The organism is Paenibacillus periandrae (assembly GCF_022458865.1).
Lineage (GTDB): Bacteria > Bacillota > Bacilli > Paenibacillales > NBRC-103111 > Paenibacillus_S > Paenibacillus_S periandrae.
Map to the genome: position 1 here is coordinate 230686 of NZ_JAJNMU010000008.1, position 57671 is coordinate 288356.

Consider the following 57671-nt stretch of genomic DNA (forward strand, 5'->3'; position numbering starts at 1 on the left):
GGATATTTATATCTACTTTGGGCAACTCCGCTCAAGAATACATTAGTTGAAATTTTCATTAAAGACGATCGAGTATTGGTATATAGGTTTGAACGATACCTAGTGGATGAATCTATACTTTTGAACTTCAGAATTGATGCACGACCGTATAAAAAACTTTCACAAAAAGATCTTAAAGATGTCAAATTCGTAGTGGGACAAGAAGGCAGATAGGAGTGCGGGATGCGACTTGCTAGAAGGTTACTGAAAAGCTCTATATTTATTGATGAAGATAACGCAAAAAGACATTTGCAACATCTAGGAATAGAGGGTTTTCTTTCATGGCTTGCTTTCTATAAAATGGTAGAAAATATTCTCAAAGAGAATTTTGGAAGTTCCATGAAAACAGAATTTAATTTTTATGGAGCGCTACCACCGAAAGATATGGAAAAAATGTATAGTATGCGTCACCGTTTTTTTTCCAAACTTGGATATGATGGCATACGTGTTTCACTTGGAGAGTGTCATAGATTGCCTGATGGAAGTATTACACAGAAACAAGTTGATTTACTTATAGCACTTGATATTCTGCAATATTCAATGTATAAATACGACTACATTATCTTGTTTTCATCAGATGCAGACTTTGTACCGGCTCTACAACGAGCAAGGAATAATGGTTCTCATACCATCGCCATAATGTCTAAGAAGAGCCCGGCATTTTTTACTAAGAAACATATTAACGAGGTATTATATCTAGAAGATATTATTCTTAAAATGGATAATAAAACATTCATATATACCAATAAAACGCAACTGGATGAAATTAATTGAACCCACCTATTCAATTTTGTAATGTTTTATAATTTTAGGCTATTTGGATTTTATGGTGGAATGACAAAAGTGTGAAATCCATTCTAACAAGAAAATGGAATATTATTTTTACAAATTCGCGGGACAATAGTCTTATCAATTTGAGAGGAAGAGATAGAAATGAAAGGCCTATTTTTGAATGTGTATGGAACAAACTACACTGCTTCTGGAAAAACAGATCCATTTGGGGATTGGTGTCTTAATGTAGTAACTCCCCGAGAAGTTTTGGATCGCATTAATTCAGGCGAATTAGTTCCCAAGAACTTTTTGGACGATAAAGAGAGTTCACAGTATAGCTTTTATGTCACTTCAGATGATCTTCCGTTATGTGACTTGTTAAGAGAGATGTTTGAAGATAGAGGAATTAGCCTTTCACTTTGTCAGGTGATGGATATCTGGAGTGAACACTCTGAGGATTTGTCTGCGACTTGGTTGGATTGGGATGGAACTTCACTTGACGAATTAAATGCTATCCGGGAAGAACTAATTGCTGGAACTAGATCGTCGATGTATAGGGATAATCCTTGGGAGGAGAACTCCTGTAGGTGAGAAGCAGCCGCTACAGAGAGTATTTCAGAACAGCTCATAATAAATATTGTCTTGTTTCAACTGGAAAATAAATCGTCATATTCACCAAGAAATCCGTATACCCTAATTTTATATCCTAAAGATTAAATCTAATTAATTGGTCAAATAACCGGTTCAACACAATTATCTCGAAAACTGATTAAAATAACTAAGAGATATGAGGTCATAATTCAATGGTGATATTAATTGTAGTGATCATAATTGTATCGTTGTTCATCATTGGACTTTTATGTGGTTCACAAAGTACTTTACAAAATAATATTCCAGTTGCCAGAACTCGTTCCCAAGAGGCAACTCGAAGAAATCATGTAGGTCTAGAAGTGATAGATTCAGATAAAGATACTTTACTTGCAAAAATTCATAGTCTCTCGGCACAAGGTTACTGCATTTGTTTTGATGATGAGGTGCTTCTTGAAAATCCGGATCTGTTATCTCAATTGAGTGAAAATGTAAAAGTTTCTATCGCTAAGGATATCATAGACACATTAGAAGGATACTCGAAAACAGCAAAATACGGATTTAAAGTGAAACAAATATTAAGTGTCTTAATGACACGTGCAGAAAAGAAGATTTGTCATTTTGACGGTTTTTATTTAAGAAAAGGGGAGTTTTCTCCTGATAAAATAGAAGATAGAGTCATAGGTGCATATCTGAAAGATCAAAATAGTAATTTGCACTATAATATTTTGATTTCAAAGCGTCCTGAATGGTGCTCAATAGCATCAAGGAATGGTTTGAATATACTTCTAGTAAAATGATATAGGCTATATGGAAAATCTGGTGGAACATTTGATTTGTCAAAATAAAAAAGCCAGGTAATACTTATACTTCTTGTTGATTTTCATTATTTTCATCCTCCTCAAATGAAATCGAATTTACATCTACTCTATTAAGAAAAACATTTTTCAAATATACCCTTCATTGTAATCATAAATCACTTGAGTTTAATACCCCTTCAATTCAACATCGGACTTATCCAGTAATTCAATTCCACGCCATTCATCATCCCAAATCGCAGCATTACATTTACTATTATTTTCAATAGGGTATGTGTTTTCTACCATGATTCTGGATGGATTTAGAGTTTGAAGGCAAGCTCTAGTAAGAGGTTGATTCGAAAATATTAAGCAGTCTAAAAAAGCAACTATTCCAGAGTAGTGGGGTAGTTTTTTTATATAAAAAATCCTGTCGAAAATTGCAGGGCATGCTTCTAGAGACTAAACTGATGATATCAGAGGAAGGAGGTCCAAATTGATAGGTAGGATTTTGAAAAAATGGCCTAAAGGTGTAGTGTTATTGAAAAATCATTTAAGAGAAGGAGGGCATCGCCATCATTCAGCAAGTAATTGTAGATCTTAACGAATTGCTCTCTCAGTCCTCTTTATATTCCAATGAAGCAAGACGTTTTATCATTAAGGATGGGAAGCTGAGTGAGTCAAACCAGTTACGTTCAAGTGGGTATTTATTAAATGAAAAAACTAGACAATTGCTAGTAGAACTAATTTGCAATAAACTCTCGAAGCGTGAGATCCAGCATAATGGAGCGATTACTATTGAATATTCATTCAATTATGATACCGAACTAGTTGATGGTTCCATACACATACGAAGTTCATAAACAAAGATACCAGAATTCATGACTTCTAATCTTAAGATCAATGGGGGCCCAAAGGTAAACAGTGACTAGGGGCACCCCTTTTTACATTATGTATCGTGATGTTCCTTAAAGGGCGTGACAGTAAATACTCATAGTAACACATCCGAGACTTTAAAAATCCATAATTATCACATTTGAAGTCAAAAATTATTGAAAAAACAATTTTATGTCATTACCAATAATACATGATACCACTTCGTTTTTTTATTTATCGATGGGTTGGGACAATAACATATCTCCGAATTCCTTATCGAACCAGCCTTCACTCCAAAAATGTATTCGAATTAACTTAGATCTGTGAGCACCCAATAGTTCCATTTTGGTCTTGTTATTTTTAAAATATTTTCGTATTCGTTCCGCTCCTTACGAACTATTACTACCGTTATTGTTTGACAAATCTTATAGACGACGCATTGGTTAAAAGGTTCAAAAATTGCGTTTCGGAGTGAAAGGAGTGACAGGAGCTGCGTTCTGGGATTATCCGGTAAACCTCAAATAGCCCAAACCTTGTGAACAAGAGGAGGGCTGAATTAAGCTAAACCATGTACCGATCTATTAAACGTTCGTTGTTTTTCCAACTGCGAGGTTAATTTTTCCTACAATTCTTATGGTATTGAAGTGACTCATATCATGTTTTATTCAACGACCCCTTATCGCTTGTTCCAAAAATAGGTGGCCTGACAGGCGCCATATGATTATTGCGAATACATTCAATGAAAACCTGAGTAATGATTGGATCAAATTGCTTACCACTTTGATTCATGATCGTTTCAAGAGCCATCTCTGGTTCCATTGCTTTGCGGTACGATCTTGTGGTTGTCATAGCATCGTAGGCGTCACAAATGGCAACGATACGAGCTGCAATTGGAATATCATCTTGTGCTAACCCACTAGGATAGCCACTTCCATCGACTCTCTCGTGGTGATAAAGAACGATATCAGGAATGCATGTGTTTTGGAATACCTTAATTTTAGAAACGATCTGATGTCCTCGAATTGGATGATCTTTAACAATGTTGAACTCTTCCTCCGTCAATCGCGAAGGTTTTGTAAGAATCTCGTCAGAAATATAAATTTTTCCTAGATCATGCAATTTACAACCCATATAGATATTTGCACAGTCAACATCAGTCAATTCCATTTTCTTTGCTACATTGTAGGCATACAAAGCCACATTCGAAGAGTGCTTAACAGTATAACTGTCACGTATCTCAACCATGGTTACAAGTGTGTTTAGCGTATTTTCGGTTAATAGTTCCAAGCTTTCTAAATCTAATGTATTTCCACAATTCCAACTATTCTTTTCGGGATACATTTTCAAAAATAATAATGTCAACGAACTTGAAGTTAGGATAAAACCAGCAACTAAACTGAAAAACATAGCAGGTGTATGTAGTTTTGTACCTATGAGCATTCCTATCAAAAATAGAAAAAAAAGGCTCAGGTTATACCCTATAAGTGTCCGACTGAGCAAGAATAAACCACCTCCACAAAAGAAATAGCACCACAAATTAGTCCCATAAAGGACAAATTCGTGGTGCTTCCATCGAATAAAGTATTAATTTCTTATTATATTGTACCAAATAAAAACTTGTTTGATAATACATAACGAGAGACATATAAAAAAATAGTTGACATTATCGGGGTCATACGTTAATTTATAAATATACAAAAACCAGTCCTTATCCGGTGAATCTATAATCAAATATGTTTTTTTTGAGGAAGCACCTCTTACGCAAGAGAAAAACTTGCATAAGGGGTGCTTTTTGCTTTTTTTCCCGATTATGTCTGGTAATAGAAAAAGGAGACTTTAATGCGTGTAGGAGACAGGGTTATAACACAACACCAGCATGTGGCAATTGTTGTAAAGGTGCCAAAGCGAAGTAACTTTGTAACAATTGTATTAACTGTTATGAGTCCTAACCGACGTAAGATTAGGGTCAGAACTCGTGTAAGTGCTAATGAATTGGTGATAAAGAAAACTCAAATAAAAAAAGGAAACGAGGTTTGATTATCTTATGAACGAGCAAGTTAAGATAAGACAAATAGAAATGGATATACTTACTCTCTTACGAAATGGAGTCGTAAATACCTTAGAAGTTGCAGATCACCTAAAATTAACGTATTCAGCAGTGCACTCCATTATTAACCGTATGGTAATGTATGAAATAGCTCACCGAAAAGGAAACGGAAAGTATTCTCCAACTGAAGGAGATTTTATAACTGCGAGCGATGAGGAAGTTATTGCATATCGACGCAAGAAAAAAAATGGGTTAACTAAAGATTCAAGTAGTGTTTTAGATATCCCTGTTGAAATCGTCGAATATGTTAGTTTGCAATACCGTAGCAATGTTGACCGAAATGTGATTCTTACTCGATTAAATAAAAAAGGAATCCAATTAACTAAATTTTCACTCAATCAAATCATCTATATATATGGAATAGATCGTGAATTTCCTCAGCGTAACCGTGAATCTAATCTTCTTGTAATGGTTTGAGGTCACCATGTTTGATAAATTAATGATCCTTCTAATTCTATTTATTGTCTTTGTCTACTTATTTAACTTGCGAGGAATTAAGAATGCAACTCTAGCTTTAATAGTATCCGGACAAAAGGAAACAGTAGACCAAGAAAAAGATGTTCGGATTATAAAGAAACACATTATGTGGTATACGAGAGCAATTGTTGCTTTATGTTTAGTTTTACTGGCTTTAGGTGTGGTCACTATTCGCGAATTTGTTATATTGCTCTTTCAAAACTAACCAGGTTTGCATAAAAACAAAAACCAATGCAACCTATTCTTCTTGAAAAAAAATGACTTAAATATCAAAATAACGGTCTATAATTTGTCCGTTATTTTTTATATTTAAGTCATTTTAATTGAACTCTGCTCATCTTATCTTAGAGTTTCCTCCCTATATAATATCCTTAAAAACACTCTTGGCATTCCAATTTTGGCCGATCAATCGTCAGGGTTTAAGAAATAAGTTTTAGACTCATACATCAATTGTATCTTCGAAAGGTATCAAATCAGGAAATAAAGTATTAGACTGTGAAGCCTCATACAGCAGTTGACCGTCGTGGCCGGCTGCCGTTTGCGGCAACCTCGTCTAGAGAGAAACAGGAACAGGGGAGAGAATATGATCGTTAAAACATTCATGGGAACGCATATTGATCTTGAAAAAATTGTGTCTATATCAGATGCTTTCATAATCGACAAGATGGGTTCTGGAGGCCTATATGTTGGTTTCGATATAGTAGTTCAGTTATTAAATGAGCCTATCAGGTATTCCCGAAGTTTAGAAAGGAATATTGACTATCGTTTTTTCGTGGAGTCTGATAATCCTAAACATGAATTAATCTATGGTGAAGACGGCATAACACCGGTTGTGGTTGAAAAACTTCAAAAACAAATCGATTCACTTGTTGCTCTTTGGAAGCAAAGTAAAGAACTCTGATAATTGTTCAAAGAAAATAAAGTGTGCGGCTTGCCATCGTGGCCGAAGCATCGGTCTACAACTTTATTTTCATAGTCTAGTACTTTATTTTCTCTCAACACTTTTTCCATGCCTTCTTCAGTAACTACCCGCTGTTTACCATTTTTTTAATGACCACATTGAAGAATCATCGATCCGCTGTCTTAGAGTTGACCTGTCGATTTTCCATGTCCCACACGCCTCTGCTTCTGACATAACGGTTATCATTCAGTAAATTAGAATAATGTGTAATTTACATCATTTACTTAAGTCTTAGTATATGTCTCGGTGTCGTGATTGTCTTATATAATATTTATCTTTAGTAAATTTCTCACTTATAATGAACTATCAAATATATATCTGAAAGATGAAACAACGGCTGGTGAATGAAATAGTTAGTTTATCATATGAGCCTTTTCTCGAAAAAAGATTTTTTTGATACAATAAGTAGTAAGCGATGAATCCTATTTGGAGGACAGATGATTTTTAATAAACACTTGAACAGGTTCAGATATTGACTTTAAGGTCCAAGGTCTTTGTATCAATTGTAAAAGGGAACATACCTATTGATTAAAAAAGAAAAATCATTTCTCTGGGGTGAACAAATGGATTCCGTTTGGTTCCGAAAATATTATGTCTGAAATGCCCCTTGTTGTGATCCAAAAATTCGCGAAATTAAGGAGTGAATAGGTTGAATCACAAAAGAATGAACAGAAAAAAATTTGAGTAGAGATAAGCAAGAGAATGGATTCGAAAGTTGAAGTTCATATCATGATATTGAGGGCTGATATATATGCAAAAAAGAATATGTTGTTCAAAGATTATGAATCTTGAAGTTATTCGTGATGATGTTGATCCCGAAGATTTGATATTTTCCTTTTATTGCAGCGTCTGTGAAGAAGGATATGCTGTAGGTTGGGAAGAGCTTTGTGGTGATCGTATCATAATAGAAGAAGATGCTTTGATAAGGTTAAGACGACAAAACAATAATTAACATCGGCGGTATTCCAATTATGATAATTCTTGATGCTCTGGTTGCGCTTATTATTTTATATTCTTTAATTGGCTTGATACTAGGGATAACCTGGTTCTCAATTGGGAAAATTTTAGAACTTGATAAAGATAGTGAATACTGGAGTCTAGTACTAAACTCCGCGAGCGGACTTGTCTATTTCTTAATTGTAGTCACGATTTTTTGGCTGCCAGCCCTTTTTCCGTATATCCGTCAGTGGAAACTTAGACTCAAATTTAATAAAGATCGTGTTCCGAGGGGGCCAATAGCAGCTTGGAGGGAGATTCTCTTTAGACCACTTTATTATTTAAAAGAACATTTTTTCAACTGGTATAACATCCAATAATTATCTAAGAGGGTAGAAGTATGAAGATTCATACGTAAAGAATCACTTCATGTAAATAACCCAAATGAAAGAAATTGGAGGGTTATCTGGTTAGGTTCTTTATAAAGTAGTTAGAAATGAAGAATTTTCTAAAAGAACAAGGTCCCGCTTAAGCTAATAAATAATGGTAAGGCAACACATGATTGACCAAAGAATCAGAGGACCTCAAGCTTAGACTGGTAAAGTTATTTTGTGAAATTCAAGAAAATACATCCAAGATATTTCTAATCTTACGCTATTGAAGTATCTGATTAAGTGACTTCTTTGTTTCCCACAGACAACAATTTTAACACTGTTAGAGACAAAGGGGAGCTACTTCTTTAGTAAGTTGTTATAAAATATTAATAAAAACTAGGAGCTAATTTCTATGAGAGATGTCCGCTCCTAGTTTTTTGTGTATCTAAATACGAATATATTTAACTTGAGAATATACCCGATTCAAATCATAAACCATACTGACATTACGGACATAATTAATTCGTGACAACTAATCTGCAAGGTATACAAGAAAATGGTGTTGGTTAGAATGGAAAGTAGAATGAATTGACATAGCATCATGGTAAAGAACATATGATTTACAAAGGACTCAGGAGGGAGATAGGTTATTGTGAGTAGTGTTTCCGGTAAGCAGAGGAATGATTGGAGTGAGCAAGAGGACACAACTTTAGCAGAGATCGTACTCAACCATTTAAGAATAGGTTCTACGCAGCTTAAGGCATTTGAAGAGGCTTCCCAGAGACTAATTACCCGATCGGTGGCAGCGTGTGGGTTTCGTTGGAACTCGACTATTCGAAAAAAGATAAAGGATCAGATTGAAAATGCAAGGAAACTGAACAAAGCTAATGTTAACGACAAACCAGTAACATTAAACGGTTTATCAACCTCTGGTGATACAGATACCAAATCAGTAAATAAAACAGAAAAACGTGCTGATAAGGTGACGAACTTAGATATTATGGAGCAGCTATTAGCGCCCGATCGTGTGAAAGAACTTGCAGAATACATGCAGGCTTTAAGCGCGAACATCTCACTATTCCAACGGATGAGAGGATCTCTGGAGGAAAAAGACAGAGAGATCAATAACCTGAAGGAAACGATTGAGGGCATGCAGATAAAAAGCCAGAGATTGGAGTATCTGGAGGAAAAATGGCGAGAGTTCTCGACCTTTGCAGAACGAGTCAGACTAAATGGATAATGATAGTGCATTCACATTTTAGGTGATAAATGATATGATGAATGCATAATTGGACTAACATTCTACTCTGAGCCAAGCGGCAACGGAGATTTCATTTTAAGAACACACTAATCAAGTGAACATTCTGATCCTAGATCAGACATTACCCAAAAGGGTTGTTCACGTATGTAGTGTGTTCTTTTTGTTGTGGAATCTTATTTGTTACGAGCTCATTGGTCGTTTGTTTAGTCCTTTTCTATTTTTGACTAATAGAACTGATCGGGAGGGATTCACTTATGAATGTACGCATTCACACATTAAAAAAAGACGAGGTATTTAAACAACAATTCTTACAATATGGTATATCCGAACTGGTTGCTGAGGTGAAATTTTCAGTTTCTCCTGGAGACTCTTATTACGAACAAATGAAAAAATTCGAATCGGCAATCAAGAGGAAGGTTAAATCCACTTTTTTTGGGCTATGCTTCGAAGAGAAGATACAGTTTATCCAAGACATCTCATTCGGACCCTACAAAATCGAAGTTCAATTAATGAAGGCATTTGAAACAGAAGAAGACAAAACGATCTTGAATATTCTTTGTTCTGCAGGAAAAATCGTGAATAAACCAGAAATTTATGAGCAATATCTGCCTGCAAAGATGACAATAACCCGCGGTGGAATCGTATCTACCGCATATTCGTTACTTAACAAAGAACTCCCGGAGAAGTACCACTTTGCAAAGTATGGTTGGAGACAAAATATGAAAAAGATAGGCAGCTTTATGTTTGTGGATTGCCTCCGATTACTCACGATGAACATTAGTTTTAATACGTTAAGCCAATTTACTGAGAAACAGTCTGACTATATTCGTTATAAGATTACAGATTACTATTCTCAGGAATCTGTAAAATGGAATAAGCCGGTTCTTCCAGAGGATGAAGCCTTTGCGGCGATGGTTATACAGGAAATAAATAAGTATAAACTACCTTTTGTGGAAAGAGGAGTAATTTTAAAAGTTAATCAGTATTCTTTTGAGGAATTTTCGCTTCAAAAAGAGGATGACATCCCTGTCATCCTTAATTCCAAACATGGTAAAGGTATTGTGATTCCGCGATTTATACGCACAATGTGCTATGTGAGGGATAAGACAGAACGTATGTTAGAAGAACACTCGACATACGCTAAGGCATTTCAAGACAAAAAAAATGTCACTTTGAAAGTAAAATCGGTGATGCAAAAGAATGAATTTCTAACGAGATATGGAAAAGTGGAATTAGATACGGACGTTGATCTCGATCGTTTTAGATCTTTGGAGAAAGAGTTTGAGGTATTGAAGAAATCAGTCCATATCCCTCTTGCAAGAGATTACAGTTTTCGTATACGGAAGCTTGGTAAACATCGAGCAGCTGGTCTACATTATGCTTTTTATCGGGCTACTATTATAGATATCGAGCATCCAAGCTCTTATATGCACGAGCTTGGCCATCAATTGGATTATACAATGAATGATAACAATATGCTGAGTGAGATGATGTCATTTCTGCGGATCATTCAATTGTATGAGGAAATAGCCAATGAAAACGTATCGAGACTTCCATCCAATGATCCTTTTGTAATAACTTGGTTTGGAAAGACCAAATTTAATAGGGATTACTATTTTCAGCCAACAGAGGTATTTGCACGTTCATTTGAGTTGTACCTTACTAAGTGTAAGAAGATCGAATCATCGTTCCTCAAGGAGAACTATGACTCCCCGATCTATCCAAGTGATGCTACCTACTTGGAGGTAATACAGACATATTTTGATGATTTGTTTGCGAGTTGTGAACCTGTAGATGAATCAACTAAAGAACAATCATTTAAGTTAGGTCCATTGATTGCCTCTAATTCAATTGTAGAGGAACGCATATATCCGATCTTCAAAAATGGACAGTTATGTCTATTTTAAATAGTTACAGACTAACCGCCTCTTACTTAAAAGAGGCGGTTTTGATTTTATATAGGAGATAACATTCATTATAAAACATAAGCGTTATACATATTAGAACCAATTAAAGGGAAATGTCATGATATCAATCGGTATTAGCCGTTTGATCTTCTCTTATCGATGTGAAGGCAAGCCATTTATGTACCTGGAAGACTGTTTTAATTTGAAATTATTAATGGTGCTTGTAATAAAGGTTTAGACTGTCTGAAGTAAACATAGTCGAACAGTTTCTTCAATTACTCTGGAATCTGATGCTGCTGGCAAACTAATCTCTGTGTGATCGATGCTCCAACTACAGCGGACAACTGTGCCAGCAAATCTGCAGATCGTTCATAGGTGCTCCAGGTACCTAAAAACCGAATATAAACTTCTTAGAAAGCATGCGCGAGATCTGAAAGATGAGTTCTTGTCTATTTTTTGCTGAAGGACTTAAGGATGAAGATACAGCAACCTCAAGTGTTGCACCGCGCTTAACCGGAAGAAGTAAGCCTGCTTTTGCCTTATCTTTAAGCAACTGCTTCTCATGGTTCCAATTCACTACATATGGAGGCGTACAAAAATAAAACGCATCACATGTGTCTAGATAGCTTGTCCATTTTTCATCACCGAGCAGGTCACTCCGGGATGCTTTCACCTCAATAATGACGATACGCTTTTCCTTATTAAAGCCTATTACATCCACACGCCGGCCATTATCTATTACCAATTCCGATACCACAACATATCCTTGGTTAAATAACCATCGCATCGCTTTTTGCTGCAGCTCGCTGTGTGTTCGAAGATCAGCAGCGGATAGCGAATTGCGAGCCTCAACAGCTTCCATGAATGACATCACTGAAGTCTTCTGTTTCTTCTTAATCATCCGTTTGATTTTATCTTGTTCTTTGCGGATCTCTTGGATCTGGTGTTCCATCTTCTTGAGCTGACTCGTCAAACTTTCCGCGATAAGTGCTTTCCCATTCTTATAGTAGGGACTGTTCGGAAATTCGTAATAGGAAGCAAAGCCTGAATCCATTTTCTTTTTCCATCGCTCAAATTCTTTGTCTTCATCCCACAATACATGGCCGCGATGCTTCTGCCGAAGTCGGTAAGCCTCAATAACTTGATCTAAGTCTGGGATCACATAAAGATACTGGGAATCATCGAATATAATCACTTCTTTTTTCTTTAGATCCTGGAACCACAAGCTATCTACACGCTTTTTGAGACAATACTGGTCCCCCTACAATCCCTACATGCTCAATGATAAACGCCTTTATATCGGGATCGTACCGATCAAATTCGGAAAGGCTCGCTTCTATTTTTGATTTGAGACGTTGGTACTCGTCCTCTTTAGCCGCTAGCTGCTGAGTTTGCTCTTCCAGACACATAATACTTCGCTCTGCCTCTTCCTGAAAAGCTTGAACTCGCTCTCGTTTTTCCACCAACGCCTGCACCAATCGCTTTAAGTTATCCCGTGTGGTGTTTTCGTCGCACGCAGCCAGTACTTCTTCAAGCCCCACCCAGTCACCCGTTTTAAAAAGATCGGCAATATATAGCACCCTGAGCCCTTGGCTCTTCACGGCATCGAGCGCGAACCGACTCAATTGCTTTTCAGCTGCGTGTAAAATCGAGCGATACCTTGATAAGCGTTTTGTCTGATCTAATGAGAGTGCATGTTTAGCGGCAGCGGCGGTTACAGACAATCCGTCTTGTAAGTCTTCTAACACCTGCAGGCTTCGTTTATCTTTTCCTGTGATCATGGCTACCCTTCTTTGCAAAAAGTGTACGGTGCACTTTATCAGTATCTAATTCGACTAGAAATGCAAAATACATTTTAATATTGGGCATTTCCTTATCTTTTTCTTTATATCAATGTTCAAATAAAATATGTGCAGATTATCCACGCCCATCTGGTATGAGTGCAACATATAGAAGAATAACTGAATTATGGCTCTTTCTCGAATAGAGACTGATTAGGTTATAATGAAACAACTCAATGCAACAATTTGGGTTAGAAACAGATCTAACAATACAGTTGATTCTGGCCATTCGTGGAATGAAATGAAACTATCAAGGAAAGAGGATGATGGGGCTTGAAAACGGAATCCAAAGAAATGAATACAAATTTTGTCCTTCTGAGTATATTTTTATTGGCCCTTGTAATCATAAACAGTCTGGACCTTACTAATCAAATTGTGAAAGGAGTACTAACTATATCGTTGACGGTAATGAGCATGTTACAACTGTATGGTATTATGTTCAGGGTTGCACGTATGTCGGAACGTGTCGAGAAATTGAAAACGAGAACCGACATTTCGCCTGTACTCTCTGCTTTTACAAGAAATGTAGATGTTCGTACTTATCTTGTTCGTTGGATCCCTGACCACATTTTTCAAATCACATTCAGCATTGGCTTTCTCTATGAGCTACGAACAGAACCTGATATGATTCTAACGATATTAAGCCATCTTCCATTTATTACACCATCTGTCGATTTTGCATACATGATGTTTATTTTATTTATATTGTCAGACTTCATCATATTTTTCGGTTTGAAATTAAGTCGAATGAAAAAGGCGATTGAGTGTTTATTATTATTGATAATTCCCAATTACTTTTTAGTAGGAACGATTGGTCTTATGGTGGTCCTAAAACTTTTTTTTCATTTCTTTGTTTTTTCAATGATTGATATTATACTTCGTAAATACGGTATCGGAACATCTTTGTTGTGGGTTTTTTTGTTCTTATGTATATTCCGTGAAGTTGTCCATTTTATGAACAGATCAGAATAACATTATTTATTTTAACATTAAACAAGGGACCTTCGATTGGGAGTTAATTCCTCCTTTTTAACCGAATGACACATTTTGAATGGTCAACTTGGAGTGACGAATGTGAATGAGCAGAATGGGGTATAGACATTAGGTTCATCAATAGGTTACGAGAATCTAGGGGTAGATGGTAATATCGAGGAATATAGAACAATTGAATTGTTGGGGAACAGTCCTTAACAGTAAAGGGGTAGAACATGGAAGTAGAATACAAAATTTTCATAAAAGGAACCGAAAAAGCATATATTGACGGCCATATGGTAATACCAAATAAAGAATCTGTAGAAATTGAATTTCTAAGCGAAGAAGAAAAGTCATTAGAAATCTATTACCACGTATACTCTCATGCTGGAATTGATAAAATCAAAGATTACGACAGGACAGAAATCAACTATATTTAACTGCAACATTATTATCCCTCCAAACCAACTGATGGCAAAAGAAGAATGCGAAAATATTGGCAGCGGTGAGGTATCTTTTAGCTGGGGAATAACTGATATTACTAGCTATTATAAATAAAAAGCCTCTTCGAAAATATGGTTGAATATCGTTAACGTAACGAGAGTATTAAGATTACGGTGTTGAATGCTCTTCCAGTACTGTAAGAATAATCAACCGAAAGATAAACTCTTCACGATCAGATTCTGAAATATTGATACAGGGAGCGTGTATTTTATGAGTCCAGATAAAGTTAAAATAAGTTTACCAGTTGATAAAGAAAATAGCATTTCATTGTAAGTAGACAAAACGATCCTGATGTTATCGCATTACGTGAGTTGAAAATCAACTAGTGAAATTATGGAAAGAAAAGGGTTCCGCAAGTTCAGATTTAGTCAACACGATTCAAGAAATTGAGACTAAGATTGAAAACGGAGTTTACTCAGGGCTTGGAGAAAAATTGACTCAATATAGTAGATATATCTCAAAGGAACTTGAAGATCGCTTAATATCTGATATTTTGGAAAAAAAGGTTGAATAACAGTATTTCCACCTTGATTAATAATTGGAGAAGGACGAATAATAAGCCCTTTTCCAGCACAAAACCGAATACCCATAATAAAAAATATTGTTGTCGCCAATTTGTTCAGATCTAAACTATTTGTTCTTATAACAATGGTATTCTTATAGAAAAAAACGTGCTATGATAGGCATATCAAATTGTTACTATTCCCGACTTCCGCCATGCGGCACGAAGTATTTAAATCTTGGAAATAAACGCCTTATCTGTTGATTACGCTCATCGTCTATTTGACGTGAGGATCAATAGGTGGGCGTTTTTTTATATAAATTATATGAATTGGAAGGTGTTCCACAATGGACAAACATGCCACGTTACAAACACTTCAGGAGATTCGTTCTTTTCTTTTGACGAAGCTACACGAGGAAAAAAACAAAAAATCAATGAACATGGACGATTTCCTTAGAGTCCAGGAGTGGGCAAAATCAGTTATACCAGATTTGAATTTTTTTAACGACCAGGAACATCAACTTCAACTCATATTGGAGAGCATTCAACAAGAATGCGGTACAAGACTTGCAACTGAAGCTGCCTCGAATCAAAGGAATGACCTAACAACGCGTCAACATATAGTGAAAAGTTTTCAGGAACTAATAGATGATCATGTGTATGAACTAGATCCAAGCATACCTATAATTAGGTTGTTCAGAGAAGGGGGGACCCACAAATGAAGATTTTTAATAAGTTCTTCGGTTTGTCTCGTCATCATGAAAAAAGGCTTCTCAAAGAGGCTTCTCATTGTTGGAATTATAACCCTCAGTGGCATGTGGACTGTGCCGGTATTGAGTTTTATACAGAAGATGGGTTACATTTAGTGGCCCGAAAAGGAAATGTCATACTTAGGAAACAGCCCATTTTTTTTGAAATCAATAAATGGAGACCGCAAATATATGATTTTTTCTCAAATGTGTGGGTTCTGGCACAGGATGAAGGTGTTAAGCGATTGCACTGGTTCTTAGAACCGAGATTGATGGTTATTGAATGGACCAATTATGAGGATTATTATGATATGTTCCATTTGAAAGCATCACTAGTAGATAAAGACTACATGTATTATTTACTACTACTTAAAGATATAAAACAATTGAGTTTGACAGTCATCAAACAGAGATTTGAGGAATTGGATATTAAGCTTCAGCATGCTGCCACGCAGGAGGAAGTAAAATACATCGATCTTGAAATGTCAGCTTTGACTAAAGTGCAACAAGAGAAACTGAATAATTATCGGGAAGCAAATTCATATTCTTAACCAGTAGATAGATTTTGAGTAGACTTCTAATGACAAGTCTTTTGCTGAAATAGCACAATCTATGTTTTGTATAAAGAATTGTTGCTCCTTTGTTGTTAATGGGTGCAAAAGCTATAAGAATGCATGGCATTAATGACACATTGAAATGATACTCGAATTTGCATGAGCAATCATCTAAATTAAAATTGGGAGGCGATATGATTTGGATACATTAGGTATGAACTTTAATGATCTGGTGCGGGACCTGAATCGGCGCTTTGAGGCATGTGGCATTTCCACCTGCGAATGGGAAGACGGATATACGAGTGATGATGTGGAGGAAGTGTTGATGTATCTACAACTATGTCTTCGTGCAATAAAGATTGAAGGCGATGTTGTCATGGTGTGGGATCGGCTTGATGAAAACGGAAAGTATCCCATCGGAGATTCGGAAGTTTGGATTCTCTATAAGCGCTCTGACGGCTACAAGGGAACACCAATTTCAACTCCATTTATCTCTACATATGGAATAGAGGACATCTTGATGGACTTGATCAAATTCAGTGAAGGTACATTGGAGCTAAAGCCGATAACCTTTAAGCGGATTTCTCAGTTTAACATGATCTTAAATCACTGATTTCAGGCATAAAAGAAGCGGGTTACGGAAGTAACGAGATACCGCTTCTTTTTATGTAGTTCGACTTTAATTATTGATTCACGCAAAAAGTGAAGTTTAAACATACAGAAAATTACACTGAAAAATAGTATTTTAATGATGAAGGAGGATCAATATGATCTCTGAAAAATTGGAAGGGCTTGATAATATCGTTCGAGCTCTTGAATTATGGGTTGAACTGACGAATGTCGATCCAAATGCAAAGCATATGAGAATACGAGATTTTGATCTTCAGCAAGCAAACAAAAACCTTACGGAATCACTTCTTTTGGATCCATCTAAAATCACGACGGTTATGCTCTTAGATTATTTTGTTCGTGACTATCTCAATCAAAGGACATTTACCGTACAATCAATATTAGATGATTATAGTGTCTTAGTTGATTATTTGGCTAAGTGCAAAGAAATTCTGTCGATATTGGAAGATGAAGAAGTGATCGAGGCAAAGGAAACCTTTCGCAATAGTGTTATTAAAGCACTTCAACATTATGGTGTGACAAATCAAAGTGTTTACTCAATGGCCAACAACTACCATGAACTCGGTTTTCTTCGACGGGATGCCCTTCGATCCATGGAGTCATTAGAAGTTCATCAATTCTCGCATGGCGAATCAGATGGAGATCGACCGATATATTATGATACTGTACATGAGTTCTGGAATATCAATTCGTTGATCAAGACCATGGCACAAACGAAACGGTCAGGGATTAGCTTGAATCTCATTCGAGATCCTTTCAACATGGCATCCTTTTTTGTATTCGCGTTGCGAAATGGGGGTACCCTATCGATTCTCACGGATAAGAAAAAAGAGCCTCATCCCATTGCCAAGAAAATGCACCGGCGACCTGATCGAATTCTCGGTGACCGTGTTTCGCAGAACCATTTTCCTTACGGTTTAATGAATCTGGAATTTAGTGAGGACGGTCGTGAGGCGTATATCATTGAGGAGGAGTCTTTCGCTGTCGCGCCTTTCCAAGCACATATGCTGCCTATGAAGAAATTGGCGGACCTTATGCCAAAAGAAATCATATGGATAGCCATGATGTTTAGCCGTATCGAGCAGAGGTTTTGGAAAGAAAACTTTAAGACCCTGGGACTTTCTTATACAGGTGAAATGATTAAGCTGCCGGAATCATTGATCGTCACTGCTTCCCATCTACCGGCAGTCATCGATAACTATAAAGTTTTGGAAGCACCTGTGTTAACAAAGAAAGATATTACCTATGATGCAATGAAAGAGGATTGGGGAGAGCGTACTACCCAATTTCATAGGTGGATGGAAGAGCGTTATGAACATCTAATCAAAGATGATTACTTGAATATGCTGGACGACGGCTTAAAAATAAAAGTGCTTTCTGATGATACGAAGGAACAACATGAATGGATAAAAATAGTGGGGAATAACCTTATCGTCACGGAACTGGCAGAATCAAAAGTCCTCTCAGTTTATGAATCGCTTCTTGATGACATGCCTTCATGGGATCGTGAAAAAATTATGTATAATAGTGGTCGCGTGTACGCGATGGATGCCACCATGTTTGGCTCATCAGAAGAACTTATTTCTGACCAGAGGTGGATAGCCCGCTACAATAAGGCTAAAATTATTAATCAAGCTGCTCGGGAAGAATACGATAACCGACGTGAAGAAATATATCAATGGGTCAAAGATAGGATTACGCTTAATGCCCCGGCTCTCTTTGAGGCTATAGCAAAGGGTGAATTACTGGAATCTTCGTTCATGAAGAATTCGAGTAATGGTGAGGATGAATTGCAAGATCGGAATATGCTCCGTTTATTCTCACGTGCGGGTGATACGCGGCTCAGAAATCGTGAAACTTCCACTTACAATACACCTATAAAGATTCATAATGGCCGGGAGAGAAGGACTGAAAAATATTACTGTATCGTTAATGATAGTGTGGCTTCATTATTCGCAAAATTTATTCCGGAAACGTTAGAAGGTCTTGCACTGATGTGTGGATGCACTATCGAAGAGCTCCCAGATTTACTTCATTACTGGCAGGTACGAGATGCATCTGGGAATAACATTTCATCTAGGAATGACCCTATGGAATGGGTAGCAAAAAACCCATGGCGCGATCTGAAATTTGATACGATTCTCTATTTGAGTAAATCAGGTTATAACAGCCTTTGTAAGCAACATGGTACGACGCCAAGTCGTTTCTGGGTAGTAGAGGAAAATGAACGGAAGAAGAGGCGTTCAATGCATTTGTAAGTGATACACAATGAAGAAATGGACCCAGTAGGAAAATTGGGTCCTTCTGTCGAATAGTTAAAAGTACATAACACTCTTCAGTAACGAAGAAAGGCAAAAAGGGTCAGATCCATTTCATTTTAGGAGGTAGTTCCATGTTCAAACGTGACGATGAACTTAAAAATCCTATCGATTTTGACAATGTAATCTTTTTTAGCGTCCCCATTGAGGTATACATAAAGGATGGTTCTCATGTAGAAACGGGCATGATCGAAAGCCATACCGAATATGCAATCTTCATGAATGGTGGTCGCTATTTGAAGGAGAACTGTAGGTTCAAAGTAGGGTATAAGCCGAATCAAACACAAAGGTAGGGGATCAAATGCCAGTTACAATAATGGATCAAGAAAGACTGGCTAGCGTGCTCAAGACATTAGACAGCTGTCAATTAGAGTGTGATGGAATGACACGTATCATTAGTTGTATACTTCAATCTGCAGAAATTTCTCATATAGTAAGAGTGGGGACACTTACAAATGTCCGGACATCAAAAACTATCGAACCGCATCTTTGGATAGAGTTGCAGGATGGCACGGTGATTGATTTCCGAGCAAAAATGTGGCTTGGTAATGAGGTAGATATCCCACATGGTGTATTTACTCCTGAAAAATGGACGCAAGTCGGATATACTGGCCAAGAAACAACAACGTATCCTCTGGCAGATTCTATTGCTCGCTTACTTGCACGTATAAATGGAATCGATATTGATGCTTTAGTTGCTCAATTAACAGACCAGGAAGAACATAACTCAACCTTGTAGTAAAAGACCTGGGTGAAAAGCGATACTGAAAATTAAAATAAAGTAATACAAACAAGAAGCAATCCCTCAAAAATAGGAGGTGATTGCTTCTTGTTTGTTAAAAATCAGATAGATGTGTTGAGAAAGTCAGAATAAAATAAAAGATTAGACTAGGTGTGTTTTTCAATTATAAACACCGATATGACAGACTTCTTTAATATTTGCTATAGTAAGATCTAACCCAATCACACAATAAAAGGAGGTCATGGCAATTGAGCAAGGTCACAAATCAGCATTATGTTCCGCAGAATTACCTTATGAATTTTACCAATTCCAAGGGACATCTCTATGTATTCGATAAGACGACAAAGAAAAGCCCCTTTCCAACAAGTCCGAGAAATGTGGCAAGTGAACGATATTTTTATGATATTGATCCTGAAGTTCTTGAACACATACCCGATGACTTCGATGAACAATTCATAGAGAAAAACTTTAGTAAAATGGAGGGTGAACTCAACAATCTAATTAAAAACATAAAACTTCGTTATAGTATGGGAATGAATTCGCTCTATCAGTCAGCAATTGTAACGGATGAAGAAAGAGTTTCCTTTTCGATTCAAATCAGTATGCAAATGCTACGAACTGCTGATTTTCGGAATTTTATAATTAATACGCAAAAAACCTTAAGACAAACAATGATAGATCTAATTGGAGTCTCGGAAATTGAAGGTTATCAGCCAGGCGATGTTATGACTCAATTAGATCCAAAATTTGAAACTATAGAGCATCTTCGTTTTATGTTCAATCAACCATATTTAGATTCTTTGAAGCTCGGATTAGTTGAAAATTTCATATGGATCATAGGTGTTAATCAGACTGATCAACCCTTCTTTACGTCAGATAACCCTGTTGTAAGAAACAGTCATGCCAAAGAAAATGAAGCACGTTCTTACCAAGGGGTATTCTCCCCAGGGATGGAAATAGTTTACCCACTGACTAGTAAGTTGATCTTAACGCTTTTTGAACGGCGTTCTTTTGCGAACATCAGCAAATGGGATAACTGTTTCATTCCGCTAACAGACGTTGAAAATGTGACGTATTACAATTCGCTTCAGGTTCTTCAGTCCAGCAAACAGATTTATTGCCAAGAAGACAAATTCGAATTGATCCAGCAAATGATCAAAAAAGAGCCGAATATCTTAAAAAAGCGGGAACACGAGCTAATCTCCAATTCACCGCTATTGCAGCAACGTCGAAGACGAAAAAGAAAATAACTATGATACAGTAATCCGCGGGCCTAAACAACCACTCCTTTTCAAAGTATCATACCAAACTAGTCGAAGGAATCGCAATGAATTTAATGTCGGATGGGGTACCTGGGGCACTATGACCAGCAGCCTCCGAAATACAAGTATTTGAGTGACTCAGAAACGAAACAGAGCAGTCATGGACATGAAAATAAAATCCGAGACTGCTACTGTTTTCTGAACAAGATCCTCAATAGATTTGCCATTATTGCTTTGTATGCGGATATTTGTAGGATTGTTTTCAGTCTTTATAAAGTATCTCACTTTAATGTTATTTAGCTGCTTAACTGATTGTATGGTACAAAATGTGACTGTCGAAATGATGATATGAAAAAGATGCTTGTGTGGAAATTATTTTCCTCTTCCCCTTTTATGAATTATGATCCCACATATTACGGATATCCATAAATATTGTTTTTAATGAAGTCAACGTTTCCGCTCCTCGGTTAGCTTAACTCCCGCTATCGAATACCCTTTATTTTCAGAGAAGAATAAGTGCCTGGCATAGGAGGGTAGAAGAAATCAAAAAAAAGTTCATATATAACTAACAACCAAGACCTCACCCAACGCATAATTAGCACCAAACATTGAGATCAACTCGATCATAGTATGATCGACTATCACAAAAAAAGAGGTAAATTAACTTAACTTAACTTAAATAAAAAGCATCGGTCGGCCACGGCTGACGAGACATCAAAACCCGCACCAGCAAAGGATTTATCATTTCACTTAACCTGTTTATTGTTTCCATATATTCGATCTTACACACACCTCACTCCACGCACATCTTGCCTACTTCCTTGGTTAACTCTTCGACTCTTGCGGGGCTTCCGGACCTGTAGATCAAAATGTAACTTTTCTTTGCTTGCCTGTTGGTTGGTTTGACCCTTAACAACCGTCCTTGTTCTTTTAGTAGAATTCTTCTACATTTTGTGGGAGCTTAGGATGGTGCCAAGCGCCCGTCAAGCTCCCACCCCCCCAAACCATCAAAAACGTAACTTGATCCGGATTAAGTTGCAGAATTATAATCTTCGACTTAGTCCGTACCAATAAGGCCCAAGTTGAAGACCGGTATGAAAGGGGAAGGGAATGGGACCATCGGAGTAACGTCGAACCGAGCAGCAAACCTTTGTGCGTAGAGTGAGGTGTGGGTGAAGCGTACACATAAGGTTGAACGAAGATATGGTTAAGATCAGAAACTGATGGATCACAGTTGTCGAGTGAGACTTCTGATCGCAGTATAAAAAAACGAATATCGGCGTGCTTTTAAGTGAGCTACGACTATATATGCGCATGATGAGGTCTATGTTATAATATTTGGTAATAGCGTACATTTGTTCTCTCTTCCCTTTTGTAAGAAAATAGCTTCATCATCGTACCACGTTCCATATCAAATCGAGAAAGGGGCAATCCTAATTGACGTTGTAGAAATAAAAATCATTCCTTACTGTGACTGTGTATCTAACTTCAAAGTCAGTAATCAATTTAAACTGGCCAATTCATAAATGAACTTCTTCAATTACTTGGGAGATACAACCCATCATCGCTCTCGTCTGCATCCTCAGATCCATCGCTTCCTCCTTCAGCTTGATCAAGTCGGTATTGTCATTGTTCTTTTTAGATCATCATAATCCTATTTAAATCAACGTTACGATTGGCAAATTACTATACTCAGGCCAATCATTTTCTAATTGGCCATAGGTATTATAGAGAGAAGGGCTACGTACTCATAAATACCAAAAAAGGATGAAGAGCAAAACTACTGAGGAAACGTATGTATTGAGAAACGTGAAATCAAAATTGTTATTACAATGGAGTGATTAATGTGGAAAAAATACTGGCTCCTCTTGCACCCGATAAATTAGGGTTGAGTGCCAAAGATATTATTTACTTGATTATGTTCCGTGAATTACGGACGGGTCCCAAGATCATGCGAGAATTATACGATGCCGTCGTCGCGGAACCCATAAACCTAAAATCAAAATCATATATCTATCAATGCGTTCGAGAGATGGAAGCTTTCGGTTGGGTCATTTGTATCGAAACCAAAGGTATGATGCGCACGATGTCCACAACTGAAGCGGGCATACAGAAGCAAATTGCTTTTGCCGAAACTTATCTGAATACACTGCAGCGGCTCAAAAATGCAGCTGATTATTTCGCTTTTGAAATCACAGGTACCGGTAAAAGGGAACGGCCCATTTGGGATGAAGGTGTACTCAAGCATTTCAATCGACTCATCAATGTACGTCATCTGGCTAGATATTTGTTCCTAACCATTTTGAATAATCCTGAACACGGTGTAAAAGGTACAGCTATCTCGATTTACGAATTAATGGACAAACGTTACGGTTGGCAATGTGCGGAAGGTTACATTTATGAACTCGCACATGAGATGGAAAATCCGAGTAATGGTTGGCTTGAAGGAAGTTGGGACTCCGATCGTCGCAATTATTATGTTTTTAAGCTTACCTATCATGGAGTCAACATGATTGCACAAGAGGGCGAAGTAGCGCTCCGTTTCATACGTAATTTGCAGCAGTATACACGAAATTTACTTCGTCTTTTTAGCGTCTGAAGGAGAATCTTTGTCATGACTTACTCAGTGTCGTTGAGTGTTTCCCTCCTTGTCATCGCTATTCTTCTTACCTTATGTATGGTTATGACTCATAAGTTAAGAGGGTCGAAGCCAGCCAAAGAATCGCCACTTGAACCATCTGATGGCTTTATTGAACCCGAGTGGTTAGGTATCCGAAGCGGGTTTGCCTTGAAACCCACAATTCTTTTTCTCGAAAATTCCTTTTCGATGTATTATGAAGACATACTGAGAGAAAGGGTCATGAATCTCTATGGTTGGTCCGACGAAACGTACCGAATTCTCCTCTTTGAACTCAAACGATATTTAATTATGCGTTCAACCTTTAAATTCATACCATTGAGGGGAGATCAAACGAGGATCCTTTGGAACGAAATGATCGTACACTCTGATCGATTTGAGAAGTTCTGCCATACCTTTGCCGGACGTACACTACTACCCGATCCAGAGTCGAGTGAACGTCCGACTCATCACTATCAAGCAATGTTTGAATGGTTCTACTTTTCGTGCTATATACCCACCGAGCATAGTGCAGCTGCATGGGGAGGATTTCATCAATACACATTCGATCAACTAATCTTACAACGCTATAAACAAATGAGTCACAATACAATCTTGATCACACTGTTTAGCATGGAGGGTATCAACAATACTCCTGACATCGATAAAGCAGCGAATTACTTAATCGCCTTGCTCCGATCTCATTTGCATGCCTCAGTTGATCTTGGGGCTCATGCACAGGGGAGTGCCGCGTATAATAAAACGATGTCAACCCTTGATGTTTCTGACATCTTTCCATACCTTTATACCTCATATTGGCGTGTGCAAGAACAAGAGTAGGTTCATGTTATAAATGACTTTATTTATCAAATTTAATATGATCAACTTATTACCTGATCGCAAATCTGCAGCAAGCCTAGAGATCTCAAATTCAACGAAATACGATATGTCATACTGACAAATCTTCTTTATTGGAATCCAAAACCAGTAAGGAATAGCAGCACCCATATTTACTTTCTTAAAATCCATAAATCCTACACTGAAGGAGTCCATCTAATTATGCTCATTGAGAATTTTAGATTTAACAAACTCTCCAATAAAAAAGTAATTTTAGAACTTGTCCTCTTAGTGGAAAAAAAACGTGCGTATGATAGAGAATATCTATATTCTGATATATTTAATCTATTGAAAGATACATTTACCCGCTTTGGCTATAATACGACAGATATGAGAGTTGTTTGGAATACTTCAAATACTGAACCAGGCGATGATGAAATTACTCTAATTTTAAATGGTATTGTTGATAATTTATTAACTAACTAGGGGGAATACAAAAAAAATCTGTTCCAAAATGGTAAATGACTGGTTTAATAATGGGTCACCATTCATCTTTATCAATACAACATTGAATGTAAAAGAGTTCAATCGGTACCCAAGAGAGTTGGTCGTACTGTTGGAAACAGGCGATTCACTCTAAATTGTCTATAATTTGTCTGTATTAATTTCTACCTGATCGTCTGAATAAATAACTGGAGCGTGAACGGATGAAAGTACGCGTGTTTAACGAACCTAATCAAAAACCATTTGAAGAATTTACATTACCAAACCACAAGATTTATTATTTCACCAATTTCTCTTTATTAATGACTTTTGAAAATATAATAAAATTTTCGGAAATGGCTGTGAATCAACCTTATTTCGAAATATGGTCTATGCCCGTAGCCAATGATAATGACAATATTCTCATGAATCTGGAGTCGAAGTTGTTGTTGAAAGCCGAGCATTCAGATATGTTGAAAAACAGTTATTTGAATTTTGTTAGGGAACATGAATCCTTCCCGGCTTATATCAATCAGAACTATTTAATTGTCTCAAAAGAACATAGTAAGATTATTGTGAATGAGCTTCTAAAGATTGGTTATTTAACCAGAGAGGTAAATGAAGTGGAAGCACGGAAGATTACAGTCTTTGAAGTGGAAGCACGGAAGATTGCAGTCTTCAATATCGTCTACACAGTATGAGAACATATGTGCTATATGAGCTTTGTATGACTCCAGGACTTATTGCAAACGTTGTTTTGATATTTTTTTGGCCCTCACTTATTCGATCGTCTTACATGGGATTTACCTCTATTACTAGCACTTAGTGTATTGAACTTAGTAGCGTACCACATGTTCATGCTCCCGACTCGTATCAAATCTCAGTTGAAAGATGTAATTATAGAAAACGACTCCTTTGATTCTTACGAGGATATTTTAGAGGGAATCATAAAAAAATCGGAGGCGAGTCAGGCTGCCTACAACGGTTACTCACGATTAACCCTCAATGAACTAGCTGAGAAATCAAATCTTAAGGTGGTCCGATTTAAATCCGTAACCAAATCCTTAGAAGTCATGTTGGGTATCAATTTATGTACAATGATGATTTATAACATCATGTTTTCGCAGGGGTTCGATTTCCAAGTTTTATGTGTCGAATGGTTTCTTTTTATAAGCCTTGCAATAATTCTATACTTCTATCATAAGCGTCTAGATTTCTGGAGCTATCAGCAGCTCATATTAAAACAATGTATAGAGAAATGTAAAGGTGATGAAGTATTCCACTTTGACGATGAATTTTAACACCTTAGCAACCCATTTGGAAGGAGACTCTATGAACCGTACTGATTTAATAGAGCAATTAATGAAAGCTTGTACAAATAGTAATAATAATGAAATGACAATCATTGAGTCTGCCAGAATCAAAATAGAAGTAACCAAAGATGAACTCGTACAGGGAAAAATTAAAAGGCATCTTGATCTAATTGAACGAGCTGAGAAGAAAAAATCAAAAGCTCGCAGCACAGTTAGACTAACTTTCCAAGGATATGATAGCCGCGCTCTCATTCAGCATCGAGAAGTTCGGGGATACTTACAACGACTATTCAAAATAAAACCGCATATGCTTTACTTTCTTGATCGAGAGAGTAATATACAGTCAATCTTACTTTGTTTATTGGAAACTGATATTGGCGCTTATGGTAATTTGTTCGCTGACAGGCAAAAAGGCCATGCCGAATTTACGTTTTATGGTACAGACATCATCTCACATGTTCGGAAATATATCGAAAAGGCTGTTAGATATGCTAGCGGACTAAAAGAGCCGGCGTCTACTCAGAAGGAATTCATCACATACTTACTTGATGCGATCGATTACGAGCGACTTGCTGAAGAGGGAGAATCTTTATAATGAAAAACTAGACATTTTGCGAACGTGGTTTTGCATGAATTGAATACCTCCAAGGAAAAGAAGGATCATTTATTGAATAGGAGTTAAAATCGCCTGATGAAAAATATAACTGAATTACTTGAAACATCAGGAATAACAGTTGGACAACTCGTCAACCTCATTAATTTAGAAGGTGGCCGTGATCCTGGGAAACCGATTATATTTGACGAGACATGCCGAAATTGCCAACGATTATTTTTCTCCGTTTCGCAGGATCATTTTATGCGTTTAAATAACGGATACCCCATTCATTGCCCTTTTTGCCGAGAAATTGATAAAAGAAAAGCCAAACTACATTCTTTTCATAAACGAAAGAACAAAGTATAAGATTGTCTGTCGAGCTTTGCGATAATATTCATCCTGCTTTAAGGAGGATGAAGATAGCTGCAATTCGCTCACTTATGTAAGCATTGCACGGAATCATTCTAATTTATTGGTGTTGTATGTGGATTTTCATTTCTTTTTCCTACAACATCGAACATATGCTTCAGTAACAACCGCAGTGATTGCGTTTACATTGATCTGGTAATTTGAAAAAGTTACTATCCCCTAATTTGGCCAATAAATTGACATTTCCTTTTCATTTAGCTGTCGGTTTCGCAAGAAAGTTGGATAGAAGACCGGTGAAGGGAATGCAAGGGTTTGGAACGTGGAAGAGACAAGATCCACTCCCTTGTGGCCAGATTCATTTGTTCTTTGGGGCCACATATGTAAATGCTATTATGCAATTGACTTGGAATAGCATGACTTCACAAAATGATTATTAGGAGAGATATTAATGAGTACAAAAGAGGTTGTTCTAACTAAGGAAGGTATTTTGAAATTAGAGGGAGAACTTGAGTATTTGAAGTCGGTTAAACGCCGCGAAGTCTCAGATCGCATTAAATCAGCTCTTGAAAATGGAGGCGTTGATGAAAACTCGGAATATGAGGATGCAAAGAATGAACAGGCTTTTGTGGAAGGGCGAATTATTTCATTCGAGAAAATGTTGAAAAACGTCAAGGTTGCTGATGTTGAAAACGGAGATACTTCTGCTGTTAGTGTCGGGCTTACTGTCTTGCTAAAAGACCTAGAGTATAATGACACTGTAAAGTACACAATCGTTGGACCCATTGAGTCCGACGTATTCAACAACAAAATTTCTTATGAGAGTCCATTAGGAAAAGCGCTTATGGGAAAAAGCACAGGAACGAAAATCGATGTTACAGCTCCTGCAGGTGTGCTTAGATACGAAATACTTGAGATCCTCAATCCCTAAATACACAATCGGGTAGGAATTATGAAGACCCATTATCCCCCTTTATTTGCCGTAGCTATTATTGGTATCATCTTATCTATAGTGTTAAAACTTTCAAAATGAGGAATTATTACTTGTGATTCTTTGAGAAAGCTTATTAAGAAAAGATGGAAGTATATGTAGAACAGGTTTTGAACCTGTTTCTTTTTTTTTGTAACTTTTTTCCTTAATTATGTGGTAGAATAGTCTCAAATTTACATAGGAGGTAATGAAATGAGTAGCCAAAATATGAAGCAGAATAATGAATTTAAATTACCTTCTGACGCACATACGTTAAAAAATATGATGAGTGTTATTTTAGAAAAATCTTTAGTTAACATGGACAGGCTTAGGGATCGTGAGCAAATTTTGCATCTGTTAGGGTTATTGAAGAATCCAGATGCGCTTCAGGGTGGGTTACGAAGAATCAAGTCAACAGGAGTTGTTCGTAATCTTGATGACTTGGGGCGATTTACTTTGCCGGCCGAGCTGCGCCGTGTCATGGGCATTGCGAAACAGGATCATGTGGATATTTATTTAGAGGGCGATTGGATTATCGTCCAGGCTCATAGACAATTTTGTCATTTTTGTGGTAGTGAAAAGGATATTAATGAATTTAAAGGCAAGTTTATTTGTGAAACGTGTATTGGGGATCTATTTAATACAGTTGATAATAATGAGTAGGGGGAAACACTGGATGAGCAATCTTCTATTTGAAGGAAATAAAAATGAAATAATGGACTTTGAGTCATGGAAAGCAATTAAAAACTTAGAAATCAAAACCCAATTAATAAAACACTGGCGAACCATTTTCAGCGATAAAGATATAAAAGCTTCTTGGAAAGTTAATACAGGTACCTTTTACTATCAATTACGAAAATGCGGAATTGGTCGACGTAGTCAAAATGATGATCTTGAGCAAGCAGCTGGAGCCATGGCTACTCAGCTGCTAATAGGTAATCCGAATTCTTTACCAAAAGATTCAGAGCGTACTATAATAGATGCTACTTATGAGGTCATTCCTAAGCTTGAAAAGAATCTTGATCTTCCTGCTGTTCGCGAAGACGTAGAACGGAAAACTGCAGCTGTTACTTCAGGTGCTTATCTTAACTTCGATTTCAAAGGAGACTTTGTACTGATTGAGAAGAAGTTTAAAAATATGTTAGGTTTGCTAGAAGATGAAGGGTTATTAAGGGTTAGAGTTGAGATTTTCAGGGAGTAATGAATTATTGTCTAATATCATTTATATTTAGGAGTTTATTACTTACAAGTTCATCCTTTCTCGAATTATTCTCGGACTAGAGGGAAGTGTTGGTTTAAATAACCTCTTCCTATATTGGTTCTACATTACATACAGCGGCAATCTTTCTTTGGTCAAATCAAACCCTAGCTTTTTTAAGTTCTCTCGGTTTCCTTGGTTCCTAATATCTATAATTCTGGTTTGGTAGGGATACATCAATTACTTTAATATTTTGGTTAATTCGATTATTAATTGGAATAAGTAATTCAATAAATAAAGTTGTTTATTTAGGGAGTGAATCCATGAGGCAATCTGGAATTGACAAGTTACTAAATAGAGACTGGAAGCTTCAGTGTTGGAAAGCTAGATATGGCCCCGGCGTATGGATGATAATGGCACCCCAAGCCGGGTATCTGGACCAGATCAGAGAAGCTTTAACCGGTGGGGATATTGTGGCTAATTCATTGGAGTCTTACTTCAATAACGAAGGTTCTTGGCTTCCAGTTGTTTATGCAACTAACTTCATGGATGCATTATCCAAACTAGAACATAAACTGGAGCCTTTCATTAACAGTGAGAAATGGATAAATGGAGTCTTTTCTGCAATAGAGCGAATTGCTGAAGTAGACGATGGTCATTATGGAATTGAAATTGCAGTTGAACAGGATAAGGAAAGTATTCTCTATAAACCAGATGGTGTATAAAAGCAATAGTTTTTAATCCTGCATCAGAATGTATTAATTGCTGATTTTATTTTAGAAGTATTAAATTCTTTTCAACCCATGAAATCCGAAATCCTTTCTTGTTATAACGGTTGATTACGAACATTCTCACATCTTTTTACTAAAGAGCTATACATATTGTTTTGGTATAAGCTATGGTTCCTCATAATTAGCAATATTTTATAATGAACCAAAAAACAGAATTTCCTTTAGAAAATTGGAGGTTTCCAGACAATAGACTACAATATAATGAAGAAGAAGGCATGAAAAGGAGAGAACGCATTGGATCATTCTAAATACCCTATAAGTTTAACTGGAATTGTATTCTATTGGGAGGGAGAACGGTATTTCGAGCTCTTCGAAGACGGACGGCGTGTGGAAATGTCTAAGGAAAATTTCGAATCCCGCTCTGCAGAATATAATTCAGCTGGGACCCCCTTTATGATCATTGACGACAAACAAATTAATCTCTTACTACAAGTATGGAGTCAAGCACCTAGAAAGATAGATACACAACGTCTTCATTTTTATAGAGATTTCGGAGTGATCAACAAGCTCCAATATACCCATTATGCGAATCTTAAAAACCGCTTCTTATCTTAGTAATAAGGCCGGCAGCTAGTTTCGATATCAGAATATATACCAAGAGAAGACGAACGACTCAACTAACAGATGTGTTGCAACGTGTCATCTTGGACGTTTTTTGCTATAATTGAAATAACTCGCATAACCCATCAAAAAGAGAAGCACTCTTTTCCCAAAACAACGGGAGATTTGTGCTTTTTTTTATTTTTTCTTGATTTTGAAAGAGGAGGTCAATTATGAAAGTCGTTCTTGCAGAGAAAAAGATTCAAGCTGAAGAATTAGCGAAACCATTCCCGCATAAAAGTGCTCAAGGATATATTGAACTTCTACCCTGTGCTACCTTCCCAAAAGGAGGATTCGTTGTCTGGGCATCTGGCCACTTAATTGGATTATCCGAGCCTGAGGAATATGACCCTAAATACGAAAAATGGAATATTCAAGATCTCCCCATTGTACCTCAAAATTTTAAGCATAAGGTCGACCGTGCTAAATCGGGACTCTACACCACGATAAAACGTCTTGTAACTGATCCGAGGGTTTCTGAAGTCATTTTAAGTACAGATCCCGGCCGCGAAGGTGAATTAATAGGGGGTCTTATTCTTCGACATGCAGGAAATAAGAAACCAGTGAAGCGTTTGTGGACATCTTCACTGGCAAAAACCGCTGTAGTGAAAGCTTTTAACAACTTACTGCCCGAATCAGCTAAAAAGAATCTCTATTATGAGGCGTACAGTCGGCAATGTGCGGATTGGCTCGTAGGGATGAACACATCACGATTGTATTCCATTCTCCTGCAAAGCAAAGGTGTTAAAGCTGATGGTAGTTTTTCTACTGGCCGCGTACAAACACCTTTACTTGCTCTCATTGTGGAGCGGGATATTGCCATTGAAAATTTCGTTTCAAAACCATTTTGGCAGGTGTATGCGGATTTTGAAGTCAATGGGAAACGATACCGCGGCCAATGGTTTAAAGATGCCATGACCAACTTACCTGTAATGAAACTATCGAACGACTTAATCCTGGCTTGCCAAGGTAAACAAGCCGATATTCGAGATGTAAAAAAAGAGCAGAAACAATATGCACCTCCTTTGTTACACAATCTTTCATCACTACAAACATTAGTCAATAAACGACTTAGGTACTCGCCACAAGACGTTTTAGACATCGTTCAAGGTCTTTATGAACGAGGTGTTGTGAGCTATCCGCGCTCGGATTCTCAGTACGTAACAGAGGATGAAGCGATTACTTTTCCATCCATTTTGGAAAAGTTGTCCCACATTATTGAATTCTCCGCTCTACTGCCGACACCAGTACAAAGCTTAATAGGTAACAAACAATACGTAAATCCTGAAATGGTATCCGATCATTATGCCATTATTCCAACAGAAGACGTTCCTAATCTATCGGATCTAGATGAACGCGAACGTAATGTCTATGATCTGATTGCCCGATCGTTAATTGCTGCACATTATCCTAAAGCCATTTTTGATTTCACAACCGTTATTACCTATATTGATGGGAAGTTTTCTTTTATTTCCAAAGGAAAAGTAACCATTCAAGAAGGATGGCGCAAAGTTCTATTTCCAAACGGTTTAAAAGAAGACGACGAAAGTGAGGATTCGGATGAACAAACGCTTCCAGTCCTTGTTTCTGGTGAACAAGGTATTGCCATTACCTGCACATCCAAAGAGGGGAAGACACAACCACCAAAACGATATACGGAAGGTAATTTGATTTCATTAATGAAGAGTGCTGGAAAAAGCGTAGATGATAAGGAGATCGAGAAGATTCTGCAGAGTACCGATGGTCTGGGTACCGAAGCAACCCGCTCCGGAATGATAGGAAGGCTTAAGCAACAGAAATACATCGAAGTAAAAAAGAATATGGTGTACAGTACAAATAAAGGTCGTATCCTCATTCAAGCCATCGGTAACTCGATCCTTGCTAGTGCTGAAATGACGGGAAAATGGGAGAAGAGGCTACGTCAAGTTGGAGACGGTTCTATTAAGTATATGGAATTTATTGAGGAGGCAAAAGCTCTAACTCTTCAACTAGTCCAGGAAGGCTACGCCTCCGTCCAGAATATGACTCCGGTTACCATTCCTTCTGAATCACCTGTATCAGGTGTACCGGTGCAAAGCGAGACGAAATCCTACCATCAATCTAATCATACCGTGCCCTTGGTTCAACATACTTCATCTCATCAAGCAGCTCCGTCTACACCAGGTCCTTCTCATCAATTTAGAGATAAAGGCAGTGACATAACGAAGAGGACTTCGATGCCAAATCTTGGGTCTCAGGCTCCACAACTATCATCTACACCTATACCAAGTTCAAGAAAAGAATTTACTAGTCTAGATGATGAACTGTACCACAAAGCTCTTTGGGAGGTCGTACATGCCAAACAAGCTTCAGTATCGTTATTACAACGGCGATTAACCGTTGGGTATACCGTGTGCGCAAAACTCATTGATCGTATGGAACTAGAAGGGTTCATCAGTCCTTATAAAGGGAACGAACCAAGGAAAGTTCTTATGGATATTGAGGAATTGCAAAGACGATATCCACGTAATAATACTAGTCCTTCTGTTCAGATTGCACAGACTGTCTCAATTCATTCCGAACAAAATGCTCAGATGAAACCAGCCGTACCTGCGCAATCAACTACACAATTAAAAGGACCTGAAGCGTCAAAAGAAAAACAAACAATAGGTGATATAATTGAACCTTCTTTCGCTCCCTTGACAAGGAGTCAGCCTCTACAGGTGGAGAAACAAAAAAATCATGCAGGGGGGATTGAGCCTTCTCCTGGAGCTTCTCAATCCTATGAGAATCCAAGGACGCCATACCCACCTTCTGTAGAGTCAACAAACACATCAGAAACATATCAAACACCACAACAGAACCTAAGGCAACCTGTTTCCCATCCAAGTGAACCAGAACCACCAGGTAAGAGTACCAAGTCTCCTATGCAACAACGTGGGACATTGAATATGCATGACCTTGGTTATTGCCCGAAGTGTCGTATAGCCCTTGTGATGGATAAAGGAAAATTTTATGGTTGTAGCGCTTATAAGGAGACACAATGTGACTTCACTATAGGTAAGCAAATTCTAGGAGTGGAAGTAACCAAGGAAGACGTGCAATCTCTTCTCAATAAGGGTGAAACCTTGGTTAAAAAGGGTTTCAAAAGTAAAAATACCGACGATTTTTTTGATGCTGCCATCGTGATGAAAGCAGATGGAAGGATTGAATTTAAGTCACCTGAAGCTCGGGCTCTTAAACTTCCTACATCTTTACTACGAATGCAGTCGAACCATAAAGAGGCGGTGAACAATAGCCAGGAAATTGAATGGATCGAATTGGCCACATCTATGATCAAAATGCCTGCAAAAGTTAAGAAGGTTTCTCATGGCCCTAAAGTGATACGATATGAATTGTTACCGGAATCCATGAAAATCAATATATCAAATTATAGGCGCTACAGGGACAATTTCCAAGCAGCTCTGCAGGCAGAGAAGATTACTCTATATTCCCCTATACCAGGTTCTAATCATGTGGGTATAGAGGTACCCAATAAGAACCCTTACGTCATCCATTTAAGAGGAATGCTCGAAAATCGCGAATTTTTAATTAATCGCGATGCTCTTAGCTTCCCGATCGGGGTTGATATGATCGGGAAGCCTGTTATTGCTGACTTAGCGAAGATGCCGCATCTTTTGATTGCTGGCGCAACCGGCTCGGGTAAATCGGTTTTCCTGAATGCCCTAATTATCAGTTTGGTTTATGGCTTAGATCCAGACGAATTACGTTTAATTTTAATTGATCCTAAAAAGGTGGAGTTGTCGGCTTATTCGAAGCTTCCTCATCTATTCTGCCCAATTATTATAGATCCTCAACGATCAGTATCAGCGTTAAAGTCACTTGTTGCAGAAATGGACAAGCGGTACGATATTTTCCTTAAAGAAGGGGTTAAGAATATTCAATCGTACAACGAATCGTTGCTTAAGAAGGATCCAAGAGCAGCAAAGTTACCCTATATTGTTCTCGTAATTGATGAATTGGCTGATCTGATGATGACAGCTTCAGATGACGTCGAAACACAAATACAGCGTCTGTCTCAATTATCTCGCGCAGCAGGTATTCATATGGTCATCGCCACACAGAGACCGACCAAACAATTCCTGTCTACTGCCATAAAAGGAAATTTGCCAACTCGTTTAGCTTTTGCCGTCGCGTCAGGAAACGACTCTCTGGTAATATTGGATGAACCGGGTGCGGAGGATTTACTTGGGGGAGGCGATATGTTTTTCAAACCGAAGGACGGACCCAAACAACGCCTTGTATCCGCCTATGTATCTGATGAAGAGATTGAGTCTGTTGTCTCTTTTATTACTCAAAAATATTCATAGCTGTGAAATTAGAAATATATCTTCATAAATTTGCAAAAGGCGTTCCCTTACATCCATAATTAATATAGAAGAGGAGTGGTCCCGATTCTTTCTACGGGATCACTTTCTGAACTTTACGTCATCCATATAAATGGGGGTAAACCAATATGAGTACAACAATAGACATCTCTATTTTTCCTAAAGTAAATGAACAAGTTCAAATTGCCGGCATCCAAAATCGACAAGATCACATTATTTGGACAAAGCTATCGAAAGCAGAAACTGCTTGCGCTCTAGCAGAGCTTAGCCAACTATGCAGAGCAAGCCTGAGCACGAGCTTCACTGCTCGTAAGCGGGCCAAGCAGTCTCTGAACTATTATAAAACAACCGTAGGAGCAAAAATTCACCCTTTTGCAGCTGCTCAAGCAAGAGAGGATCTGGGGTTGTCGCGAGAACGGATGGAAGAATTACTTAAAAAACAATTTACTCAACTTTCTACTGAAATCACATCATAAAATTTGTTAAGATATGAGTATATGTGCTCAGTAGAAGTGCACTTGGTTCAAAATCGTTGGAATATGATTCCTGTGATTGCTAGATTAACTTACATTTAGGGGATGAACAGAATGAGAATTGAAAAGAATGTGACTTATTGGGGTAACGTTGGTAAGAGGGAAGTAAACCGGAAAGTAAATATCATCGAAACACGAACTAGTGGAACTAAATACGTAAACTGGACTCAAAAGAAGAAAGATGGTTCTGATGGTCAAAATAGTTGGACTGAACTTCGAAAATTTGAGGCGTGGGTAAAAGGAATCTACGAAAAGAATCCAGAGGTAACCCCATAGTAGGGGATGGATAAATGACAAATTGCGGCTGAACTTAATAAGGAACAGGAAGACAACTCCATGTAGGATGCAGTGCTGGAATGGTATGAAACATGAAATTTCAGCACGGACCACATAAGTAAAACGGATATAATCAAGCCGCGAAGGACTTGGATCTTCTTCTAGAGGATTACGAAACAAGCGGGGACTGCACTTAGTGCGATTTAATAAGCAGCGAGCTCAGGGATTGCCATATTGGTTGATCGAGCAACAGACTTTGGCAAAATGTAACGTATATGCTCTAATCTAGACCTTGACGCCTATAAAGACAGCCATGATGTTTATCCAATTGATCAAAATATACCTGAGGAAGGAATGAACCCATTGAGTGAACAGGAACAAATGATAGTCGAAACTCATGAACAGGCATTAATACTCGGATGGATATTTATTATTCAACATCTGCCGCATTACAAATTTAATGATGTTGAAAACGATCTTATCGATAAATTAACCAGACTTGTCAAACCTGCGAGATCAGCAGCTTTCCCTATCGAACTTAATAGGGATGAAGTGGGGCATTTAAAATTAAATGCTCAAAAATTTAGCAGTTTGACTCAAAATGAAATTGTAAGAATTATAGAAGCAGGAGAACTTAGTACTCAAGACGTCGTTGACCTTCACACTGCGTTGGAGCTACTCATTAAGGAAAAAGATCAAAAAGATGAAATCCATAAATTGTGGAAAGAAATTAACCCTTCCGTTTATGACATGTATGAAATGATTGCTTCTAAAACTGCGTTAGCTAATCAGCAAGCTTTACGACTGGTTGAACAGGAGAAGGAGATACAGCGCCTTCAAAAATTGGAGGACGTCATGAAATTATTCAAATTAAACGGAGCAACGGATATATTATATTGGTTAGATGAGGCAGGAATAGAGCTCTAACTGCCCGGGAATAGGAGCTGATGAAATGAAGAAAGTTACTATGAATGTAAAGGAAAAATTGACATACACAAGGGAAATTGAGGTTCAGATACCGGACGAGATGACGGAAGAACAGTTTGAAGCCTTATGCATAAAAATGGAACGCAGCGAGGATTTGGATAGCGCTCTTCACGTTCTAGAAAAAATAGGGATCATAATAGGTCCATACGATAAAGACATGAACTCACCCGATGATGGAGAGGTTGAAGTTTTTGAATTTCATATTGAAGGTACTTAATCTCTGCTTCGGTCCGACCGAACAAAATCAAGGGGTAGGGTGGTGTACATGGCTAAGTACGAAGCGATAAATGGATCATACAGATATACTGTCACTGACGAGCCTGCAACGTATGTTAGTTTGCACCAATATGTAATGTCGGGGCCTGATAGGGAATGGAGAAATTGCACGAGTCATACAGACTTCTACCAAAAGAATTTCACTAGATGCGCAGGAGCGATCTCATCAGATGAATGAATAAATCTGAACATAAAAGGATGAGCAAATTGGGAGACCTTATGGTAATTTGGGCGAGTTTAATTTCTGTTGTTTGGTTTATTGGTAAGGTCACAATAAAGTAATATTGAATATCAAGCGTACTATGCTAGAAAGGATTAAAATATGAAATTTGAAGTAATAAAAGATATTCCTGATGGATGGGAAACCACTGCTAAAGTTGGTGATATTCTGACTCTTGGGAAATGGGAAGGTGTATCCACTCTTTTTAAAGGTAAGAAAGCAGTATGCGATGCTGAAAGTGAGTATTCAAAGAATCACTGTAAACCCATCGAGCATGCCAGCCATTGAGTACTTTTCAGATTTCCAAAGGTTCAAAGAGAGGTGCTTTTCTAAAATTAGCTAAGAGATTGAATCTTTAACAAAATGGTGTACCTATCGCCAAATATCATTAAGTTAAGACTCAGACCAAATATCAAGAAAAAGAGCAAGTTATCGAAAAGATAGCTCGCTCTTTTTTTGTACGAACATATAACTTGACAAAGCAGGTGGAAATTGGTCGCGAATCCCCTTGAAAAACGAGAAGAGGATAAGCCAATGGACGAGTACGATAACTCGATAAAAAAAGGTGACATCCCTTATACGGGAAATGTCAGGCACACCAGCACCTTATGTCAAAAAGTACTCCAATCACTCCTTATCTAATAAAGAAATCACAGTTTCTAGTGGTTTTAAGCACCAGAACTAGGATCGATCGTGGAGTAACTACGATCGTTTACCCTGTCAGGCACGGTTTGTGGAAAACAAAGTCGATTGGGCTTTAGACCTATGGTACATGGAATAATCATAGGTGAGTATACAATGATAAATCTAAAATATATTATACCTACTCTGGAGGTACTGAAAATGAATGAAACTCAAGGCATGAGAGATCAAGTGCACGAATGTTTTTTAGATATTACAGGAGCTAAACCGAGCGAAGAAAAATCGTAATTATTGCCTAAGAAGTTCCAACTGACATTAAAGGCTTTGCTCTTCAATGTGGATGGTTTGATACAGAGGTTAGAGAGAAAATATACCTGTGGTTAGAGTCTAAATATTCGTAATAAAAATTTAAAAATTACAGTGTCGTCCTTGATCTTAACCGGCCGCGGCCATGCTGCAATCGTGGTGGTAATAGGGTCATGATCCTGACCGATAAAAGTGTCTTTAGACATATTGCTATGCAGACATCATCTGTCGCCCAAGCAGAATTAATCTAAAATAAAGCCCACAAGCTAAGACAAAGGCAGGTTCTCAAAAAAATGAAAAATCCTGCTATCGCTCACGTGATAAACGAAATAGATAACGATTTACGCAACATCAATTCTTATAGAACCTAAACCATGTTACCAAATCATGGTTTAGGTTCTTCTTAATTAACCAATAATAGTTTATAATGTTGTTTTATAAAGCAATTGTCTGTCAATCAATGGATTTTCTTGATTAAAGGGGAATAGTATGGAGAATACACATTATGATCTTCAAGATTACAATCCGCTTCAAGTGGGTATGAACATAAGACTAGAAAGAAAAAAAGCTGGTGTAAGTATTTCTAATCTTTCTGATAAGGTGAACATATCTGCGGGGAAAATTAGCTACTTAGAGAAAGGAAAAATTACAAAAGAACATCTACCAGAGATTGAAGCGATTGCAGAATGCTTGAGGATTCCTCTGTCTTATATTTTAAATGATGAATCGTTAATAAAACCACCAATAGATAAATATTATTCTGAGATCGAACTCGGACTGCAATTTATTGCAGGCGGAATGAAAAGAGAAACAGAACAACTAATTGAAAATTTAAAAACCAAAATCACCCCTCTTGAAAAAAAATGGATTCAACCGGCATTATTATTTTTAGAAGCTGAAAATCTGCAATATTCCGGTGAGCGAGTCAAAGCCTCTCAATATTTCTCAGAGGTAGCAAATTTGACAGGGCATCATTCATTATTAAACCATTACAAAGTACGATCTCTTAATGCTTTAGCTTGTGATTCCTTTGAAAAACGTAACATTACAGAGGCTTTAAACTATGCACAACGTGCTCTTATACATAGTGATAAAAACATTTCGGCAGAACAACGCTCTAATACATACTATAACATGGCAATTTTTTATGGATTCATAGGCTATTCGGATGTTGCAATTATGCACGCAAAAAACGCAGAAACACTCTCCCATGATAATACTTTATATCTTAATGAGGTGAGATTTGCTCTTGGTATATTATATGCAATAATCGAAGACGGTGATCAGGCCACGTTCTATATTTCAGAAGCGTTAGATTTCTACCAAAAGATAAAAAAAATCACAGGTATATATAAGATGTATAAATGTTTTTACATATTATACCGTATAAATCCTCACAAGCACGCGTCCATCAGAACATTTTTTGAAGAAGATTATCTCAATGCTTTGACTGACGAACCCAAAATGAAAATAAACTATCTTCACATTTGGATTGAGATTATGATCGAACAAAAACAGATGAAAAATATCGAAAGTCAAATTGATTATTGTTTAGGATTCAGTGAGAAAATGCCCCCGAACATCAATTATAAGACGTATTGGCTAGCTTCTTTATTTTACAAAAATACCAATCAATCTTTGAAACAAGAAGTAGCTTTGTCTAAGGCTTTGTCCTTTATTGATGATACCAGGATAAGTGAAAAAGCCCATATATTATTTGAACTTGCAAAACTGAAAGAACCTGAATCTGAATCATTGTATAAAGAGTCTGCATCACTATTTCAAGAGTTGGATACGAAGAAAGAAAAAAATCATTCTATTGTTCAATTACTCAATCTTATACCAGAACCACGTTACTAAGGAGAGGCCTTGTTATTTGTAAGGCCTCTTTTCTTTTAAATTATACCGTTCAGACACGAAATCGGACCTTTCGAGCACGGCATATTTATTAAAAATCTATGTAGTGGTACTATAGACTCATAAGAAAAGATTCGATTTATCTCATCATGAGTAAAAATATCGGAGGGGATAACATGTTGCGATTACTCCCAAAAGTTGGCCTTATGGATCAGGTTGAATTATGGTTGGAACAAAATATTTCTGCGGGCCATGTATATAGGATACAATTTGATGTAACAAATGGCATACTTTCTAGTACCTCAATGGATTATGAAAGAACGAGTAATAGCATCCTTTCAAATCACAAAATGGACTTACAACCAGTAGTTGCAATACTTAGTCGGAAGCTAGCAACTATATCCAATTCATCAACTGCAATCGATCTGTATCTTTCCATCAACAACTTAGGGCAACTGATTGATGGAGAGATCACCATAAGGTCAGGCCGATTCAATTAATATGAATACATCATTTTACGAATTTCTAAATCGTTCGTAATATTCAAGTATTTCATTGTATTTTCTTCTTGATAGCGGTGCCGTTCGGATAGTATTTTCAAACTGAATTACAAAGGCCTTTGTAATCAACTTATCTGGCTGTATCCCAGCAACATGTATCAAATTAATAAGAAAACTTCGATGTGAATAAACAATTTTTTCAGAGCAGCGCTCCTTGATCTCACTAAGCTGTGTGGTGGTTTCTTCGATTGTACCGTTCGTCAAATAAACATTCGTTCGATTCCTAAATGTATTGCATTTTTCAACAAAGATAATCTGGTCTTCTTTTAATTGAAGTTCACGATATTTTTGTTTCATTAATATCAAACGTGCGTCTTTGTCAACGTTACTCGGTAGTAAATGTTTCGTTTCGATGGCATGTTTCGCCTTATTGATTGCTTTCGAAAAACGTTCAAATGTGTACGGTTTTACAATGTAGTCCACACTACCTACTTCAAAGCCAGCAACAAGATGCTTGCTATCAATGGAACCGGATATGATGATAACATTAGGATTTAGTCCTAGTGTCAATATCTGCCTGTAAGCATCAAGACCATTAAGTTTGATTAGGGAGATATCGAGTAATAATAGATCGGGTTGTCTTTGTACCACTTCTTCTACGAGTCGTGTACCAGAGGATACCGTGCATACTACATCCAACCCTAGCTCAATTGCGAATTTATTAAGTACAGTTCTTTGTGACAAATCATCCTCAGCAATTATAGTTTTGATTTTCATTTTGCTTACCTCACCTTATATGTACAACTGTTACAGTTTAATATTATAACACAACCGACACTCGTTCCAACACCCTTATGCTCTACACTACACCTCTAAATCAGCAGGTCTCTTAGTATTGCTTAGAATTACTCCATATTCCTAGGTTTCTTATACCTCACAACTTAATGTTTTCTATGTTCAACTTCATTTATCTCTAAAAAATCAATATTTTCGTATCACACAAGTTATTACCATGTGTATTTTTAAATTTTCCCAATTGAGTTATGATAGCCATAGGTTACGAGTTCATGCCGCGGAAAGTATTCTACCTTCAAAAAAGAATCTATAGCCTTAATTTAAGTATGCTTATTTTGCATTCTGGTAGTATTTCGTTCAAGGGAAAGTCCAAAAGCATTATAAGCATTCTGTCCTATATGACCACGAAGCTTTTCAGATACGAAGTGCCTTTCCATACGGGATGTAAGAGTTTCCTGATGGATGTAAGATTTGGGTAATAGTGCACTAGACATAAACTTTGATTTTTTTAAATAAGGGGGGCCATTTGGATGTGTGGTCGTTACACTTTAACAGCTACGGCAGAGGATATTCAGGTGCTGTTTGGGCTTGAACCAGATGCTTTTCCTAAAACTTATGCACCTACCTATAACGCTGCCCCTTCACAGTCGTTATTGGCCATTATTCACGATGGAATCCGTAGCATGGCCGGACATTTAGATTGGGGTTTTACGTCGTTGGATCCGCGTGGAAAGTCTTCGGAAAGAGTTATTAATGTACGGTCGGAAACGGTGATGGATAAACCGATGTTTCGGACTCCGTTCCAGCACCGTCGATTGATCATCCCTGCTGATAGCTACTATGAGTGGGTCATGACGGATAAGGGCAAGCAACCAATGTGAATTGTCACCAAAGATGAAAGGGTCTTTTCAATGGCTGATATTTACGATACTTGGAAAGGGCAGGGGGGTGAGAAGGTCAGCTGTTTTGCGATTCTTACCAAGCCTGCTGTCCAGCCAGCTGCCATGGTTCATGATAGAATGCCAGTTATTTTGCACCCGGAAGAAGAGGATATTTGGATGGATCGCCAAATCACGGAATTTAGCAGGTTAAAGGAATTGTTTCGCAATTATGAGGCTCTTACCTTAAAGGTTTACCCAGTATCATCACTGGTAGACAGTGTACGGTATAATCTACCTCAGCTCATTTTTGAAAAGATAGACTGATGCAGGGGAACAAAATTATTATACTATCAAAAAAATTGTGGGTGCATTCGGTTCTTCTCAATTAGGCTTAAAGTAATGTATAATAGGAGTATTAATATTTATCAACCCATGGAAGCACCATGGCAGCCTCGTTTTGAGGCTGCTTTTTGGTGCTTATTTTTTTGCTTTGAAACTCGCGATAACTAAATTATATATTATAAAATATTCCATAGGACATTCAGGAGGTTGAACTAATGTTACAAATAAACGCCGTACTCTTAAAACCAAATGGTACGCTACAACTAATTTCAATCGATAGTTCAATTCTCGCATTGCGGGAGCTCTTGGGCGATGAAGTTATGTTCACGAAAGCATTCGACACATACGCTTATGCCTTTAATGCGTTGGCCAAAGAGAACAGGGAGGCTTTTAATCGCATTGTTCGTTTGCCAGAAAATAAAGTTATACCTATTTATGGGGATATAGTTATAATCAATTCATCAACGTCGAACGGGCTTATCAGGCCAATTATGGCTGATATCATGAACGATGATGTTGATAAGATCCTTAACGAATTCGGTTTACAAAGGGATGAACTAGAAGACGAACGAGTGCATGACCATAGATGGCAAAACGAAATTCTTACTGATACAGAGCTCGAATATGATTTAGAACAAAATAAGCTCTCCTTTAATGTAAAAGCACCTCAAAACTCCTCCAACCAACGAGAGACTCTGATTGCTGGCTCATTATTACTTGTTCATGATGAAGTGTCTCTACGTAAAGCAACATCATTTTTACAGGAAAAAATCGGATTGAACATTACAGAATTTCCTACTATCTCTCTATATCAAAATTTAGCTATCATTTATGAATTATCCGATTTTACTAATGATGAAGTTACATACAAGGCAGCGGAAGCTATTCTAAATCATCTCAAGAAAAAATTTGAATTGTCAGGTGTTTTCATCCCGTCTTTACTTACGCAAAAAAAGAACACAACCTTCTGGCAAGAGCTTAACTTCCATAAAACACCGATAACGGGGGCCGGATTATTTCTTAAACTTGAAGAAGACGATCCAAGTATATCTGAACTCTTCGACGAATTTCTGAATATAAAACACGCGGAAACAAAAGTACTTCAAAAGGCAATGGATGACCCACTTCTACCTTGGGGTGCAAAGGGAATTCTACATTACTTGTATATCGTAGATTTCCAAACGGATCTGAGACAAATGAGTGATCTATCCAACAACAAATCCACCACCGTACGCAGACATTTAGATGAGCTAATCGATCATGGATATATACAAGAATCTTCAGATATAAATCAAGCAACCTGGAACTTCAATAGCGAATTATTGTTGCAGATCTTATCAACAATTGAAGAGCAAAACGCAATTTTCTAAGTAAATGATTCGAAAAAGGAAGAGGTGATAGATGTGGAGATCACATTGGCCATCGAGCTATTCCAGATTGAGCGTCAATTTTCAACTACCATATACTGCGACATTACGGGAGTCAAACAAGGATATATGTACTTGAATCAAGGAACTGTTGCCCCTGAAAAAGCTTTTGGACAAGGTATTCTTATGGCTTTAGGAATTCTGCTCAAGTCATATAGTGATCGTTCCCTGCTGTTGGCATTTCCTGAAGGGTATTTGACGACCATTATTCAACCACAAATGCGAGAAGAAGTGTACGCGGTATTTAAAAAATTTGCTTCCTTTCAATTTATTACTGAACGTCATAACGATTTGCTGGATATTGTTAATCAAATGGGTCACATTGATGCAATTAAACAAGGTTCATTACACGGCTATACGAAAGAGCAAGTCGAGACTAGGAAAAATAATTTGGCTGAAGAAGTCAAAGCCAAGAAGAAACTGAATATGCCACCTGACTATCAGGAAGTGTTCTTACCACCAAGAGGCGTAGTCATTGATTTTGAAACCAATTCTCCTCATGTTAAATTCGCACGAATTTTTGAAGTTGGAGCGGTAAAGTTTGAAAATGGCATTATTATAGATAGATTTCAAAGTTATACCAATCCGGGCATTAAAATTCCCAAATCAATACGTACTTTAACCGGAATCAAGCAGTCTGATATTGACTCAGCTCCAAAGACATACATCGTTATGAAACAGCTTCTTCAATTTATTGGAGATACACCTACGTTGGTTGGTCACAACCTTCACACTTATGACTATGAACTGCTTAGATTGTTCCTGGACCGTTTTAATCTACCTCATTGGAAGGGAAACCTATTATGCACAAAAAAACTTGCCAGAAAAATTCAGCTTGTCGTTAGTGATTATAAATTGAGTACTTTATGTCAATTGTTCAGAATTTCAAATAACTCTGCACACCGAGCACAGAGTGACTGCGAGGCAACTTTTGAATTGCTCATCGCGCTTTATAACCACACACTACTCGGAAAACTGAAGACGGAACAAGGGAGTTTGGAGTTTGAGGAAGTGCTTAATCTTATTCAATAACATCCTATTAATGACCAAGACTAAGCCTCTAATTACAAGAAAAGAGTACTTTATTCTATTTCTTTTTGTAGCCATTGTAACTTCCACTTTCGTTGTTTGAGGGTGTTCATAGAAAATAAAGTTTAAGACTAACAACCCTTGATACAGCAGGGGTTTCAATTTTAAAATGCAGTAGCCTTGAGAAATAAGTATTAGACTGGTGGCGAATTTTATGAAAATAACTGGGGAAGTTATTGCTATTGAAGGTGGTCAGAGCCTTGCTAAAATAATCTTTCGTGCTGAAATTACTCCTGTCGGAAGAGGATTTCATTTGAACATTTATAAAAAAGGAATTAGTTCTAAAGTCAATCACAGCCCGATATATGCCTATACAATAGAAAGTGCTAAGAGTAAGTTTCGCAAAGAAGTGCCCCTCCGACAAGAAAGAATCAAGTGGATCGAGGAGGTCTAGAGTCTAGCACTTTATTTTTCACAGTCTACAACTTTATGTAGAGTCTACTACTTTATTTGTTTCTTACAGAGGGTATTATTTGATCCTACAGATTTCCAGCTTTTCTATCACATAATCGGATAGACGAAAAATAACGAACGAACATGGAGGAGTTTATGGGTAAGCCAACGGAATACTATTGGATCAGGGTTTACGATTATATAAGTGAGCGAGATCGATTCGAAAAAGGCACCAAACTAGATGAGTTCTATTTGAAAGAGACTGACCGTGAAGCCGTTAAACAACATGTTCGAGACAAGTACTGTTCCAACACAGCAAAGGAACTCAAATTTGCAAAACCAAAGAAAGGGACAAATGGTATCTATGCGATCGTTATGGACTCTACTAAGTTCTTTCACGACCACTTTTATTGCCAGCTTGACACGATATGCTTCTGGTGTAACACACCAATTAAGGGCAAAGCTAGTGAATACCCAAGAGAATATATCGGGGAAGGTCTCTACTATGATTCGGAGGATGAAGTATTTTCAGACCTTACGAAAACAGCCTTCTTCTGCAGATATGCTTGCAAAAGTAACTATAACAACAGTCAGAGAAACATCGAAGGCGAGTTTCAAGTGAAAGAAGAAGGCGCTAATGGAGATATCTTTGGCTACATCTATTTAATCTACAATCGTGACACTGGTAGCTATTACGTAGGGCAGACCCGATTCCTCCCGTTTTTTAGGTGGCAGGAACAAGTCAAAAGTGGCCAAAAAGGGGATATCTCCGATATGTCTTTCAGCGTTTTAGCTCAAGTTAATCGGAATCGCCAAGAAAGTGACGAACAAAACCAACAGTATCTTAATAGTATCGAATCATGGTGGATTCAAAAATACCAGAAAGAACATCCTAACGTAATAAACATCGTTACACCAAAAATTACAATAGAGTACCTTAAAGACAGATTTACAGAAATGGTTGAAAAACAAGCTCTATTATTTTAGTTCAAAATTTTGGGTCTTAGCATTATCTTGTGGAATGAGTAAATTCCATATTCTATTATTTCAAGAACATAGGAATTTGAAAACTTGGCGTATCAAGCACCCATTTGTTGTGGTAATAATTTAACTGCAGACATAAGCATTGCTGCACGCATAAGTGCAAACGGAAAGCCTGCTATGCGCTCTCTACAAGTGTTCTCTTTTACAGCAAAATATCTATTTTGCAAATTGTTCAAAAGGCGTTACAGCCATGAAACAGATGATAAGGGGCGTATTGTGAAAGGTGATGATTCGTTTCTGCCAAATAGTCTGAATCCCAAAATTTTATTAGGTAATAAAAAACTCCAATCAATATAATGTCATTCTCATAAAGAAATAGATAGGGGTTGTTTAGTTTGAGTAGAAGAGATGAAATTGTTAATAGTCTTCGTCAACAAAATTCTCTTAGTGACGGTATGGAATATAGTTATGTTTTGACTCACACGTACGATCTCAAGCCAAGGTTTTTTTATTTGTCAGCTCCATATCCTATAGCTACCATGAATGCTCTAATTGCATTCATACAATTTGAATGTTTTGAAATCGATGAAACTTATGGGATGGATCAAACCGATATCTTGACTGTCTTGACACAAATCTATGAGTGTGTTCAAACAACGTTAGTGCTTCCTCATGCTACTGAAATTGATTTAAATCATAATTGGGAATACTGGTGCTCCTCTCAAGTTCAATCGATTCCTTTATTTCAGAAGGAGCAATTAAGAGAATTGCTACAGCAAATTGTTGGTGAACAGAATGAACCAATATCAGAATGAAATCTACTTTTTAACACTATAACGTAAAGGCAGGCCCTTATATGATATTACCTTTTGAGCTTGACCCACAAATCATTCACCATATCATTCATAGCCAAGCTGGATCGATTGGAAAAGCCATTATTGAATTGTTAATGAATTCCGTAGACGCTCGTGCGACTTCCGTCCGTTTTTCGATGAATAAACAAGGTTTTACATGTGAAGATGATGGAACCGGGTTTGCCAGTAAAGACGATGTACTCCGTTATTTTGGACGCTTCGGTACGCCGCATCAAGAAGGTGATGCTACCTATGGACGTTTTCGGTTAGGCCGGGGCCAAATCATGGCCCATGCGAGTACGGTTTGGAAATCAAACATCTGGGAAATGACCGTGGATACAATCACGATGGGTTACAACTATAACTTGGAGCAGCTGCTAGACCCCGTACAAGGATGCAGGATTGGTGGTGTATGGTATGAGTCTCTGACAGATCAGGAGTTAATGTCAGCGATACAGGAGGTACGGGATTTAGTCAGATATACGCCGATCAATGTGGAACTCAATGGGCAATTAATTACGAGAATCCCACAAAATGAGAAATGGGATTTTGAAGATGAGTTTGCTTATTATCGAATCAAAGAAGATGGGGCCGTATCCATCTATAACCAAGGCGTGCTTGTACGGCATGATGCTGGGCATATATGGGGCGCCGGGGGACTGGTTGTCTCCAAGCAGGCTATTGCTTTAAATGTTTCACGAACTGAAATTCTAAGGAAAACGTGCCCAGTATGGAAGGCTATTTCAAAGCAATTCACTACCATGGCCCAAGAAATTTCAAATCGGCTAGGGGATCATCGGAAAACAGAAGCCCGCAGAGAAAAATCAGCACGCTCTTTATTGAGCGGCGATGCGAATATTGCCCATATATTTCGAAAGGAAGAGGTTGTTACCCTGCTTCCCGGCAAGCGTCATGTCACGATGGAAGATTTTCTCCGTAAGTCTATTTACTCACATGATAACAAAATAACGATTGTTACTAAGGGTTTCGATATCCCGAGAGGGGAAGCCATTGCAAGGCAGGGGATTGCGCTTGTTGTTCATCCTCAAACGCTCGAACGTTTTGGTTGCTATAGTCCAGAAGAATTTCAAGAAAGTGTTCAACGAATCATTAACAATTTAAAAGAGAATGAGCACAATGGTGGAAATAAGTATTGGGGGAGGATAGACAATTTAGTTACTCCTGATTTGTTATCGTTTGATGTGTTACGTGATTCTTTTATAGATCGTACCCATATCGTGACTGAAAAAAATGCCTTGGATAAAGAAACGCGGCGTGTATGGACATCACTAAGATGGTGCTTACAAAATTATGCCGGAGCTTGTCTTGGTAAAGAAATGTATACCAATGGCCGAGTTTATTATCAAGAAAAGGTTATTCATATCCTGGTAGGCGAGTCCACTATAGCCAATGCATGGACCGATGGAAGCACCTATATTGCATTCAATATTAACATCGTCAAAAAACTTAAGACCGATCCCGTGAAAGTCGCGGCTTACATTTTTTCTTTATTGGAACATGAAATTGCTCATGAAGGAGATAGTCTTGATTCTGGCCATGATGAAGCCTTTTTTGAACGTTACCATGATATCTCTATCCGGATGAGTTCGGAGAAGCAGCGCTATCTTCATATTTATCTGATGAAGTACACGATGAGTCTGGAAAGGGAAGGGAAGCCTGCAACCGGTCTTGCGTATCAAGAACGCTTTTTGATGGACCGTGTTGGAAATGGACGAATAAAAAAGGGACTAACCAGAGGCATTGATGACGTCTCCACCGAGTCTGTAGTTACTTCACCTATTCCCGTTGAAGATTTGGCACTTATTGAACTAGTGAATATGGGTCTAGTCAATGCAGGAATTAATCCCGATCCTCCGGACTGGTTATCTATCATTGAGCAGGCACGAGAGGCCCAGCTTGAACGTGATGTCAGCCAGGCTGAAGATGAGGAAGACATTACAGCTATGAAAGAAATTGAATTTGAACCTATGCAAGAAATTGAATTTGAAGCTCGAAGAGTGGCCGAGATCCTTGGTATTCCATTTAAGACTCTTGACATTTGGACATATGAATACTATTTTCTGGGACTAGATGATGAGCAAATCCGAGCCGTATGGGAAGAAAAACCATGGAGTCATGAGGATGGATATAATTATTCAGATGAAGAAGAAGTGCTCCGTGATCCATTCGAAGAATACAAACCGGAATTTCATCACCTTTTAAAATTACACGATACGGTTTGGGCACTAGAACGAAATGCAGCAGCAGCTGGCTTTCACCGTGTTGAGGAATATTTGAAATGGCGGGAAGAACAAAAAATGTCGATTCTTCAGGAAAGCACTTCTGAATTTGTGATGGATTAATAAGTGAAATAATTAAAGGTTCTTCGGATTTTGTGGTGGAAATACTGGAAAGGGATTGATAGAAAATGGAAAACAAAAAAATATATCAACCGAACTTTATGGTGCTGAGGCAAAAGAACAACAAGGGAAAGATCTATAAAGTAACTATCTGTAAAAACACATTGAATGTACTGGACGAAGAGGTTATAAGTGGTATTCCTGAAGGTTGGTCAGTCCAAGATTTTTACGATTTGTTCGATGAAGGAAAGAGATTATTTGAGCATATCGACAATGCAACAACTGGAAATTTTGAAGAGCATTCAACCTAATAATCCGAATACCCTAATCAAATAATATATTAAATTGGAGATTACATATAAATGCAAACAATGCCAATATGAGTTTTTGAAATATGATATAAACTCTGATCTATCTAATTAAAGCTCTAATTTTAACACCTACCCTATTCAAGCTATACATAAGGGTCGAGGTATCCATGATAGAAAAGAGGTCACTATGCATACAAATAATAATTCCAAGGAAATAAGCACTACTGATAAACAAGATATGGAGAGGATACTTCAAAGTGGCATCCCCATCCCTGAGACTACTTTAAGAGAATGGTGCACATCCCTATTGCAGGAGATCAAATCAGATGGGCCTTATGGAAGAAATTATATCAATGAACAGGTTAATAAGATACGCCGCGAGCTTCAAATCTCTAATGAAGACCGCTGGGATCTTGAACAAGGTCTTTCAATAACATTAGAGGCCCTTTCAGAAACTCAAAACGAATTAAAATGGTACTCAAAAGAAATTCATTGGATACAGGGTAGATATGTAGAAGACAAATTCATATCTCTAGCAATTGAGGATAAGGGACAGCGTGCTCGCAATTACTTTCTGGCACAAACAACTTATTGATCAGCTAGAATCTTATTCAATGATGGGGGGGATAGAACCATGGAAAAGCACATTTTCGTAATCCTTCTATAACTGCGAGATCAATATGGGAAGAAGCTGCAGACATTGTGTCTCAAATTCTAAAACGTGAGAATGGACAAGGTATCTAAATCCAACTTACCGAGTATAATGGGACAAGAAAATGAGAAATATTTCCGTTGTTGTTTACTACCTTTAGTCCAAAGATGAATCACCAATCTACTTTATTTTCTTTTGACATCCTCTTCGACTTCTTTTTGCGAGGTCACCAAATTGCTATTCAGGTTAGCACCATATCTTATCTATTTATCAATTTTAAAAGTTGGTGTATAATAAAAATATATTTACCTTTATTTCGTCCAAGTCATGCGACAAATGGACATTAAATTTGATTAAAATGCCTCTTAAAGGTTTCTTGATGGTACTCCATCACTACCTTTAAGGGGCTTTTTTGTTTCCAAAAATACCCCATCAAAAGGAGATCGACTATTATGCTATCTAAACAAAACCACGAAAAACGTATTCAGCAGACTCCGTTTGTCCATTATTTTTATCGACCTAAACAAGACGGTGTTCGTGCCATTCTATCCATGTCCGCTAAGGAACCAGGAAATTATCAAATAACTACATTTTTTTATAGTTCAACGGTAAACATGTTCATCGCTTGGAGCGATTCCATTCATCACACATTAAAATCTTGTCTTAAAAGACTGGCTGATGAGGGTTACGAACGAGAAAGATTCAAACGCTTCAATTTATTTGAGAAACCAGATGAATTCGTACCCTCACCACTCAGAGATCCCAATCGTCGAGAAAGAGAAAAAGTACGTACACTCAGAGCATTTGGCGTCGATTTATCACAATACAATAAATTTACGGGGAGTTTTTCAGATGAAACCATCAAAAATTAATTTTGAAAAGATCGCTCACTCGCTTGGTGTTAATGTTCAACAAGCAACAGTCTCGCTATCCATCCCACCATTCGTCGAAGAAGGTCTTCATTATCGTGCTTTCTGTATTGCAGAACTATTGATGGAGGTTTGTGATCGTCCGCAACCATTACATAACCAGTGGGCTGAGGTGAAACGAGTTCTGAATCACTCCGATCTTGAGACCATCGTCATGATACAATTCAATGCTCTCCCTCAATTCTTTCCGCTCGTGTTAGCCAATAAATATCTATTTGGTAACCGTGATGCTGTCGTGATGAATATAAGGAAAGTAGAGCGACAACTCTATGATTTACAGAAAGCTTGGCTTGGCATTACTGTAGGAGGAAACAAAAGATTTGATCACGTTCAGGATCTCCTTGATTTAATGAAAATACGGATTAATAACAAAATTAAATCCAATATTTTTTGAAAGATTGCAGATCAGTTAAGAGATCGAATCGATGCAGCTCTTTTCGAGCTTGATTAAAAGGCAAGAACATGAGAGAACTGATTACAATCAGTTCTTTTTTGATATCAATCAAACCTTTATCAGCTAATTCTAGTTATTTACAATTATAAATAAAATGATATAGTATAAATATACAATTCCATATGTACGTAAATGGGAAGCACCCATCTCAATGAGGCTGAGAAGCTTTGTTTAGATGGGTATTTTCTTTTAGGCACGCAATTTTTTTCTGAGCACTGTCTAAGTGTTTTCATAAAATTAAATGAGAGGGACGTGATTATTTTGGATAAAGCATGGTCCCAGCACCTATACAAGGAGCTGGATATAACGGATATCAAGTCGTTTCCAGAACATTTGAAAAAAGACATTAAGAAAAATCCGAAAAAATACCGGCTTGTATGCAGCGAATGTAAGATAGCATCTATTATCTATGCTAGAGGGGAAAAACGAGAATATTTTACGAGCTACGAAACCACATCTGACCAATACGTGCCTCATACTCAAATGTGCAGTTACTCACTTCCTACAAACATTGTGGCAGGGTTTCAAACCCATTTTTCAAATATCCAAGTTGCACTGGTGGATAAAACGATTGAACTCGACTTCACCTCATTCTTAAACCAGAATATGGAGGAGAATGAAAACAGCAGGTCAAATGTCGAAAACAACAAAACGCCCAATAAGCCAGGAGTAAAGACTAGAAGCGAATCCAGTGGTTCTACTAAAAACAAAATGAGGCGTTATTTTTCAACGTTTTCAGAGATCGTTGAGTTCTTTCGCGTCAATTTATGTTCACTCACCAATGATATGGATTATGACGTCACAATAAAGGGAATAAAGAGCAGCCCTGTTCCTTTAAAGGAAGCTTTTCTGGACAGTGTCCGTCTTAAACACCTTCTTACACCAAGTCAACCCAAAGTCTACGACCGCTTCTTTTATGGCCATATCAAAAACATGCGTCTAATAAATGAATCGTATCGAATCCAAGTTAAAAGTAATCGTGATACCACCGGTTTCAGCACTTTCATTAAAAAATCTGATTTTGACCAGTATGTTCTTGATACCGAAACGATCCCATCTGAAGACAGTTTATTCGTTTGCTTTGGTAATGCCGCGATCACTAAAAATGGCATTGCCGAATACACAAATGTCTATATCGAGGAAAACTGTTTCCGTTTTTTTTCTAATATCGCTAAAGACGGGCATTCCGTACGTAGCAAATTTGAAGTTGATATTGATAACTTTATTTCTGGGTCTGTGAAGTTGAAAGAATTCAATCATGTTGTTCCGGGTTCTTTACAAGGCTATAATGCACAATGGAATGTTGACCGCTGCCGAGCTGAATTCCAACCAAAAAACAATATTGACCTTTTTTATATTCCTGACTTCATACTAGAATCACCAAATCGAAACCCAATAATCATAGAATGTTTCGGTTTCGATAGTTCCATTGAGGACCAAGAAGTTTCGTGGGAGCCATTAATCCGGTATAGAGAAAAAAAAGAGAGGAAAATCGATTTCTTTAGGTCGCTACCAGATTATGATTTCATAGCTGTTCATCCAAGTGATGTGATGGAAGACAATAAAATCAACTGGAAGAAGGCTCATCAATTCTTCAGTGATAAATTAGAGAGGGTGTGATCTATTTGAAAAAAATGATATGTGGACCTTGTGCGAAAAAGCATGAATTTGATCTTTTGCAACGCCACAAGTTAGCTGCCGAACGTGTGCCAGGCATCATATATTTTTGTTCTTTGTGTGAGGATACACATTCTTTGCCTGTTACTCCTGGAATACAAGGTCTCCAGAAATTAAAAGATGTCGAGCAAATAAGCCTATTTTAACCTTATGAGTAATGATTTTTGTGGAACACTAGTTATGCATATAGAACGATTTGAAAAGCACCGGCCTTTTTCGCAAAGAAATGAATAAGTATATCGAGGATAGATAAGCAAACCGTCTTACAGGAGGTAACAAGTATTGAAATCAATTTTTGGTACGGAAATAAAAACCAAAAAGGTAACTTCAAGAAAGAGAATATTAGAACAAATAACTGCAGGTGATAACTTTTTCAAACCTGTTAGTAACAAAGAAGTATTGGAACTTCTATTGTTCCTAAATGCTGAATTAGAATTAGATGACGTTCCTAAAGCAACTATTTTGCCTCAAGATGTATTCGATTCTATCACCAAAACACAGATGCACCGTGTACAAGTGAGTATAGATTGCATAAAAAGCAATCAAATTTTTCCGGCCTTTCATGAATTGTTCGATTTCATACAAGATAATAATATTGATAATGATTTGCCATTTACCAAAGAGGAAATTGCAATTTTAAAACACCTTAATGATATCATTGTCGATAAAATAACATCTTATAATTAAACGATCTGCTCACAAGTTTTAAGGTATCACTTTATTTCATTGACCCTAGCGAAAATAAAAAGGTGGTTTTAGGTCAAAAAGTTCTGCCCCAATCCAGAGAAGGGTCTAAGTACTAAAAGTCTATCCTTGACCCAAATATGTAGACGGCATTTCTATGGACATTCTAGCCATCCATGTGAGAGGACAGAGGGGGATCATCTTCGTCGAATGATGATAAATTCGTAAAGGTATTATCGAAATGAACCTTCGAACCATTTTTGAAAAATAGGGGGAATTGAAATGGCCAATACGTTGGATATGGACTCTTCAGTTCAGTTTCTAATAGAGAATACTATGAAGAATATGAATGATATTTTAAATTTTGTTTTTGCATTAATGGTTGGTCTTGTTGTTATAGTGTCACTTATCTATCTAACAAGTTCTATTAGAATAAAATGGATACCCCAAATTGGGCTAGTTTTAGGCTTCCTTATGTATTTTAGTGAGATGGTATACCTACTTCACTTAGGATTCGGTGGGCTAATTGGAAACTCATGTTACATAATATTTTCTATCATCATAATTAGTGTCGTTATACATACACGAGTAAAAGACATACGATTGGTCTAAACCTCCGGAATCAAAAATCTTAGATCTTGTTGATCCAGTAGAAGCAGCTTCAAGTGCAAGAAAGGAATTGAATTGCTAAAATTAGGGGTCAATCCTCTTGTAAAAAAAATTATTCTTCAGACGAATATGAACTACTTTTTAATGATCGGAAGAAAGTCCAAATGAAATGGCCCGATCATACCGTAGTCACAATGTTGTAGAACCGATAGTTTACGATGAATCTGATTCGTCATATTTTCATGCTCATGCGGAAGAAGAATACGTATTACCAAGCAGAATTTCGAAGGTTACTATAAAAAATGTTTCAAAATGCTTGCCTTGTGTGAGTAGAAGTAATTATCGATAGGAGGGACCTATGGCAAGGACAAAAGATAATGAGGGTTTGAAGCTAATTGCTGCAAAATACTTTTCGGATCTGCAGCAGACCATAGATGATATGGATGAGAAGCGAGCTCGTTCCTTTCTTCAGTGGATAAACAACATGAATACGAACTTGAGGTTTGAAACGACATTTGACCAGGTTAAGTTGAGGAAATATGATCGCGGCGAAATCGTTTATGTTAATTTTTGATTTAATGTAGGATCGGAACATGGTGGTTTTCATTATGCGATGGTTGTTGATGATAATGCGAAGTCCAACAAGGTTGTCAGTGTCGTTCCTCTTGTATCTCTGGATCAAGGGCAAACGAAGGAGATTTTACATAAAGACGAAATTTAAATAGGGATCATTGATGGAATCAATGCAAGCTAACCTCAATAAATGCGATTATTGAGAGATCAAAAATGCCATTATCAAAAATCCCGAAGCTTATGAATATTACAAAATACATTGTACTTATAGAAACAAATCCACTAAAAAAACAAAAAAAAATTTAGAGATACCCGATAGGATAGTTATTAAACCTGAGAGAGATTTGAATAGGTTAAGGGGGAGATACGGAAAGTTAACCAAAGATGAACTTGTTGAAAAAGTGCTACTACTTGAAGAATATATATGTACAAAAGAACAACATTGGTTAAATGATATATTTTCAGGTTTTAAGTCTTGAAAAATCGCTTTTTTTTATTCGATTATAATTGTTTTAATTAGAGTCACAAAAGTTTATAAACCCGTTCTTGATGAATACGGGTATAACCATAAAGTGGATCGAAAGCTCAAAAAAAAGCAGCGCCAGCTGGAGTATGGAATACAATGTTCTAGACTGCGCTGCCGATATTGAGCTATTGTTATCAGTTAAAGAGCTTAACTTAATCTACCCATCCGCCAATGCTTGGATCAATAGAAGGTCATAACTGGCAGCAACGCCTCCCTGTATGCTGAACTTCCCCTCGTATTCCTTATACATGTTGGCGAACAGGCGTCGCGAACTGAGACCATGCATAGGAACAGCCTCTGAAGTGCTGGCTCCCATCGCTTTTACCGAGTGAAGAAAATCTCTTGCTGAAGCATACTTTTCCGTCTGAATGGAGCGTTCATAGTGGATATTTGAAAATCCTGATTCCTTGAGCAAGTTATTCCATTCGTTTATCGATAGAAACCACAGTCCGTGCCGTTGCGGCTCCATTCCACTGGCTCGATAAACTTCATTAAAAGCCTTATGCATCTCGCAGAATGTATCAGGCCCGAATGTCGTGAATATCAGCAAGCCTCCAGGACGAAGCATCAGCCGAAGGTGACCAAGTGTTTGCCTAGGATTGCTCAGCCATTGAAAGCAGGCGTTGGAGACGATGAGATCAAACGAGGATGTCGGAGCATCTCTTGCCCACGTTTCAACATCAGCATGAAGAAAGCGTACACGATCCGATGTGATTTTTCTGATGCCAAAGTTCGCTTCAACTGATAGGACACGCTGTTCAGCTAATTTGATCATCGCTGGCGCAATATCAAGTGCACAAATACTCGCACTGGGCCATTCATTTACTAGAATCTCGGTCAGTGTCCCCGTGCCGCAGCCGATCTCAAGAATGTTGAGCCCAGCTATGTTATCTTTGTTCTTCCACCCTATTAAAGATTTTGCAAGCCGATCTGACATCATACGCTGAACATCAGCGTGAGTGTCATACGAATTTGCACTACGGTTAAATTGACGTCGAATATCACTTATTCTGCTGCTCATGCCACCATCTCCTCAGTTCATCAGCTATTTGATCTTCCCTTCCCAAGAACGGGGCATGCCCGCAGGCAGGTATCGTTAATAACTTTGCTTTAGGTAACTGGGCCATAAGCTCCGATGCAGCGCCGTAAGGACAAATACTATCCTCAGTCCCGTGCACAAGAAATACCGGACAAGAGATGCTCTTCAGTTGAGATAAGCATTCCTCGCT

General features: G+C 37.6%; 58 protein-coding genes and 1 pseudogene (2 of these 59 only partly in view). 53 read left to right on the forward strand and 6 right to left on the reverse strand.

Annotated elements, in window-relative coordinates; all coding sequences use genetic code 11:
• The 4 genes from LRL21_RS15335 to LRL21_RS15350 form a co-directional block, all read left to right on the forward strand.
• On the forward strand, window positions 1-213 hold the 3' portion of the coding sequence (locus LRL21_RS15335; RefSeq protein WP_240416670.1) for a hypothetical protein. It extends 198 nt beyond the left edge of the window; 213 of the gene's 411 nt are visible here — the last part of the coding sequence; its start codon lies beyond the left edge, outside the window; the stop codon is at window positions 211-213.
• Window positions 214-222: 9 nt separating this feature from the next.
• Window positions 223-813, forward strand: coding sequence for an NYN domain-containing protein (locus tag LRL21_RS15340; protein ID WP_240416671.1), 591 nt, complete (start codon window positions 223-225; stop codon window positions 811-813).
• Window positions 814-972: 159 nt separating this feature from the next.
• The gene (locus tag LRL21_RS15345) at window positions 973-1401 is read left to right on the forward strand and encodes a hypothetical protein (protein WP_240416672.1); all 429 of its coding nucleotides are present in this window, start codon (window positions 973-975) and stop codon (window positions 1399-1401) included.
• Window positions 1402-1613: 212 nt separating this feature from the next.
• Window positions 1614-2198, forward strand: coding sequence for a hypothetical protein (locus LRL21_RS15350; RefSeq protein WP_240416673.1), 585 nt, complete (start codon window positions 1614-1616; stop codon window positions 2196-2198).
• 1527 nt (window positions 2199-3725) lie between these two features.
• Here LRL21_RS15350 and LRL21_RS15355 read toward each other — a convergent pair.
• Window positions 3726-4478, reverse strand: coding sequence for an HD-GYP domain-containing protein (locus tag LRL21_RS15355; RefSeq protein ID WP_240416674.1), 753 nt, complete (start codon window positions 4476-4478; stop codon window positions 3726-3728).
• A gap of 637 nt (window positions 4479-5115) precedes the next feature.
• On the opposite strand from LRL21_RS15355, the gene LRL21_RS15360 reads away from it, so the two are divergent.
• From LRL21_RS15360 to LRL21_RS15385, 6 genes are all read left to right on the forward strand, one after another.
• Complete coding sequence (locus LRL21_RS15360) at window positions 5116-5595, forward strand: hypothetical protein (protein ID WP_240416675.1); 480 nt, start codon at window positions 5116-5118, stop codon at window positions 5593-5595.
• 7 nt (window positions 5596-5602) lie between these two features.
• A complete protein-coding gene (locus LRL21_RS15365; RefSeq protein ID WP_240416676.1) occupies window positions 5603-5860 on the forward strand; it encodes a hypothetical protein in 258 nt (85 codons plus the stop codon).
• A 378-nt stretch (window positions 5861-6238) separates the two neighbouring features.
• On the forward strand, window positions 6239-6556 hold the full coding sequence (locus LRL21_RS15370) for a hypothetical protein (RefSeq protein WP_240416677.1): 318 nt from the start codon (window positions 6239-6241) through the stop codon (window positions 6554-6556).
• An 811-nt stretch (window positions 6557-7367) separates the two neighbouring features.
• The gene (locus LRL21_RS15375; RefSeq protein WP_240416678.1) at window positions 7368-7568 is read left to right on the forward strand and encodes a hypothetical protein; all 201 of its coding nucleotides are present in this window, start codon (window positions 7368-7370) and stop codon (window positions 7566-7568) included.
• Window positions 7569-8578: 1010 nt separating this feature from the next.
• Window positions 8579-9166, forward strand: coding sequence for a hypothetical protein (locus tag LRL21_RS15380; protein WP_240416679.1), 588 nt, complete (start codon window positions 8579-8581; stop codon window positions 9164-9166).
• Window positions 9167-9441: 275 nt separating this feature from the next.
• Window positions 9442-11094, forward strand: coding sequence for an LPD1 domain-containing protein (locus LRL21_RS15385; RefSeq protein WP_240416680.1), 1653 nt, complete (start codon window positions 9442-9444; stop codon window positions 11092-11094).
• A gap of 388 nt (window positions 11095-11482) precedes the next feature.
• Here LRL21_RS15385 and LRL21_RS46265 read toward each other — a convergent pair whose 3' ends face one another.
• Together LRL21_RS46265 and LRL21_RS15395 are read right to left on the reverse strand one after the other, a co-directional pair.
• Complete coding sequence (locus LRL21_RS46265; RefSeq protein ID WP_240416681.1) at window positions 11483-12256, reverse strand: MmcB family DNA repair protein; 774 nt, start codon at window positions 12254-12256, stop codon at window positions 11483-11485.
• Window positions 12257-12320: 64 nt separating this feature from the next.
• Window positions 12321-12875, reverse strand: a complete 555-nt coding sequence (locus LRL21_RS15395) for a hypothetical protein (protein WP_240416682.1) — start codon at window positions 12873-12875, stop codon at window positions 12321-12323.
• A gap of 468 nt (window positions 12876-13343) precedes the next feature.
• Here LRL21_RS15395 and LRL21_RS15400 point away from each other — a divergent pair, with 468 nt between their 5' ends.
• From LRL21_RS15400 to LRL21_RS15530, 27 genes are all read left to right on the forward strand, one after another.
• On the forward strand, window positions 13344-13907 hold the full coding sequence (locus LRL21_RS15400) for a hypothetical protein (RefSeq protein WP_240416683.1): 564 nt from the start codon (window positions 13344-13346) through the stop codon (window positions 13905-13907).
• A 236-nt stretch (window positions 13908-14143) separates the two neighbouring features.
• Complete coding sequence (locus LRL21_RS15405) at window positions 14144-14347, forward strand: hypothetical protein (RefSeq protein ID WP_240416684.1); 204 nt, start codon at window positions 14144-14146, stop codon at window positions 14345-14347.
• A gap of 389 nt (window positions 14348-14736) precedes the next feature.
• Window positions 14737-14925, forward strand: coding sequence for a hypothetical protein (locus tag LRL21_RS15410; RefSeq protein WP_240416685.1), 189 nt, complete (start codon window positions 14737-14739; stop codon window positions 14923-14925).
• A 706-nt stretch (window positions 14926-15631) separates the two neighbouring features.
• Window positions 15632-16213 carry a hypothetical protein gene (locus LRL21_RS15415; RefSeq protein ID WP_240416686.1) on the forward strand — a complete coding sequence of 194 codons (582 nt, stop codon included), beginning with the start codon at window positions 15632-15634 and terminating at the stop codon, window positions 16211-16213.
• Between the two features lie 202 nt (window positions 16214-16415).
• The gene (locus LRL21_RS15420; protein ID WP_240416687.1) at window positions 16416-16829 is read left to right on the forward strand and encodes a hypothetical protein; all 414 of its coding nucleotides are present in this window, start codon (window positions 16416-16418) and stop codon (window positions 16827-16829) included.
• Window positions 16830-16983: 154 nt separating this feature from the next.
• Window positions 16984-19104 carry a hypothetical protein gene (locus LRL21_RS15425; RefSeq protein ID WP_240416688.1) on the forward strand — a complete coding sequence of 707 codons (2121 nt, stop codon included), beginning with the start codon at window positions 16984-16986 and terminating at the stop codon, window positions 19102-19104.
• Window positions 19105-19238: 134 nt separating this feature from the next.
• On the forward strand, window positions 19239-19457 hold the full coding sequence (locus tag LRL21_RS15430; RefSeq protein ID WP_240416689.1) for a hypothetical protein: 219 nt from the start codon (window positions 19239-19241) through the stop codon (window positions 19455-19457).
• A gap of 23 nt (window positions 19458-19480) precedes the next feature.
• The gene (locus tag LRL21_RS15435) at window positions 19481-19903 is read left to right on the forward strand and encodes a hypothetical protein (protein WP_240416690.1); all 423 of its coding nucleotides are present in this window, start codon (window positions 19481-19483) and stop codon (window positions 19901-19903) included.
• 251 nt (window positions 19904-20154) lie between these two features.
• Window positions 20155-21156 (forward strand): DUF4238 domain-containing protein, encoded by a 1002-nt coding sequence (locus LRL21_RS15440; RefSeq protein WP_240416691.1) that lies wholly within the window; start codon window positions 20155-20157, stop codon window positions 21154-21156.
• A gap of 1858 nt (window positions 21157-23014) precedes the next feature.
• On the forward strand, window positions 23015-23767 hold the full coding sequence (locus LRL21_RS15445; RefSeq protein WP_240416692.1) for a hypothetical protein: 753 nt from the start codon (window positions 23015-23017) through the stop codon (window positions 23765-23767).
• 15 nt (window positions 23768-23782) lie between these two features.
• Window positions 23783-24625, forward strand: coding sequence for a hypothetical protein (locus tag LRL21_RS15450; protein WP_240416693.1), 843 nt, complete (start codon window positions 23783-23785; stop codon window positions 24623-24625).
• A gap of 219 nt (window positions 24626-24844) precedes the next feature.
• Window positions 24845-25108 carry a hypothetical protein gene (locus LRL21_RS15455; protein ID WP_240416694.1) on the forward strand — a complete coding sequence of 88 codons (264 nt, stop codon included), beginning with the start codon at window positions 24845-24847 and terminating at the stop codon, window positions 25106-25108.
• A gap of 221 nt (window positions 25109-25329) precedes the next feature.
• Window positions 25330-25806: a hypothetical protein gene (locus LRL21_RS15460; protein ID WP_240416695.1), complete on the forward strand. Its 477-nt coding sequence runs from the start codon at window positions 25330-25332 to the stop codon at window positions 25804-25806.
• A gap of 631 nt (window positions 25807-26437) precedes the next feature.
• Entirely contained in the window at window positions 26438-27013 is a 576-nt protein-coding gene (locus LRL21_RS15465; RefSeq protein WP_240416696.1) for a hypothetical protein, read from the forward strand.
• A gap of 96 nt (window positions 27014-27109) precedes the next feature.
• Complete coding sequence (locus LRL21_RS15470) at window positions 27110-27379, forward strand: hypothetical protein (RefSeq protein WP_240416697.1); 270 nt, start codon at window positions 27110-27112, stop codon at window positions 27377-27379.
• A gap of 451 nt (window positions 27380-27830) precedes the next feature.
• Complete coding sequence (greA, locus tag LRL21_RS15475; RefSeq protein WP_240416698.1) at window positions 27831-28310, forward strand: transcription elongation factor GreA; 480 nt, start codon at window positions 27831-27833, stop codon at window positions 28308-28310.
• Between the two features lie 252 nt (window positions 28311-28562).
• Entirely contained in the window at window positions 28563-29012 is a 450-nt protein-coding gene (locus LRL21_RS15480; protein ID WP_240416699.1) for an AbrB/MazE/SpoVT family DNA-binding domain-containing protein, read from the forward strand.
• 13 nt (window positions 29013-29025) lie between these two features.
• Window positions 29026-29550, forward strand: a complete 525-nt coding sequence (locus LRL21_RS15485; RefSeq protein WP_240416700.1) for a hypothetical protein — start codon at window positions 29026-29028, stop codon at window positions 29548-29550.
• Between the two features lie 410 nt (window positions 29551-29960).
• Window positions 29961-30272, forward strand: a complete 312-nt coding sequence (locus LRL21_RS15490) for a hypothetical protein (RefSeq protein ID WP_240416701.1) — start codon at window positions 29961-29963, stop codon at window positions 30270-30272.
• An 839-nt stretch (window positions 30273-31111) separates the two neighbouring features.
• On the forward strand, window positions 31112-35287 hold the full coding sequence (locus LRL21_RS15495) for a DNA topoisomerase 3 (RefSeq protein ID WP_240416702.1): 4176 nt from the start codon (window positions 31112-31114) through the stop codon (window positions 35285-35287).
• Between the two features lie 146 nt (window positions 35288-35433).
• A complete protein-coding gene (locus tag LRL21_RS15500) occupies window positions 35434-35781 on the forward strand; it encodes a hypothetical protein (RefSeq protein ID WP_240416703.1) in 348 nt (115 codons plus the stop codon).
• A gap of 111 nt (window positions 35782-35892) precedes the next feature.
• Window positions 35893-36114 carry a hypothetical protein gene (locus tag LRL21_RS15505; RefSeq protein ID WP_240416704.1) on the forward strand — a complete coding sequence of 74 codons (222 nt, stop codon included), beginning with the start codon at window positions 35893-35895 and terminating at the stop codon, window positions 36112-36114.
• A 363-nt stretch (window positions 36115-36477) separates the two neighbouring features.
• Window positions 36478-37041, forward strand: coding sequence for a hypothetical protein (locus LRL21_RS15510; protein ID WP_240416705.1), 564 nt, complete (start codon window positions 36478-36480; stop codon window positions 37039-37041).
• Between the two features lie 25 nt (window positions 37042-37066).
• Complete coding sequence (locus LRL21_RS15515; protein WP_240416706.1) at window positions 37067-37318, forward strand: hypothetical protein; 252 nt, start codon at window positions 37067-37069, stop codon at window positions 37316-37318.
• A 381-nt stretch (window positions 37319-37699) separates the two neighbouring features.
• The gene (locus LRL21_RS15520) at window positions 37700-37885 is read left to right on the forward strand and encodes a hypothetical protein (protein WP_240416707.1); all 186 of its coding nucleotides are present in this window, start codon (window positions 37700-37702) and stop codon (window positions 37883-37885) included.
• Window positions 37886-39034: 1149 nt separating this feature from the next.
• A complete protein-coding gene (locus LRL21_RS15525) occupies window positions 39035-40405 on the forward strand; it encodes a helix-turn-helix domain-containing protein (protein WP_240416708.1) in 1371 nt (456 codons plus the stop codon).
• Between the two features lie 146 nt (window positions 40406-40551).
• Window positions 40552-40902: a hypothetical protein gene (locus tag LRL21_RS15530; RefSeq protein ID WP_240416709.1), complete on the forward strand. Its 351-nt coding sequence runs from the start codon at window positions 40552-40554 to the stop codon at window positions 40900-40902.
• 15 nt (window positions 40903-40917) lie between these two features.
• On the opposite strand, the gene LRL21_RS15535 is transcribed toward LRL21_RS15530, so the two are convergent.
• Window positions 40918-41679, reverse strand: coding sequence for a LytR/AlgR family response regulator transcription factor (locus LRL21_RS15535; protein ID WP_240416710.1), 762 nt, complete (start codon window positions 41677-41679; stop codon window positions 40918-40920).
• A gap of 548 nt (window positions 41680-42227) precedes the next feature.
• Between LRL21_RS15535 and LRL21_RS15540 the strand changes: the two are divergent.
• The 16 genes and pseudogenes from LRL21_RS15540 (at window position 42228) to LRL21_RS15615 (ending at window position 55917) form a co-directional block, all read left to right on the forward strand.
• Window positions 42228-42902 (forward strand): annotated as a pseudogene (locus tag LRL21_RS15540) (SOS response-associated peptidase).
• A 233-nt stretch (window positions 42903-43135) separates the two neighbouring features.
• Entirely contained in the window at window positions 43136-44290 is a 1155-nt protein-coding gene (locus LRL21_RS15545) for a hypothetical protein (RefSeq protein ID WP_240416711.1), read from the forward strand.
• Between the two features lie 45 nt (window positions 44291-44335).
• On the forward strand, window positions 44336-45379 hold the full coding sequence (locus LRL21_RS15550; protein ID WP_240416712.1) for a 3'-5' exonuclease: 1044 nt from the start codon (window positions 44336-44338) through the stop codon (window positions 45377-45379).
• Between the two features lie 211 nt (window positions 45380-45590).
• A complete protein-coding gene (locus LRL21_RS15555) occupies window positions 45591-45830 on the forward strand; it encodes a hypothetical protein (RefSeq protein WP_240416713.1) in 240 nt (79 codons plus the stop codon).
• Window positions 45831-45985: 155 nt separating this feature from the next.
• On the forward strand, window positions 45986-46816 hold the full coding sequence (locus tag LRL21_RS15560; RefSeq protein ID WP_240416714.1) for a GIY-YIG nuclease family protein: 831 nt from the start codon (window positions 45986-45988) through the stop codon (window positions 46814-46816).
• Window positions 46817-46900: 84 nt separating this feature from the next.
• Complete coding sequence (locus LRL21_RS15565) at window positions 46901-47170, forward strand: hypothetical protein (protein ID WP_240416715.1); 270 nt, start codon at window positions 46901-46903, stop codon at window positions 47168-47170.
• 38 nt (window positions 47171-47208) lie between these two features.
• A complete protein-coding gene (locus LRL21_RS15570) occupies window positions 47209-47628 on the forward strand; it encodes a hypothetical protein (RefSeq protein WP_240416716.1) in 420 nt (139 codons plus the stop codon).
• 41 nt (window positions 47629-47669) lie between these two features.
• Window positions 47670-50030 (forward strand): ATP-binding protein, encoded by a 2361-nt coding sequence (locus tag LRL21_RS15575; RefSeq protein WP_240416717.1) that lies wholly within the window; start codon window positions 47670-47672, stop codon window positions 50028-50030.
• Between the two features lie 65 nt (window positions 50031-50095).
• Entirely contained in the window at window positions 50096-50338 is a 243-nt protein-coding gene (locus LRL21_RS15580; protein ID WP_240416718.1) for a hypothetical protein, read from the forward strand.
• 187 nt (window positions 50339-50525) lie between these two features.
• The gene (locus LRL21_RS15585; RefSeq protein ID WP_240416719.1) at window positions 50526-50933 is read left to right on the forward strand and encodes a hypothetical protein; all 408 of its coding nucleotides are present in this window, start codon (window positions 50526-50528) and stop codon (window positions 50931-50933) included.
• A 509-nt stretch (window positions 50934-51442) separates the two neighbouring features.
• On the forward strand, window positions 51443-51862 hold the full coding sequence (locus LRL21_RS15590) for a hypothetical protein (RefSeq protein ID WP_240416720.1): 420 nt from the start codon (window positions 51443-51445) through the stop codon (window positions 51860-51862).
• Window positions 51843-52313 carry a hypothetical protein gene (locus LRL21_RS15595; RefSeq protein ID WP_240416721.1) on the forward strand — a complete coding sequence of 157 codons (471 nt, stop codon included), beginning with the start codon at window positions 51843-51845 and terminating at the stop codon, window positions 52311-52313. The genes LRL21_RS15590 and LRL21_RS15595 overlap by 20 nt, the downstream gene beginning before the upstream one ends.
• Window positions 52314-52505: 192 nt before the next feature.
• Window positions 52506-53993, forward strand: a complete 1488-nt coding sequence (locus LRL21_RS15600) for a hypothetical protein (RefSeq protein WP_240416722.1) — start codon at window positions 52506-52508, stop codon at window positions 53991-53993.
• Window positions 53994-53998: 5 nt separating this feature from the next.
• The gene (locus LRL21_RS15605) at window positions 53999-54196 is read left to right on the forward strand and encodes a hypothetical protein (protein WP_240416723.1); all 198 of its coding nucleotides are present in this window, start codon (window positions 53999-54001) and stop codon (window positions 54194-54196) included.
• 136 nt (window positions 54197-54332) lie between these two features.
• Window positions 54333-54737 (forward strand): hypothetical protein, encoded by a 405-nt coding sequence (locus LRL21_RS15610; RefSeq protein ID WP_240416724.1) that lies wholly within the window; start codon window positions 54333-54335, stop codon window positions 54735-54737.
• A gap of 964 nt (window positions 54738-55701) precedes the next feature.
• Window positions 55702-55917: a hypothetical protein gene (locus tag LRL21_RS15615; RefSeq protein ID WP_240416725.1), complete on the forward strand. Its 216-nt coding sequence runs from the start codon at window positions 55702-55704 to the stop codon at window positions 55915-55917.
• 682 nt (window positions 55918-56599) lie between these two features.
• Here LRL21_RS15615 and bioC read toward each other — a convergent pair.
• Window positions 56600-57463: a malonyl-ACP O-methyltransferase BioC gene (gene bioC, locus LRL21_RS15620; protein WP_240416726.1), complete on the reverse strand. Its 864-nt coding sequence runs from the start codon at window positions 57461-57463 to the stop codon at window positions 56600-56602.
• Window positions 57444-57671, reverse strand: partial view of an alpha/beta hydrolase gene (locus LRL21_RS15625; RefSeq protein ID WP_240416727.1) — the 3' portion only. Its footprint extends 570 nt past the window's final position; only the last 228 of its 798 coding nucleotides appear in the window; its start codon lies beyond the right edge, outside the window; its stop codon occupies window positions 57444-57446. Before LRL21_RS15625 ends, bioC begins: the two co-directional genes overlap by 20 nt.

Coding starts and splice junctions, on each gene's coding strand:
- LRL21_RS15340 (WP_240416671.1), top strand. CDS start 223: ATGCGACTTGCTAGAAGGTTACTGAAAAGCTCTATATTTATTGATGAA.
- LRL21_RS15345 (WP_240416672.1), top strand. CDS start 973: ATGAAAGGCCTATTTTTGAATGTGTATGGAACAAACTACACTGCTTCT.
- LRL21_RS15350 (WP_240416673.1), top strand. CDS start 1,614: ATGGTGATATTAATTGTAGTGATCATAATTGTATCGTTGTTCATCATT.
- LRL21_RS15355 (WP_240416674.1), bottom strand. CDS start 4,478: ATGTTTTTCAGTTTAGTTGCTGGTTTTATCCTAACTTCAAGTTCGTTG.
- LRL21_RS15360 (WP_240416675.1), top strand. CDS start 5,116: ATGAACGAGCAAGTTAAGATAAGACAAATAGAAATGGATATACTTACT.
- LRL21_RS15365 (WP_240416676.1), top strand. CDS start 5,603: ATGTTTGATAAATTAATGATCCTTCTAATTCTATTTATTGTCTTTGTC.
- LRL21_RS15370 (WP_240416677.1), top strand. CDS start 6,239: ATGATCGTTAAAACATTCATGGGAACGCATATTGATCTTGAAAAAATT.
- LRL21_RS15375 (WP_240416678.1), top strand. CDS start 7,368: ATGCAAAAAAGAATATGTTGTTCAAAGATTATGAATCTTGAAGTTATT.
- LRL21_RS15385 (WP_240416680.1), top strand. CDS start 9,442: ATGAATGTACGCATTCACACATTAAAAAAAGACGAGGTATTTAAACAA.
- LRL21_RS15395 (WP_240416682.1), bottom strand. CDS start 12,875: ATGATCACAGGAAAAGATAAACGAAGCCTGCAGGTGTTAGAAGACTTA.
- LRL21_RS15400 (WP_240416683.1), top strand. CDS start 13,344: ATGAGCATGTTACAACTGTATGGTATTATGTTCAGGGTTGCACGTATG.
- LRL21_RS15405 (WP_240416684.1), top strand. CDS start 14,144: ATGGAAGTAGAATACAAAATTTTCATAAAAGGAACCGAAAAAGCATAT.
- LRL21_RS15415 (WP_240416686.1), top strand. CDS start 15,632: ATGAAGATTTTTAATAAGTTCTTCGGTTTGTCTCGTCATCATGAAAAA.
- LRL21_RS15425 (WP_240416688.1), top strand. CDS start 16,984: ATGATCTCTGAAAAATTGGAAGGGCTTGATAATATCGTTCGAGCTCTT.
- LRL21_RS15430 (WP_240416689.1), top strand. CDS start 19,239: ATGTTCAAACGTGACGATGAACTTAAAAATCCTATCGATTTTGACAAT.
- LRL21_RS15435 (WP_240416690.1), top strand. CDS start 19,481: ATGGATCAAGAAAGACTGGCTAGCGTGCTCAAGACATTAGACAGCTGT.
- LRL21_RS15450 (WP_240416693.1), top strand. CDS start 23,783: ATGACTTACTCAGTGTCGTTGAGTGTTTCCCTCCTTGTCATCGCTATT.
- LRL21_RS15455 (WP_240416694.1), top strand. CDS start 24,845: ATGCTCATTGAGAATTTTAGATTTAACAAACTCTCCAATAAAAAAGTA.
- LRL21_RS15460 (WP_240416695.1), top strand. CDS start 25,330: ATGAAAGTACGCGTGTTTAACGAACCTAATCAAAAACCATTTGAAGAA.
- LRL21_RS15465 (WP_240416696.1), top strand. CDS start 26,438: ATGAACCGTACTGATTTAATAGAGCAATTAATGAAAGCTTGTACAAAT.
- LRL21_RS15470 (WP_240416697.1), top strand. CDS start 27,110: ATGAAAAATATAACTGAATTACTTGAAACATCAGGAATAACAGTTGGA.
- greA (WP_240416698.1), top strand. CDS start 27,831: ATGAGTACAAAAGAGGTTGTTCTAACTAAGGAAGGTATTTTGAAATTA.
- LRL21_RS15480 (WP_240416699.1), top strand. CDS start 28,563: ATGAGTAGCCAAAATATGAAGCAGAATAATGAATTTAAATTACCTTCT.
- LRL21_RS15485 (WP_240416700.1), top strand. CDS start 29,026: ATGAGCAATCTTCTATTTGAAGGAAATAAAAATGAAATAATGGACTTT.
- LRL21_RS15490 (WP_240416701.1), top strand. CDS start 29,961: ATGGCACCCCAAGCCGGGTATCTGGACCAGATCAGAGAAGCTTTAACC.
- LRL21_RS15495 (WP_240416702.1), top strand. CDS start 31,112: ATGAAAGTCGTTCTTGCAGAGAAAAAGATTCAAGCTGAAGAATTAGCG.
- LRL21_RS15500 (WP_240416703.1), top strand. CDS start 35,434: ATGAGTACAACAATAGACATCTCTATTTTTCCTAAAGTAAATGAACAA.
- LRL21_RS15505 (WP_240416704.1), top strand. CDS start 35,893: ATGAGAATTGAAAAGAATGTGACTTATTGGGGTAACGTTGGTAAGAGG.
- LRL21_RS15515 (WP_240416706.1), top strand. CDS start 37,067: ATGAAGAAAGTTACTATGAATGTAAAGGAAAAATTGACATACACAAGG.
- LRL21_RS15520 (WP_240416707.1), top strand. CDS start 37,700: ATGAAATTTGAAGTAATAAAAGATATTCCTGATGGATGGGAAACCACT.
- LRL21_RS15525 (WP_240416708.1), top strand. CDS start 39,035: ATGGAGAATACACATTATGATCTTCAAGATTACAATCCGCTTCAAGTG.
- LRL21_RS15530 (WP_240416709.1), top strand. CDS start 40,552: ATGAGTAAAAATATCGGAGGGGATAACATGTTGCGATTACTCCCAAAA.
- LRL21_RS15535 (WP_240416710.1), bottom strand. CDS start 41,679: ATGAAAATCAAAACTATAATTGCTGAGGATGATTTGTCACAAAGAACT.
- LRL21_RS15545 (WP_240416711.1), top strand. CDS start 43,136: ATGTTACAAATAAACGCCGTACTCTTAAAACCAAATGGTACGCTACAA.
- LRL21_RS15555 (WP_240416713.1), top strand. CDS start 45,591: ATGAAAATAACTGGGGAAGTTATTGCTATTGAAGGTGGTCAGAGCCTT.
- LRL21_RS15560 (WP_240416714.1), top strand. CDS start 45,986: ATGGGTAAGCCAACGGAATACTATTGGATCAGGGTTTACGATTATATA.
- LRL21_RS15575 (WP_240416717.1), top strand. CDS start 47,670: ATGATATTACCTTTTGAGCTTGACCCACAAATCATTCACCATATCATT.
- LRL21_RS15580 (WP_240416718.1), top strand. CDS start 50,096: ATGGAAAACAAAAAAATATATCAACCGAACTTTATGGTGCTGAGGCAA.
- LRL21_RS15585 (WP_240416719.1), top strand. CDS start 50,526: ATGCATACAAATAATAATTCCAAGGAAATAAGCACTACTGATAAACAA.
- LRL21_RS15590 (WP_240416720.1), top strand. CDS start 51,443: ATGCTATCTAAACAAAACCACGAAAAACGTATTCAGCAGACTCCGTTT.
- LRL21_RS15595 (WP_240416721.1), top strand. CDS start 51,843: ATGAAACCATCAAAAATTAATTTTGAAAAGATCGCTCACTCGCTTGGT.
- LRL21_RS15600 (WP_240416722.1), top strand. CDS start 52,506: ATGGGAAGCACCCATCTCAATGAGGCTGAGAAGCTTTGTTTAGATGGG.
- LRL21_RS15615 (WP_240416725.1), top strand. CDS start 55,702: ATGGCAAGGACAAAAGATAATGAGGGTTTGAAGCTAATTGCTGCAAAA.
- bioC (WP_240416726.1), bottom strand. CDS start 57,463: ATGAGCAGCAGAATAAGTGATATTCGACGTCAATTTAACCGTAGTGCA.